Annotated in this window: 53 protein-coding genes, 1 tRNA gene, 1 pseudogene and 1 other annotated feature (1 of these 56 running past the window's edge); of the genes and pseudogenes, 45 read left to right on the forward strand and 10 right to left on the reverse strand. The window is 54.7% G+C overall.

Annotated elements, in window-relative coordinates; translation table 11 throughout:
* Both T363_RS15415 and T363_RS0102400 read right to left on the reverse strand, forming a co-directional pair.
* A partial coding sequence (locus T363_RS15415) for a Gfo/Idh/MocA family oxidoreductase (RefSeq protein WP_161645936.1) occupies window positions 1–152 on the reverse strand: 152 nt, incomplete at its 3' end.
* Window positions 153–372: 220 nt separating this feature from the next.
* The gene (locus tag T363_RS0102400; protein ID WP_031472894.1) at window positions 373–2034 is read right to left on the reverse strand and encodes a solute:sodium symporter family transporter; all 1662 of its coding nucleotides are present in this window, start codon (window positions 2032–2034) and stop codon (window positions 373–375) included.
* A 468-nt stretch (window positions 2035–2502) separates the two neighbouring features.
* Between T363_RS0102400 and T363_RS0102405 the strand changes: the two genes are divergently transcribed.
* The gene (locus tag T363_RS0102405; RefSeq protein WP_031472896.1) at window positions 2503–3564 is read left to right on the forward strand and encodes a LacI family DNA-binding transcriptional regulator; all 1062 of its coding nucleotides are present in this window, start codon (window positions 2503–2505) and stop codon (window positions 3562–3564) included.
* A gap of 84 nt (window positions 3565–3648) precedes the next feature.
* Here the strand turns inward: T363_RS0102405 and T363_RS0102410 are convergent, their stop codons facing one another.
* Window positions 3649–4104, reverse strand: a complete 456-nt coding sequence (locus T363_RS0102410) for a YolD-like family protein (RefSeq protein ID WP_051643036.1) — start codon at window positions 4102–4104, stop codon at window positions 3649–3651.
* Complete coding sequence (locus T363_RS0102415) at window positions 4101–5612, reverse strand: Y-family DNA polymerase (RefSeq protein WP_031472900.1); 1512 nt, start codon at window positions 5610–5612, stop codon at window positions 4101–4103. The genes T363_RS0102410 and T363_RS0102415 overlap by 4 nt, the downstream gene beginning before the upstream one ends.
* A 320-nt stretch (window positions 5613–5932) precedes the next feature.
* On the opposite strand from T363_RS0102415, the gene T363_RS0102420 reads away from it, so the two are divergent.
* Both T363_RS0102420 and T363_RS0102425 read left to right on the forward strand, forming a co-directional pair.
* A complete protein-coding gene (locus tag T363_RS0102420; protein WP_031472902.1) occupies window positions 5933–6385 on the forward strand; it encodes a low molecular weight protein-tyrosine-phosphatase in 453 nt (150 codons plus the stop codon).
* Window positions 6386–6528: 143 nt separating this feature from the next.
* On the forward strand, window positions 6529–7422 hold the full coding sequence (locus tag T363_RS0102425) for a DegV family protein (RefSeq protein WP_031472904.1): 894 nt from the start codon (window positions 6529–6531) through the stop codon (window positions 7420–7422).
* A gap of 106 nt (window positions 7423–7528) precedes the next feature.
* On the opposite strand, the gene T363_RS0102430 is transcribed toward T363_RS0102425, so the two are convergent.
* Entirely contained in the window at window positions 7529–8089 is a 561-nt protein-coding gene (locus T363_RS0102430) for a cysteine hydrolase family protein (RefSeq protein WP_031472906.1), read from the reverse strand.
* A 133-nt stretch (window positions 8090–8222) separates the two neighbouring features.
* Here T363_RS0102430 and T363_RS0102435 point away from each other — a divergent pair, with 133 nt between their 5' ends.
* From T363_RS0102435 to pyrB, 5 genes are all read left to right on the forward strand, one after another.
* Window positions 8223–8927, forward strand: a complete 705-nt coding sequence (locus T363_RS0102435; protein ID WP_161645937.1) for an N-acetylmuramoyl-L-alanine amidase — start codon at window positions 8223–8225, stop codon at window positions 8925–8927.
* 11 nt (window positions 8928–8938) lie between these two features.
* Complete coding sequence (gene radA, locus T363_RS0102440) at window positions 8939–10294, forward strand: DNA repair protein RadA (RefSeq protein WP_031472910.1); 1356 nt, start codon at window positions 8939–8941, stop codon at window positions 10292–10294.
* An 83-nt stretch (window positions 10295–10377) separates the two neighbouring features.
* A complete protein-coding gene (locus T363_RS0102445; protein ID WP_031472912.1) occupies window positions 10378–11334 on the forward strand; it encodes an efflux RND transporter periplasmic adaptor subunit in 957 nt (318 codons plus the stop codon).
* Complete coding sequence (locus tag T363_RS0102450; protein ID WP_031472914.1) at window positions 11331–12506, forward strand: ABC transporter permease; 1176 nt, start codon at window positions 11331–11333, stop codon at window positions 12504–12506. Before T363_RS0102445 ends, T363_RS0102450 begins: the two co-directional genes overlap by 4 nt.
* Window positions 12507–12617: 111 nt before the next feature.
* On the forward strand, window positions 12618–13682 hold the full coding sequence (gene pyrB, locus T363_RS0102455; RefSeq protein ID WP_031472916.1) for an aspartate carbamoyltransferase: 1065 nt from the start codon (window positions 12618–12620) through the stop codon (window positions 13680–13682).
* Between the two features lie 108 nt (window positions 13683–13790).
* Here pyrB and gltA read toward each other — a convergent pair whose 3' ends face one another.
* The 3 genes from gltA to T363_RS0102470 all read right to left on the reverse strand — a co-directional run bounded on the left by gltA (window position 13791) and on the right by T363_RS0102470 (window position 16380).
* The gene (gltA, locus tag T363_RS0102460; protein ID WP_031472918.1) at window positions 13791–15182 is read right to left on the reverse strand and encodes an NADPH-dependent glutamate synthase; all 1392 of its coding nucleotides are present in this window, start codon (window positions 15180–15182) and stop codon (window positions 13791–13793) included.
* Between the two features lies 1 nt (window position 15183).
* Window positions 15184–16029: a sulfide/dihydroorotate dehydrogenase-like FAD/NAD-binding protein gene (locus T363_RS0102465; RefSeq protein ID WP_031472920.1), complete on the reverse strand. Its 846-nt coding sequence runs from the start codon at window positions 16027–16029 to the stop codon at window positions 15184–15186.
* A 123-nt stretch (window positions 16030–16152) separates the two neighbouring features.
* Window positions 16153–16380: an SH3 domain-containing protein gene (locus tag T363_RS0102470; protein ID WP_031472922.1), complete on the reverse strand. Its 228-nt coding sequence runs from the start codon at window positions 16378–16380 to the stop codon at window positions 16153–16155.
* 208 nt (window positions 16381–16588) lie between these two features.
* Here T363_RS0102470 and T363_RS0102480 point away from each other — a divergent pair, with 208 nt between their 5' ends.
* The 3 genes from T363_RS0102480 to T363_RS0102490 all read left to right on the forward strand — a co-directional run bounded on the left by T363_RS0102480 (window position 16589) and on the right by T363_RS0102490 (window position 18925).
* Window positions 16589–17392 carry an ABC transporter substrate-binding protein gene (locus tag T363_RS0102480; protein ID WP_031472924.1) on the forward strand — a complete coding sequence of 268 codons (804 nt, stop codon included), beginning with the start codon at window positions 16589–16591 and terminating at the stop codon, window positions 17390–17392.
* Between the two features lie 89 nt (window positions 17393–17481).
* Window positions 17482–18216 (forward strand): amino acid ABC transporter permease, encoded by a 735-nt coding sequence (locus T363_RS0102485; RefSeq protein ID WP_407919067.1) that lies wholly within the window; start codon window positions 17482–17484, stop codon window positions 18214–18216.
* Window positions 18203–18925 (forward strand): amino acid ABC transporter ATP-binding protein, encoded by a 723-nt coding sequence (locus T363_RS0102490; RefSeq protein ID WP_031472928.1) that lies wholly within the window; start codon window positions 18203–18205, stop codon window positions 18923–18925. The genes T363_RS0102485 and T363_RS0102490 overlap by 14 nt, the downstream gene beginning before the upstream one ends.
* Window positions 18926–19113: 188 nt before the next feature.
* Here T363_RS0102490 and T363_RS15940 read toward each other — a convergent pair whose 3' ends face one another.
* Window positions 19114–19251: a hypothetical protein gene (locus T363_RS15940; RefSeq protein ID WP_154658728.1), complete on the reverse strand. Its 138-nt coding sequence runs from the start codon at window positions 19249–19251 to the stop codon at window positions 19114–19116.
* Between the two features lie 196 nt (window positions 19252–19447).
* Between T363_RS15940 and rpoB the strand changes: the two genes are divergently transcribed.
* From rpoB to yaaA, 32 genes and pseudogenes are all read left to right on the forward strand, one after another.
* Window positions 19448–23155 carry a DNA-directed RNA polymerase subunit beta gene (gene rpoB, locus T363_RS0102500; protein WP_034971496.1) on the forward strand — a complete coding sequence of 1236 codons (3708 nt, stop codon included), beginning with the start codon at window positions 19448–19450 and terminating at the stop codon, window positions 23153–23155.
* A gap of 64 nt (window positions 23156–23219) precedes the next feature.
* Window positions 23220–26753 carry a DNA-directed RNA polymerase subunit beta' gene (gene rpoC / locus T363_RS0102505; protein ID WP_031472932.1) on the forward strand — a complete coding sequence of 1178 codons (3534 nt, stop codon included), beginning with the start codon at window positions 23220–23222 and terminating at the stop codon, window positions 26751–26753.
* Between the two features lie 270 nt (window positions 26754–27023).
* A complete protein-coding gene (locus tag T363_RS0102510; protein ID WP_031472934.1) occupies window positions 27024–27266 on the forward strand; it encodes a ribosomal L7Ae/L30e/S12e/Gadd45 family protein in 243 nt (80 codons plus the stop codon).
* Between the two features lie 59 nt (window positions 27267–27325).
* Entirely contained in the window at window positions 27326–27745 is a 420-nt protein-coding gene (gene rpsL / locus T363_RS0102515) for a 30S ribosomal protein S12 (protein ID WP_031472936.1), read from the forward strand.
* Between the two features lie 289 nt (window positions 27746–28034).
* Window positions 28035–28505 carry a 30S ribosomal protein S7 gene (rpsG, locus tag T363_RS0102520; RefSeq protein WP_031472938.1) on the forward strand — a complete coding sequence of 157 codons (471 nt, stop codon included), beginning with the start codon at window positions 28035–28037 and terminating at the stop codon, window positions 28503–28505.
* A gap of 35 nt (window positions 28506–28540) precedes the next feature.
* Window positions 28541–30643, forward strand: a complete 2103-nt coding sequence (gene fusA / locus T363_RS0102525; RefSeq protein ID WP_031472940.1) for an elongation factor G — start codon at window positions 28541–28543, stop codon at window positions 30641–30643.
* Between the two features lie 79 nt (window positions 30644–30722).
* Window positions 30723–31928, forward strand: a complete 1206-nt coding sequence (tuf, locus tag T363_RS0102530; RefSeq protein ID WP_031472942.1) for an elongation factor Tu — start codon at window positions 30723–30725, stop codon at window positions 31926–31928.
* Between the two features lie 103 nt (window positions 31929–32031).
* On the forward strand, window positions 32032–32229 hold the full coding sequence (locus T363_RS0102535; RefSeq protein WP_031472944.1) for a hypothetical protein: 198 nt from the start codon (window positions 32032–32034) through the stop codon (window positions 32227–32229).
* Window positions 32230–32376: 147 nt separating this feature from the next.
* Window positions 32377–32676: a hypothetical protein gene (locus tag T363_RS0102540; protein WP_031472946.1), complete on the forward strand. Its 300-nt coding sequence runs from the start codon at window positions 32377–32379 to the stop codon at window positions 32674–32676.
* On the forward strand, window positions 32673–34934 hold the full coding sequence (gene recD2 / locus T363_RS0102545) for an SF1B family DNA helicase RecD2 (RefSeq protein WP_051643038.1): 2262 nt from the start codon (window positions 32673–32675) through the stop codon (window positions 34932–34934). Before T363_RS0102540 ends, recD2 begins: the two co-directional genes overlap by 4 nt.
* Window positions 34935–35062: 128 nt before the next feature.
* Window positions 35063–36127 carry a rod shape-determining protein gene (mreB, locus tag T363_RS0102550; protein ID WP_051643039.1) on the forward strand — a complete coding sequence of 355 codons (1065 nt, stop codon included), beginning with the start codon at window positions 35063–35065 and terminating at the stop codon, window positions 36125–36127.
* A 128-nt stretch (window positions 36128–36255) separates the two neighbouring features.
* Entirely contained in the window at window positions 36256–37335 is a 1080-nt protein-coding gene (locus T363_RS0102555) for a hypothetical protein (RefSeq protein WP_031472952.1), read from the forward strand.
* 8 nt (window positions 37336–37343) lie between these two features.
* Entirely contained in the window at window positions 37344–37844 is a 501-nt protein-coding gene (gene tadA, locus T363_RS0102560; RefSeq protein WP_031472954.1) for a tRNA adenosine(34) deaminase TadA, read from the forward strand.
* 75 nt (window positions 37845–37919) lie between these two features.
* Complete coding sequence (locus T363_RS0102565; RefSeq protein WP_031472956.1) at window positions 37920–39299, forward strand: sodium-dependent transporter; 1380 nt, start codon at window positions 37920–37922, stop codon at window positions 39297–39299.
* A gap of 92 nt (window positions 39300–39391) precedes the next feature.
* Window positions 39392–39478 (forward strand) — tRNA-Leu (locus T363_RS0102570).
* Between the two features lie 344 nt (window positions 39479–39822).
* On the forward strand, window positions 39823–40497 hold the full coding sequence (locus T363_RS0102575) for a hypothetical protein (RefSeq protein WP_031472957.1): 675 nt from the start codon (window positions 39823–39825) through the stop codon (window positions 40495–40497).
* Between the two features lie 68 nt (window positions 40498–40565).
* Window positions 40566–41264, forward strand: a complete 699-nt coding sequence (locus T363_RS14945) for a hypothetical protein (protein ID WP_031472959.1) — start codon at window positions 40566–40568, stop codon at window positions 41262–41264.
* Window positions 41264–42460: an antirestriction protein ArdA gene (locus T363_RS0102585; RefSeq protein ID WP_031472962.1), complete on the forward strand. Its 1197-nt coding sequence runs from the start codon at window positions 41264–41266 to the stop codon at window positions 42458–42460. Before T363_RS14945 ends, T363_RS0102585 begins: the two co-directional genes overlap by 1 nt.
* Window positions 42457–43578: a DUF6329 domain-containing protein gene (locus T363_RS0102590; protein ID WP_031472964.1), complete on the forward strand. Its 1122-nt coding sequence runs from the start codon at window positions 42457–42459 to the stop codon at window positions 43576–43578. The genes T363_RS0102585 and T363_RS0102590 overlap by 4 nt, the downstream gene beginning before the upstream one ends.
* A complete protein-coding gene (locus tag T363_RS0102595; protein ID WP_051643040.1) occupies window positions 43578–44816 on the forward strand; it encodes a recombinase family protein in 1239 nt (412 codons plus the stop codon). Before T363_RS0102590 ends, T363_RS0102595 begins: the two co-directional genes overlap by 1 nt.
* Window positions 44816–45568, forward strand: a complete 753-nt coding sequence (locus T363_RS14950; RefSeq protein WP_051643041.1) for a recombinase family protein — start codon at window positions 44816–44818, stop codon at window positions 45566–45568. The genes T363_RS0102595 and T363_RS14950 overlap by 1 nt, the downstream gene beginning before the upstream one ends.
* The gene (locus T363_RS0102605; protein ID WP_031472970.1) at window positions 45565–47190 is read left to right on the forward strand and encodes a recombinase family protein; all 1626 of its coding nucleotides are present in this window, start codon (window positions 45565–45567) and stop codon (window positions 47188–47190) included. Before T363_RS14950 ends, T363_RS0102605 begins: the two co-directional genes overlap by 4 nt.
* Before the next feature lie 24 nt (window positions 47191–47214).
* Complete coding sequence (locus T363_RS0102610; protein ID WP_031472972.1) at window positions 47215–47961, forward strand: metallophosphoesterase family protein; 747 nt, start codon at window positions 47215–47217, stop codon at window positions 47959–47961.
* Window positions 47962–48129: 168 nt separating this feature from the next.
* Window positions 48130–48444, forward strand: a pseudogene (locus T363_RS16770) (DUF1016 N-terminal domain-containing protein); the annotation flags it as partial.
* Between the two features lie 88 nt (window positions 48445–48532).
* Complete coding sequence (locus tag T363_RS0102615) at window positions 48533–49012, forward strand: low molecular weight protein-tyrosine-phosphatase (protein WP_031472974.1); 480 nt, start codon at window positions 48533–48535, stop codon at window positions 49010–49012.
* On the forward strand, window positions 49009–49842 hold the full coding sequence (locus T363_RS0102620; RefSeq protein ID WP_031472976.1) for a KilA-N domain-containing protein: 834 nt from the start codon (window positions 49009–49011) through the stop codon (window positions 49840–49842). Before T363_RS0102615 ends, T363_RS0102620 begins: the two co-directional genes overlap by 4 nt.
* Window positions 49843–50025: 183 nt before the next feature.
* Window positions 50026–50263, forward strand: a binding site (T-box leader).
* Between the two features lie 100 nt (window positions 50264–50363).
* On the forward strand, window positions 50364–51701 hold the full coding sequence (gene brnQ / locus T363_RS0102630; protein ID WP_407919068.1) for a branched-chain amino acid transport system II carrier protein: 1338 nt from the start codon (window positions 50364–50366) through the stop codon (window positions 51699–51701).
* 124 nt (window positions 51702–51825) lie between these two features.
* The gene (locus tag T363_RS0102640) at window positions 51826–52206 is read left to right on the forward strand and encodes a hypothetical protein (protein WP_051643042.1); all 381 of its coding nucleotides are present in this window, start codon (window positions 51826–51828) and stop codon (window positions 52204–52206) included.
* 71 nt (window positions 52207–52277) lie between these two features.
* Window positions 52278–52901: a hypothetical protein gene (locus T363_RS0102645; protein ID WP_031472982.1), complete on the forward strand. Its 624-nt coding sequence runs from the start codon at window positions 52278–52280 to the stop codon at window positions 52899–52901.
* A gap of 227 nt (window positions 52902–53128) precedes the next feature.
* The gene (locus T363_RS0102650) at window positions 53129–53692 is read left to right on the forward strand and encodes a GDSL-type esterase/lipase family protein (RefSeq protein WP_031472984.1); all 564 of its coding nucleotides are present in this window, start codon (window positions 53129–53131) and stop codon (window positions 53690–53692) included.
* Window positions 53674–54138: a thioredoxin-dependent thiol peroxidase gene (gene bcp / locus T363_RS0102655; RefSeq protein WP_031472986.1), complete on the forward strand. Its 465-nt coding sequence runs from the start codon at window positions 53674–53676 to the stop codon at window positions 54136–54138. The genes T363_RS0102650 and bcp overlap by 19 nt, the downstream gene beginning before the upstream one ends.
* Before the next feature lie 34 nt (window positions 54139–54172).
* Entirely contained in the window at window positions 54173–54934 is a 762-nt protein-coding gene (yaaA, locus tag T363_RS0102660) for a peroxide stress protein YaaA (RefSeq protein WP_031472988.1), read from the forward strand.
* A gap of 151 nt (window positions 54935–55085) precedes the next feature.
* Here the strand turns inward: yaaA and ilvA are convergent, their stop codons facing one another.
* Complete coding sequence (gene ilvA, locus T363_RS0102665; protein WP_031472990.1) at window positions 55086–56297, reverse strand: threonine ammonia-lyase; 1212 nt, start codon at window positions 56295–56297, stop codon at window positions 55086–55088.
* Between the two features lie 177 nt (window positions 56298–56474).
* On the opposite strand from ilvA, the gene T363_RS0102670 reads away from it, so the two are divergent.
* Both T363_RS0102670 and T363_RS0102675 read left to right on the forward strand, forming a co-directional pair.
* Window positions 56475–57227 (forward strand): coiled-coil domain-containing protein, encoded by a 753-nt coding sequence (locus tag T363_RS0102670; RefSeq protein ID WP_031472992.1) that lies wholly within the window; start codon window positions 56475–56477, stop codon window positions 57225–57227.
* Window positions 57228–57232: 5 nt separating this feature from the next.
* A protein-coding gene (locus tag T363_RS0102675) for a FumA C-terminus/TtdB family hydratase beta subunit (RefSeq protein ID WP_031472994.1) crosses the window boundary here: on the forward strand, window positions 57233–57671 show its 5' portion. It continues 113 nt past the right edge of the window; the window shows 439 of its 552 coding nt (coding positions 1–439); its start codon is at window positions 57233–57235; the stop codon falls past the right edge of the window.

The following is a 57671-nucleotide window of genomic DNA, read 5'->3' on the forward strand; positions in this document are numbered from 1 at the left end:
CCCGCGCCGGCGATCTCCGCGCCCTTCTTGGCGCCTTCTTCAAATACGTCGCATACCGCCACAACCTGTGCGCCGCGGATGCGGTTCTGGATACGTTCGATGTGCTCGCGGCCAATCATGCCGCAGCCGATTACTGCAATGTTCAGTTCCATAATGATTTACCTCCTAAAAATAATATCGGTCAGACTGATGTTGTGTATAGAACCGTGCAACACGGTTGATGCTGACGGCAGGAGCGTGCATGCGTTAAATGCAGCACGCTCTGTTCGTCAGGTAGATGATACACCTGCGTTCTCGAGAACGCAATAGGGGAAAGGTAAAAACTTATACAACTATTGAGAAGAGAATTTGTATAAGTTTTATAAACTTGGGTTATGCCGCGATACCAAGCGGAGAGAAGAGGATATAGATGCCGATTGCCAGCAGAATGCCGATGGCGGATACCACATGGCGGTACTTCCACGGTGTCAGATCAACTGCGCCGACATCCTGAATCTCATAAGATTCACCGGGACGATACTTATTGAGCCACCACATAATGATCAGTTCGATCGGGAACAGGACGGCCATTGCATACAGGTAGTGAATCGGGTTTTCGCTGCCCGGATAGCAGGGCTTGAGCAGCAGGAATGCGCCATAGCACACCACGTGGAAAATGGTGATCACCTTGGGGGTGTACTTGGGGATGTGCTTGAACATAAAGATACCCAGAATGGTGCACAGCACCGGCAGGGAAACGAACTGGCTCATGGAGTTCAGGAAGGTGGTGATACCGCCTGCGTTCATGATAAACGGAGCAATTACGATGGATACACAGCCGGCAATGGTGCCGTAGATCTTACCGACCTTTACGCACTTGACATCGGATGCCGTCGGATTGATCGTGGACCGGTACAGGTCGAGGGTGAACATTGTCGAGGCAGAGTTCAATACCGAGTTGAACGAGGACAGGATCGCGCCGAACATAACCGCAGCAAAGAAGCCCATAACAGGTGCGGGAACGATTTCGGCAATCAGAGCCGGATAGGCAAAGTCGATCGCCGAACTGCCGGCAGCAGTCAGCTTGTCCTGAATGGTGGGCAGGTAGAAGGCGATGAGACCCGGGATAACCAGATACAGCGGGCCGAGGCACTTAAGGAAGCCGCAGAAGATCGCACCCTTCTGACCTTCCTTCAGGCTCTTGGCAGCCAGTGCACGCTGTACAAAGGACTGGTTGGTGCACCACCAGTACAGGTTGTTGAAGAACATACCGGTGATGATAAGCGGCCACGGTACTTCGGGTTCGGGAGCATCCCAAGCGTTGATGGCGTTCAGCTTGGCAGGATCGGCTTCAATGATGTAGCGGATGCCGTCCATGATGCCGTCGCCGCCGGTGGCAGCGGACAGTGCGGCAAAACCAAGGAAGGGGATCATCAGACCGCCGATGATCAAGCCGATGCCGTTGATCGTATCGGATACGGCAACTGCCTTCAGACCGCCGAAAATCGCATAGCAGCCGCCGATAATGCCAATGATCAGGCAGAGAACAGCAACAGCGACAAACTTGCTGGTGCCGAACATACCGGAGATATCAAAGATCTGTTCGAACACAACTGCACCGGAATACAGGATGACCGGCAGGTTGAGGATGGAATACATAATAACGATGACCAGAGAGAACATGGTCTTGGTGCCCCTGCCGTAACGGGCTTCCATCAGGGACGGGATCGTCATGGCACCCATCTTGAGGAAGCGGGGCAGGAAGTAGTAGGCCAGTACAAGAAGTGTGAACATGGAGCCGACTTCCCATGCGATCGGGCCCATGTTGGTCTTCCAGCTCTGTCCGTTCAGACCGACGAGCTGCTCAGCGGAGAGGTTGGTCAGCAGCAGGGAACCGGCAATCACAATGCCTGGCAGGCCGCGGCCTGCCAGAAAATACCCTTCTGCGGTATCCAGTTTGTCATCGCGTGTTTTCCACGCGGAGACAAGCGCTACCAGCGCGGTGAACAGTACAAAGGATATGCCTGTCCACGCAAGTGAATTGAAAAATGACATAATGTACCCCCTGTGAAAGTAGTGGAATGAGTGAAAGGCGTTCACGTGAACGCAGATGTCTGAAAAATAATCTCCGTGCAGGCCGCTTCCGAGTGGCGCGTCCGTCAGTCTTACAGAAAAACAGCGCAGGGAGAATTATTTTTGTTGTTTTCAGAATACCACCAGTTATGCGAATATTCAAGCCGCAAAATTGAGAAAATGGATATGCAGGACGATTTTCGTGACATTATGACAAAATGTTGCAGTACCATTTGTACAAACCGCAAAGACGAAAGGTGAGTTTGCGTTTATTTTGCGTGCACTTGGCGTGCATTTTATCCATAAATAGCTGCATGTACACATAATATATGATTTAATTCCGAAAATCATCATTTTTTTCATAAAAACCGCTATTGAAAAATGCGTGCAATGTGTTATACTAAGAAACGAGAAAAGATGATAAAAAAATAACGAAGAGGGGGCGGGAGCATGGCAGTCACTGCACAGCAGATTGCGGAGCTGGCGGGTGTGTCGCGCGGCACGGTGGATCGTGCGCTGCACAATCGTGGGCGTGTCAATCCGGAGGTCGCTGCACGGATCCGGCAAATCGCCAATGAATTGGGATATAAGCCCAATCTGATTGGGCAGGCACTGGTGCGCACCAAACGGGATTTTAAGCTGGGAGCGATCCTGCAGTCTGTAGAAACGCCGACAATGCAGATTATACTGGAAGGGGTGCGCCGTGCAGCGGCAGAATTACAGGATTCCGGCATTGAGCTGATGATCCGCGAGGTGCGCGGGTTGGATACCGAGCTGGTGCTGGAACATGTGGAGGAGCTGACCGGCCAAGGGGTGCAGGGATTGGCGCTGGCACCGAATAATGCGCCCGAGCTGCGACAGTGCATTGATGCGCTGGATGAGCAGGGGATTCCGGTGGTTACACTCAATTCGGACGTGCCGGGCAGCCGCCGGTTGTGTTTTATCGGCATGGACAATTACCGCGCCGGACAGACAGCAGCTTGTTTGACCCGGCAGATGCTTCCGCAAGGGGGGAAAATTCTGCCGCTGGCAGGACATTTGAATAATACTGCGCATAATAACCGGCTGAACGGTTTCCGGGATACATTGGAGGAGAATAACCCGCAGGAGATTACATTGCTGCCGTTTCAGCCCTGTTTCGACCGTAATGATTATGCGCACGAGATCACGCAGCATGCATTACGGGCAGAGCCGGAGCTGGCGGCGGTATATGTGGCTTCGAATGGACAGCAGGGCGTATGCCAGGCGGTGGAGGAGGAAGGCCGGAAGGGGCAGGTCAAGGTGATTGCGTTTGACTTGAACGCACCGAATATGGAGCTGCTGCAATCGGATGATTTGAGCTTTGTGCTCGATCAGGAGGCGTTTGAACAAGGCTACCGTCCGCCGTATATTTTATATGAGTATTTAATGCATAAGAAAAAACCTGCACAGGAATATCTGTTTACGGATATTGCGATCCGTACCAAATATAACAGCGATTTGGTGACCGGTCCGACGGAAACGCCTACCTGAAAACAGTAAAAACGCATTTCATGTTACCCTGCAAGGGCAGCGCATGGAATGTGTTTTATTTTATGGCGGCTGCAGAGCGGATCGTCAAAAATCGATTTGCAGGGTGTCGGGTAAAGTGATTGCAGTCACATCACCGAGGGGGATCTGTGTTCCGTCCTGCAGAAGGATCAGACCGTTGATGTCATCCAGCCGACGTACAGTTCCGATTACTGTATGCAAGGCGCCGCCTGCTTTGTGCGCATCCGGCACAAAATAAGTAAGCTGCACTTGGGGATGTTCCGTCAGGCGAGTGCGCAATGCAGCGAGTCGCCGATCTAATTCCTGCAGCACGGTTTCGTCTGGGTCAGGCCGTGGGATGGTTTGCCGTGCAGCTTCGTATATGGCTTCATCATGTCCGGTGAGGGCAGCAAACGGAGCAAATTGAGCTGCGCGGCTGGTTCGTGAGAGCGGCGGCAGGTGCGCTGGGATGGGATGAGGAAAATGCAGAATATCATCATAGTCATGCGTCACGCGGAGCGGCTGATGCAAGCGGTGTTTCATGCTTTGTGGCCTCCAATTTGCAGATTGCGGCTGATTGCGGTTGCATCCTCCAGCAGGCTCATACCGCGGATCAGGGCGTTTTTTCCGTACTTGCGTTTGATGTGCAGAATTGCCTGCTGCTGTTGCCGCTCCCGTTGCCGTGCGGCAGTCTGTGCTGCCTGTTGTGCGGGATCGGTAAACAGACTGAGCTGTTCGCAAGGGGCGGCAGTTTGCACCGCATCCGCATCGCAGATACGGCAGGCGGTAAGCGTGATACGGCGCACCGGTAAGCGCGGATTCACGAGACGGTCAAATAACTGAAGGGTGCGCTGTCGGATCTTTTGTGAGGAATCGGTAAAGGGAAGGAGATGCGCGGTGCCATGGGCGTGCTTTGGTATGGTACGGCCATATGCATCCACCGTGGTAGGACCATGGTATGCGGGGCAGCCTGCCTGCGGCAGGAGTCCGGTCCGGTCGTAGCCGACAGTCAGTACGAGCTGACCGGTTGTCAGATGGTGAGAGGTCAGATCAAGGCTGAGCTGGTCGGCCATTTCCTGACACACCAGCCGGGCCTTGTCAAACGAATAGGGGTGGGGAAGCACCTGCCCTGCGCCGATACTTTTGGCGGCAGGGCGATACTTCTTAATATCGGTGATCGTGCAAGGTTCCCATCCCCATGCATGATCGATCAACAGCTCGGCATTGACACCAAATAACCGATACAGTAGTGCGGCGTTTTGTCGTTCATACGGTTTACCGATCGAACAGCGGGCAATATCCCCCATGGTAGACAGTCCGTATTGTTCGAGTTTTTTGGCATATCCTGCACCAACGCGCCAAAAATCCGTGATCGGACGATGCGACCAGAGCAGACGGCGATAGGTTATTTCGTTGAGTTGGGCAATACGTACGCCGGTATGGTCAGGTGCAGCATGCTTGGCAACAATATCCATAGCGACCTTGCACAGATACAGGTTCGTTCCGATCCCGGCGGTGGCGGTGATCCCGGTTGTGCGCAGAATATCCAGCAGGATGTACTGCGCCAGCTCGCGCGCAGTTTGCTGGTAGGTGGACAGATAGGGGGTTGCATCAATAAAAACTTCATCGATCGAATACACATGGATATCTTCCGGTGCGATATAGTTCAGATAAATCTGATAGATGCGTGTGCTGTATGCCAGATACAATGCCATACGCGGCGGTGCGGCAATATAGGATAAAGCAAGCGCGGGTGAAGCGGATAGTGCGCTTTCTTGATGAGAGCAGCCGCAGAATGTTTGATGAGGAGCGTGTATCCGCCGACGGGTATTCAGCTCCTGCACGCGCTGTTCTACTTCGAACAGGCGTGCCCGTCCCGGGATGCCATAGGCTTTCAGGGCAGGAGAGACAGCCAGACAAATGGTTTTTTGTGTGCGGCTGACATCAGCCACGACCAGATGTGTGTTCAGCGGATCCAACCCGCGCTCTACACATTCGACCGAAGCATAAAAGGATTTCAGGTCAATGGCAATGTAAGTACGGTCGGACATGTGGTGATCTTCCTTTCAGGCAGCAAATCGAACAAATGTTCCACATCAGTATAACACAAATTATAAGAAAAACAAGGGGTTACAGATTCTGTTGATTTTGTGTTATTGGCAGTTTGCTGCATGAATAAAGGGGATTTGACGTTCACAGATGTTGAGTACATTTGTGAACGCATGGTATAATAGCCGTAAAACAGCTTATTATACAGCTATTTCATCATTATACCAAATACCAACAGCGGTGCCTGCCGGTTGCTCAGGACCAAGAAATATGCGCCGCTATGGTATAATGTAAATCATCATACCGGTAAGGGAGAACGGTTATGATTAGGGTGTTATTCGTATGCCACGGCAATATCTGTCGCAGCCCGATGGCGGAATTTGTGTTGAAAAAACTTGTATCTGAGGCAGGATATGCGGATGATTTTTTGATAGAATCAGCAGCGACCAGCGCGGAAGAACTGGGGCATCCGGTTTATCCGCCGGCGCGGCGCAAGCTGTCGGAACATGGGATCGGCTGTGCGGGAAAGACAGCGCGTCGGATGCAGCCGGCGGATTATGGACATTTTGATTTGCTGATCGGCATGGATCGGGCTAATATGCGTAACATGCAGCGCATTTGCGGCGGAGATCCAGACAAAAAAATGCACTTGCTGATGGAGTATGCCGACGGTGCACACGATGTGGCTGATCCATGGTATACCGGTGATTTCGAGCAGACCTGGCAGGATGTTTTGCAGGGATGCCGGGGGCTTTTGGCGCATCTCATACCATAATATGCAGTAAGCGTGCACAGAACAGACGAAAATCGGGTTGCTATTTTTCGTCAAACTATGTTACAATACTATGAAAAGGATGGCTGTGCCCCCGATAAATGAAAAACTGCCGGAATCGGACGCAGCCGGGAGGAGAGATCAATATGACGAGCAACCCTTATGCAGTTACCTGCTGCTCGACAGCGGATCTGCCGGCCGCATATTTTGAGGCAAAGCAGATTCCGTTTGCCTGCTTCCATTTTCAGTTGGAGGGCAAAGAATATCCGGATGATTTGGGAAGATCTATTCCCTTTGAAACTTATTATGCAAAAATCGCTGCGGGGGCACAGCCCACAACGGCGCAGGTCAACGTAGAGCAGTATATCGAATTGTTTGAGCCGATTTTACAGGCGGGAAAGGATATTCTGCATCTGGCTTTTTCCAGCGGATTATCCGGTGCCTGCCAATCCGCCTGTATTGCGGCGGCAGAGCTGCAGGAGAAATATCCCGGCCGCACGATCTATGTGGTAGATACGCTGGCCGCTTCTTCGGGCTATGGGCTGCTGGTGGATACGGTTTGTGATTTGCGGGATGGCGGTATGCCGTTGGAGGCACTGCGGGATTGGACCGAGCGCAACAAACGCCGTCTGCATCACTGGTTCTTTGCAACGGATTTGACCAGCTTTAAGCGCGGCGGACGTATTTCTCCGGCAGCGGCTACGTTTGGCACACTGTTGGGGATTTGCCCGCTGCTCAATGTGGATCATGAAGGACATTTGATCCCGCGTAAAAAGATCCGCGGGAAAAAGGCTGTGATCCGCGAGATCGTTAAAATGATGGAGCAGCACGCAGAGAATGGTACGGATTACAGCGGCAAGTGCTTTATCTCGCAGTCAGCCTGTATGGAAGATGCCGAAGCGGTCGCCGCACTGGTGGAACAGAACTTTCCGCATTTGAACGGCAAGGTGCAGATCAACAGTATCGGTACCGTAATCGGGGCGCACACCGGCCCGGGCACGGTGGCGCTGTTTTTCTGGGGTGACGAGCGGGTGGACTGACCGGGCGGCTGGCCATCCAAACGATAAGTGAAGATCGGAAAGCAAAAAAGTCAGGCTAATGCCTGACTTTTTTCTGAAATTGTCTCCCACTGGGAAACAGGATGGCTCAGCGGTGGATCACCTGCATTTGTAGGCCCTGCATCACATCGAGCGCCTTTTCGTGCAGTGCAGGATCGAAGCTGCGGCACAGGGCGGCATCTATGGTGATTTGTGCTTCCGGCCACTGCGCCTGCAGCAGCACAGCATTGGAGATGACACACATATTGGTCACAACGCCGACAACGAGGATTTCCTGCAGATCGGGCAGCTCCTGCTCTAGTCGGAGCAGCTCTGCGGGCGGCATACCAAAGGTATGCTTGCGCACAGTGTGGATTTGGCCGTTTGCGCAGGTTTCGCAGCACAGCTCCTGCGTTTTGCCGTACAGCCGCCATCCGCTGTCCTTGGGATTGCAGTGCGGCACGGGAAGGGCGCGTCCTTCGCGGGTGTGCAGATAGTTGTCATCATGGGTGTCATAGGTGAAAAGCACATGATCGCCCTGCGCCAGATAGGTTTGCACCAGATGGGCGATGCCGTCATCAATGGCCGCAGCCCCCTCGAAACCGAGTGCACCACTGACGAAGTCATTCTGATAGTCGATTACGGCAAGCAGTTTGGGTGTATGTTTCATGGTGGTATCCCTCCGTTCATTTGTTTTATCATATCACGTTCGCGCGCAGGAAACAATGCTGATTGCACTGCCGTGCGGTATGGCTTATAATGGATACGGAACGTGCATACACTGCGATGACGGAGGTGTGTGCATGGGAAGATGCAGGGGGAAACGGTTGGGATATATAGCGCTGCTGTGTGCAGCAGCGGTGGCGGTGGGCTGTGGCGGCAGCCGGGCTGTGCAGGTGATTGCGCAGAAAGCATCTGCACGTACACTGGTGATCGATGCCGGACACGGTGGTTTTGACGGCGGTGCGATCGGTTCGGGCGGTACGGCAGAGCAGGAGATTAATCTGCGCATTGCGCAGCGGGTGCAGGTGCTGGCGGCATTCTTTGGCGTGCGTACGCAGATGACACGCATGGATGACGGCGCATTATCCTATGATCCCTCGCGTCCGGTTCGTGAGAATAAAATAGCGGATATCAGGGCACGTGAACGGATGGTGGAGGAGATTGCCGATCCGGTGTTCGTCAGTATCCATCTGAACAAATTCAGTGACCCGCAGTATCACGGGGCACAGGTGTTTTATTCCCCAAACCATGCGGGCAGCCGTGCATTGGCGGAAATGCTGCAGGACTGCCTGATCCGGGGCTGTGATCCGCAAAATCATCGGCAGGCCAGACAGGCGGAGCGCACGATTTACCTGATGCGGCAGCTGACCTGTCCGGCGGTGATCGTGGAGTGCGGGTTTTTGTCCAACCCGGCGGAGGAAGCGCTGCTGCGCGATCCCGCCTATCATAAAAAGCTGGCCGCGGCGATCGTATCCGGTTACCTGTGGTATGAAAACAGCGGCTGATGGAGGAAAATATGAAGCAGAAAACCGTTTACCTGTGCAGCGAGTGCGGGTATGAAGCCCCCAAATGGTATGGAAAATGTCCCTCCTGCGGGGCATGGAATACCATGAGTGAATTTAAGGAAAAGCCGGAATCTGCTGCCCGCGGCACGAATACCTTTGTGCGCGGCGCATCCCGTCCGACCCTGCTCAGTGATATTCACAGCGGCGATGAATCCCGTTTCCATTCGGGGATGGGGGAGCTGGACCGCGTGCTCGGCGGCGGCGCGGTGCACGGTTCTTTTGTTCTGGTCGGCGGCGAGCCGGGAATCGGCAAGTCTACGCTGCTGCTGCAAATGTGTCAGGAAATGTGTCGTGCCGCACGGGTGCTCTATGTATCCGGAGAGGAATCCCTGCGGCAGATCAAGCTGCGCGCCGCCCGGCTGCAGATAGCTTCGCCCGATCTGTATATTCTGGCAGAAACAGACATGGATCAGATCATTGCGGAAACCGAACAGCTTGCGCCGGATATCCTGATCGTGGATTCGATCCAGACGGTGTACCGGCGCGATCTGACGGCGGCGCCTGGCGGTACAACGCAGATCAAGGAATGCGCCATGAGCCTGATGCAGTATGCCAAAAATAAAAATGTAACGATTTTTATCGTCGGCCATGTGAATAAGGAGGGGACACTTGCCGGTCCGAAGATTCTGGAGCACATGGTGGACTGTGTGCTGTATTTCGAGGGCGAAAGCACCGGCCCGTTCCGCTGCCTGCGGGCAGCCAAAAACCGCTACGGTTCCACCAACGAGATCGGCGTGTTTGAAATGAGTGACCACGGCCTGCTGGAGGTGCAGAATCCGTCGGCTGCGATGCTGGCCGGGCATCCGCAGGGGGCGTCCGGCAACTGCATCGCCTGTGTGATGGAGGGCAGCCGTCCGCTGCTGGCGGAGGTGCAGGCGCTTGCTGCAAAAACCCAGTTCGGCGTACCGCGCCGCACAGCGGCAGGTGTGGATTATAACCGCATGGTACTGCTGCTGGCAATTCTGGAAAAGCGCTGCGGATTGTTTTTATCCTCTTCCGACGTATATGTCAACGTGGTCGGCGGCATGCGGCTGGAGGAAACTGCGGTCGATCTGCCGATGGTGCTGGCGATCGCTTCGAGCTTTCGGGATAAACCGCTGCCAGAGGGCGTGATGAGCTTTGGTGAAGTGGGTCTGACCGGTGAACTGCGTGCGGTATCCGGGGCGGCGCAGCGGATCAATGAGGCGTATCGGCTGGGATTCCATACCTGCATTATGCCCTGGCAGGATGTAGACGCGGATTTGCTGCAAAAAATGAATATCGTACGTGTCCGTACCGTGGGGGATGCGATCCGCGCGGTGCTGTAATGCGCGGGTAAATATTTCTTGTGTTAAAACCGGCCTGTTCGCCGCAGACTAAAAGCAGTCTTGCGGCGGGGAGGTCGTTTTTGATGGAAAAATGGGCACGGTTTGTGCTGGGCGGCACGGCGGTGGTTTTGTCGGCTTTTCTGCTGTGGGCATGGCGTGTGCGTCCGCCGGCACCGGTGCCGGTGCGTACAGGTCTGGCAGTGGAGGAGGATATTTATAACAGCGTTACGGTGCCGGGGGTGATCGAAGCGGCGGACAGCACGGCGGTTTGCCCGGCAAAAACGGCGGAAGTGGCACAGGTGTATGTATCGGCCGGAGAGCAGGTGCGGCAGGGGCAGGTATTGTGCACACTGGGGGAGAGCAGCCCTTCCCGCGGAACAGAAAGCTTTCGTGCAGTATGGAATGCGGTATCCGGGGTGCGGGCGGCACAAACGGTGACCGCGGCAGAAGCGAATGTGCTGCGCGCACCAGTGGCCGGTATGGTGCTGGTGGTGCCGCAGGCCGGTGAACTGGTATTGGAAGGGATTCCATGCGCGCAGATCGCCGCATCGTCGGGAATGCAGGTGCGGGTTTCCGCCCCGGAATTATATGCGGGTGAACTGCGGGACGGACAACGCGCCAACGTGACGGTTGCTGCGGCTTCCGAACAGGTTTACGGTGCACGGGTGGAGCAGATCGCGCCGGTTGCTTCCCGCGTGGTTGATTGGACCGGAATGGACGGTGAAACTACGGTAGAGGCGGTATTGGCGCTGTCGGGTGAAACCGATGCGCTGCGGCCGGGTTATACGGCATCGGTCAAGGTATTTACCGACCATCATGCGGCGGCGGTGGTCGTTCCGCATGAAGCGGTTTGTCAGCGCGGTGAAGACGAATTCGTCTTTTGTATCCGGTCGGGTCGGGCCGTGCAGTGCGCAGTACAAACGGGTTACATGCTGGAACAGGTAACCGAAATCACGAACGGTTTAGCGGTCGGGGAAATCGTGGTGCTTTCGCCTCCTGATGATCTGGCAGACGGCATGCCGGTTGAGGTGACAGTATGAAGGTGCGTGATCTGCTTGGCTTGGCGGCACATAATCTGCTGGCCAGCCCGCTGCGGAGCATTCTGTGTATGCTGTCAGTTGCGGTAGGCACGGGCGCACTGCTGCTGATTGCCGCACTTGGCCTGTTCGGACAGCGCCAGATCGGGACGGCCCTGCAAACGATGGGGATCGGCGGGCTGTCGGTTTATCTGGAGGAACGGGATGGAGGGGCAGCGCTGTCCGCCGCACTGGCAGATGATTTGGCAGATGCTGTGGCAGGGATCGATGCCCTGATGCCGGTCAAGGCCAAGACCGGCAGTGTACGGTCGGGGTATGAAGCAGTCAACGCCGTGTTTTTGGGTGCGGATGAACGGCTGGGTACGGTGGTGCGGCTGGAGGTTTTGTATGGGGCGCTGTTTTCTGCTGCGCAGGCGGCGGAGGCAAAGCCGGTCGTGGTGGTCGGAGACGGATTGGCGCAGACATTTTTCGGACGGACCAATATTGTCGGGCGCAGGCTGCGGCTGCGGATCGGTGGGCGGGATGGCTACTATACGGTTTGCGGTGTGGTGCGGGAGCAGACGGGAGCGCTCGGCGGTGCGTTGTCCGCGCTGGCGCCGCATTTGGTATATGTGCCGTATGGCTGTCTGGCGACCCGGCAGGAGAATGCCGATCAGGTGTTGGTACAGTGCGCGGCACAGTTTGAACCGGATACAGTGAGCGAGCAAATCACCCGGTATCTGTATGGATACGGACAGGTCGGCGGGACTGTACGGGTGCAGAATATATCCGGCATGGTGGATGCGGTGCAGGATCTGACCCGGATGGGGGCTGCGTTGTTTCTTGCGGTCGGCGCGGTGACACTATGCGTGGCGCTGATCGGGGTGTTATGCAGCATGCTGTCCGCTGCATATGAAAAAACCGGGGAAATCGGTATTTTCTTGGCGTTAGGAGCACAACCGCGTGATGTGCGCCGCTTGTTTTTGCTGCAGTCGGTTTTGCTGTGTTTGACGGGCGGCGTTTGCGGGATGGCAGCGGCGGGCGCGCTGCTGCACTGGGGGGCAGCGCTGCTGCTGCCGGGATGGCGGCTGTCGGCAGTGCTGCTTGGCGTAACGGCTTTGTGCGGTGCGGCGGCAGGATGGCTGCCCGCACAGAGGGCAGCCCGGCTTGATCCGATCGATGCAATGCGCAAATAAGCCTTTTCTTTCGATTTTTCCTGTGGTATGATAATAAAAGATATTGTGCCGCTGCTGCTCTTGAGGGCAGCAGTATTTTGGGAAACGATGGAGAGAAAGGGATGCAGCGCAATGCGCCATATCATTGATTTAAGCGATTTAACGGAAAAAGAGTTTTCCGATTTGTATAAGCTCACCAATAACATCATCGACCGGCCGGAGGGATATACGGATGCCTGCCGCGGTAAGGTGCTGGGCAGCCTGTTTTATGAGCCATCTACCCGCACGAATTTGTCCTTCTCTACGGCGATGATGCGGCTTGGCGGCAGCGTGGTAGGCTTTTCCGATCCGGGGTCTTCTTCCACCGCGAAGGGGGAAACCCTGAAGGATACCATCAATATGGTATCCAGCTATGCGGATTTGATCGTGATGCGCAATCCGCGTGAGGGGGCGGCCAAGGCGGCCTCTCTGTATTCTTCAGTGCCGGTCATCAACGCAGGGGATGGCGGTCATCTGCACCCGACCCAGACCTTGACCGACATGGTCACGATCCTGCGGCTGCGCGGCTCGGCGGACAATATGAAAATCGGCTTGTGCGGCGATTTGAAGTATGGCCGCACGGTACATTCCCTGCTGCATTTTCTGGAGCGGTATCATAATGTGGAGTTTTATCTGATCGCACCGGATGCGCTTAAACTGCCAAGCTATATGATTACCTTCCTGAAAGAGCACAACATGCCCTATTGCGAGGTGGGCAGCATCGATGCGGTTCTGCCCGAGCTGGATGTGCTGTATATGACGCGGATTCAGCGTGAACGCTTTGTATCTGCGCAGGAATATGCCAATCTGGAAGGAAATTATCAGCTGACAGCGGAAAAAATGCGCCGTGCGAAAAAGGATATGCTGGTGCTGCATCCGCTGCCGCGCGTGGATGAGATCGCACAGGATGTGGACGATGATCCCCGGGCGGTTTATTTCCGTCAGGCGCGGTTCGGTATGTTCGGCCGCATGGCGCTGCTGCTGACGCTTTCCAAGCTGCCGTTTGTCCGTGCAGTCCATCAGGAGATCGGCGCACGGGGCTTGCGGTGCTCGAACCACAAGTGTATTACCAAAACCGAATTGTATCTGCCGCCGCTTTCGGGGATGGCTGGCGGGCGGTGTCCCTATTGTGACGCACCGCTGGAAAAAGCGGAATGAGGAAAAAATATAAGCGCCCGCCCGACCGTATATGGTCGGGCGGGCGCCTCTTTGACAGCAAAAGGATCTGCCATATGGCAGATCCTTTTGCTGTCAAAGTAAAAAAACTTACTGTTTATTCTTAATGTATTCATCCATTGCCGCGGCGGCGCGCTTGCCTGCGCCCATGGCAAGGATAACCGTGGCCGCACCGGTAACGGCATCGCCGCCGGCGAACACACCATCCTTGGAGGTGATGCCGTGCTCGTCATCTGCAACGATGCAGCCCTTGCGGTTGGTATCCAGACCCGGGGTGGTCGTGCGGATTAGCGGATTGGGGCTGGTACCGATCGCAGCAATAACGCAGTCGAGGTCGAGTACAAACTCCGACCCTTCGACCGGCACCGGACGGCGGCGGCCGGAGTCGTCAGGCTCGCCCAGCTCCATCTGCTGGCACTTGAGACCGACAACATTATAATTTTCGTCGGACAGTACCTCGAGCGGCGCGGTCAGGAACTTGAAGACAATGCCCTCTTCCTTGGCATGATGGATCTCTTCCAAACGGGCGGGAAGCTCCTTTTCCGAGCGGCGGTATACAATGTAAACCTCTTCCGCGCCCATGCGCTTGGCACAGCGTGCTGCATCCATCGCCACATTGCCGCCGCCGACAACGGCAACCTTGCGCGCGTGGAAAATCGGGGTCTCGGCCCCGTCCTGATATGCCTTCATCAGGTTGATGCGGGTCAGGTATTCATTGGCGGAGTAAACGCCGTTGGCGTTTTCGCCCGGCACACCCATAAAGGTCGGCAAACCGGCACCAGAGCCGACAAATACGGCTTCGTAGCCGTCCTCGAACAGTTCATCGATGGTTTCCGAACGGCCGACCACGAAGTTCAGCACAAATTCTACGCCGAGATCTTTCAGTGTGTCGATCTCCTTCTGCACGATTTCCTTAGGCAGACGGAATTCCGGAATGCCGTACATCAATACGCCGCCTGCGGTGTGCAGCGCCTCAAATACGGTGACCTCGTAGCCCATACGCGCCAGATCCCCTGCACAAGTCAGACCGGCCGGGCCGGCGCCGACGATAGCGCACTTGTGGCCGTTGGATGCCGGTTTTTCCGGCTTTTCTTCGCCGTGCTCACGGGCGTAGTCCGCAACAAAGCGCTCGAGACGGCCGATCGCAACCGGCTCGCCCTTGATGCCGCGCACACATTTCTGCTCGCACTGCGTTTCCTGCGGGCAGACACGGCCGCAGACGGCGGGCAGGGCAGAGGTCTCTTTAATTTTGGCAGCGGCTTCAAGGAACTTGCCTTCGGCCACCAGCGCAATAAACTCCGGGATCTTGACCTGTACCGGGCAGCCGGAGATACAGGGCTTGTGCTTGCAGTTCAGGCAGCGCTGCGCTTCCTCGATCGCCATTTCCGGCGTGTAGCCCAGCGTTACTTCGTCAAAGTTTTTGTTGCGGATGTCCGGCGCCTGCTCGGGCATGGGCATTTTCTGCGGGTTCATATTCGCCATGTTACTTGACCTCCTGTTTGAGCAGATTGCATTCGTGACGCTCGACAGAGGCTTTTTCCTGTGCCTTATACATGGCGCCGCGGCGCATGGAGCCGTCAAAATCGACGAGATGGCCGTCGAAGTCCGGACCGTCCACGCAGGCGAACTTGGTTTCGCCGCCGACCGTCAGGCGGCAGCCGCCGCACATACCGGTGCCGTCTACCATAATGGTGTTCATGGAAACAATGGTTTTGATGCCATAGGGGCGGGTGGTTTCGGCAACAAATTTCATCATGATCATCGGGCCGATGGCAATGACGGCGTCATATTGATTGCCGGCATCAATCAGCTCCCCCAGCACTTCGGTGACCAGCGCTTTGCGGCCGTTCGAGCCATCGTCGGTTACGACGTACAGGTTGGTGGAGGCGGCTTTCATCTCCTCCTCCAGAATAATGATATCCTTGCTGCGGAAGCCTGCGATCAGGTCGACCTCAGCGCCCATTTCGTGCAGCTTTTTGGCCTGCGGGTAGGCAATGGCGCAGCCGAGACCGCCGCCGACGACCGCGACCTTCTTCAGCCCTTCCAATTCGGACGCGCGGCCGAGCGGACCGACAAAATCATGCAGGCAGTCGCCCTCGTTCAACCGGCCGAGCGCCATTGTGGTTGCGCCGACCTCCTGAAAAATAATCGTAACAGCACCGGTCTTGCGGTCGAAGTCTGCAATGGTGAGCGGGATGCGCTCGCCGTCTTCACTGACGCGCAGGATGATGAACTGGCCCGGTTCGGCCTTGCGCGCCACGTGCGGCGCGTCGATCACCATCAGCTTGGTATTGGCGTTCAGCGTCTGTTTTTTCAAAATCTGATACACTCTTTATATGTCCCTCCTTGCGGTTATCGCATCAAACACTATTATTATACTGTCAATACACTGCAAACGCAAGGCAAAATCCGGCGGGGGGAAACGAGGTTTGCCCGTAAAAAGAGCAGGTAATTAGTAATTCAGCACAATAAAGTCGGTAGGGATGTAGCCATCCCGGCCGTAGGAGCATACATGCAGCCAGCCGGCGCTGCGGTTCAGTACGGTCAGTGCTTCGCCGTCTGCTGCGTGCGCCGTGACCGGTGCAGAGATGTCCGGTGTGCGGCGAAGCGGAACGGCGCCGCCGTCGGTATCAACTGTGGCGGTAAGAGGGGGAGCGGGGGGATAATAATGTTGGATCATACCAATCGCCTCCAAAGGTAGTGGTGTTTTCAAGCTATGCACGGCAGTGCTGCAGTGCGCCTGCGTTCGGCGGATGGTATCGGCGGCTTGGTGCGGCGGCAGAAAAATTTCCGTTAGAAAGTTCTTGCATTTTCAATCACTCGGATGTATAATAATAAGCAATGTAAACAAAGGGCTGAAAAACAGCGCCTGAGAGGAGATCATAAAAATGAAAAAGCTTTCTATTGCTATGCTGAGCATGATGCTGGCCGGCTCCATGCTGCTGACCGGCTGCGGCGGCGACAAGACTCCCGCACAGGATGGTGCGGATGCATCTGCCGATACGGCAACGGAGTATAAGCTTGCGTCGGAAGGTAAGCTGACCATGGCGACTAACGCTTACTTCGATCCGTGGGAGTACTACGAGGGCGAGAATATTGTCGGTATTGACCCTGAAGTTGCGCAGGCGATTGCGGACAAGCTTGGCCTTGAGTTGGTCATCACGGATATGGATTTTGATTCCATCATCACGGCGGTAGCGGCCGGTAAGGCAGATATGGGTATGGCTGGTATGACTGTGACTGAGGAGCGCAAGCTCAATGCGGATTTCTCACAGACCTATGCCAGTGCGATTCAGGCAATCGTTGTTCCGGAAGGATCGGCTATTAAAACGGCTGATGATATGGCCGGCAAGAAGATTGGCGTAATGCAGGGCTTCACTGGTGATTTGGAGTGCACCAAGCAGTTCGGTGAGGAGTCGGTCGTTCGTTTTAATAAGAGTGCGGAAGCAGTTATGGCGCTGACGCAGGGCAAGATCGACTGCGTAGTTATCGATAACGAGCCGGCAAAGAAGATTGTTGCGGCGAACGAGGGGCTTTCTATTCTGGATAGCAAGTACACGCAGGAAGATTACGCCATTGCATTTGCAAAGGACAACACCGCACTGCGTGACGCGGTAGACAAGGCGCTTGGCGAGCTGATCGAGGACGGTACAGTCGAGAAGATTATGAACAAGTACATTACTGCGGACTGATTTTACTGCAGTACCGCCAGAGGGGACGACCGAAAACGGCCGCCCCCCTCTGTGCGTTTAGCAAAGGATGACAAACAGAAGGGGGAAAGATGATGTCCGAATTTTTGGAATGGTTCTCGGCCCAGTTTTATCAGACCTTTATTTTTGAAGACCGTTGGTATATTTATTTTGCTAAGGGGCTTGGAACTACCTTTAAAATCACGATTGGTGCGCTGCTGATCGGTGTGGTGATCGGTGTGTTTATCGCGGTGGTGCGCTCGGCGTATGATTCGCAGCGTGTGCGTTGGCATGGTGTGGGCGGCATTGTGCTCGGCCTTGCCAATCTCGTGTGCAAGCTGTATTTGACCGTGATACGCGGCACGCCAAGTACGGTGCAGCTCTTAATCATGTACTTTATTATTTTCGGGTCGTCGCAGAATATGCTGGCGGCGGCGATCATTTCGTTCGGTATCAACTCGGGTGCGTATGTGGCGGAGATCGTCCGTTCGGGCATCATGTCTATCCCGAAGGGACAGATGGAGGCCGGCCGGTCGCTCGGCCTCAATTATGCATCAACCATGCGGTTTATCATTATTCCGCAGGCAATCAAAAATATCCTGCCGGCGTTGGGAAATGAGTTGATCACACTGGTGAAGGAAACTTCGATCTGTACCGTGATCGGGCTGATGGATCTGACCAAGGGCGCGATGATCGTACAGAGCCGTACGTATGCACCGTGGATGCCCTATCTGTCGATTGCCTTGATCTATTTGGTGATCGTACTGATCCTGACCAAGCTGCTTGGTATTCTGGAAGGGAGGCTGCGCGCAAGTGATCGACGTTAAAAACCTGTATAAATCCTTTGGTGACCACGAGGTGCTGAAAGGGGTAAACGAGCATATCGATAAGGGCGAAAAGGTCGTTATCATCGGGCCGTCCGGATCGGGCAAATCGACCTTTCTGCGCTGTCTGAATCTGCTTGAAGAGCCGACAAGCGGCAGCATTATTTTTGAAGGGCAGAACATCACCAGCAGGGAGACGGATATTAACATCGTGCGCCGCAAGATGGGCATGGTGTTCCAGCAGTTCAATCTGTTTCCGCATCTGACGGTGAAGGAAAATATCAAGCTTGCGCCGATCAAGCTGAAAACCATGACCGAGCCGGAGGCGGAAAAACGCGCTGTGCAGCTTTTGGAGCGCGTCGGCCTGCCGGATAAGGCAGACAGCTATCCCGTGCAGCTCTCCGGCGGACAGCAGCAGCGCATTGCGATTGCGCGTGCGCTTGCAATGAATCCGGATGTGATGCTGTTTGACGAACCGACCTCGGCGCTCGATCCGGAGATGGTCGGCGAGGTGCTGGAACTGATGAAGGAACTGGCGGAGGACGGCATGACGATGGTTGTGGTCACCCACGAGATGGGCTTTGCCCGTGAGGTTGCAACCCGCGTATTGTTTATGGACGGCGGCAATATTGTGGAGCAGAATGAGCCGAAAACGTTTTTTGCCAATCCGCAGCATCCGCGTTTGAAGGATTTTCTTTCCAAGGTGCTGTAACCGGCAGTGGGGTAGTGGCAGCGTACGACAGAAGGCGCTGCATAGCGAATATAAATTTCAGCAGCCGCGGGACGAGTTGTCCTGCGGCTGCTGAAGACTGTTGGGAAAGTTGTATTTTTGACGATTCGTATCTGGATTCTGTCAAGCACGAACGAAAAAGGTCAGGCATATGTCCTGACTTTTTGCATTTACAGGGCAAGTGCTGGTTTGTGTGTACCGCTGGTTGCATTGCCTTTGTAATATAAGGTACGCTTTGACGGGCAGAAACCATCTGCCGCGCAGCACATAAAAAACAAACGGCAGATGAAAAACATCTGCCGTTTCATACAAAATTATCCTTGACTTTATGTGCAAAATCATGGTATAATAAAACGCTTACAAAATTCGGGCAGGATGCCCCGATTTCTATTTATATGTTAGCACGGTCTGTGCAGGATTGCAAGACCAAAAAACAATATTTTTGCAACGCCGCCGGGCGTATCAACACCAACACAGCGGAAAGAAACGGAGTGATCAAAGCACATGAAGGTGAAAGACGTACAGCACGGCAAAACCACACGAAAGAGCTTTGCACGCATCAACGAGATTTTGGAGATGCCCAATCTGATCGAGGTGCAGAAAAAGTCCTATCAGTGGTTCCTTGATGAGGGACTGCGCGAGGTTTTTGCCGATACCGCGTCCATCACGGACTACACCGGTAATTTGGAGCTTTCCTTCCTCGATTATTCGATGAATGAAGAGCCCAAGTACAGCGTAGAGGAGTGCAAGGCGCGCGACGCCACATACGCTACGCCGCTCAAGGTGCGTATGCGCCTGCGCAATAAGGAAACGGGCGAAATCAAGGAGCAGGAGATCTTCATGGGTGACTTCCCGAAGATGACCGATGCTGCTACCTTTATTATCAACGGTGCGGAGCGCGCAATCGTTTCCCAGCTCGTCCGTTCGCCGGGCGTATATTTCGGTAAGGAGCTGGATAAGACCGATAAGGTTTTGCTGTCCTCCACCGTGATTCCGTACCGCGGCGCATGGCTCGAGTATGAGACTGATGCCAATGACGTATTCTATGTCCGCATCGATAAAAACCGCAAGATCCCGATCACGAGCTTTATCCGTGCCATCGGCGTTAAGACCGATGCGGAGATCAAGGAGCTGTTCGGTGAGGATCCGCTGATCGTGGCAACACTCGACAAGGATCCGGCGCATACCGCAGAGGAAGCCCTGATCGAGATATACAAGAAGATGCGCCCGGGCGAGCCGCCGTCTGTTGAGTCGGCAACCAGCCTGATGGATGCCATGTTCTTTGATGTGCGCCGCTACGACATTTCTGCCGTCGGCCGCTATAAATACAATAAAAAGCTGGATATTGCCCGCCGTATCACCGGCCACCGTCTGCTTGAGACCGTCACCGATCCGATGACCGGTGAGGTGCTCGCGGAAGCGGATGAGATGCTGACGCGCGACAAGGCGCGCCTGCTGTCCAGCCGCGGTGTCAACCGGGTGCTGATTGCCTCCGGTGATGATGAGCCGGTTAAGGTAATCGGCAACGGCATGGTATTTGCGGATGATTTCAGCGAGTATACCGGCTTCAGTGCGGAAGAGCTGGGGCTGAAGGAAAAGGTCCGCTTTACGGTTTTGAAGGAGATCATCGATTCCGGTGTTTCGGGCGAGGAACTGAAAAAGACCGTGCAGGCCCGCATCCATGATCTGATCCCCAAGACCATCATCGTAGACGATATGCTGGCGTCGATCGGCTATCTGCTGGGCCTGAGCCATGGCATCGGCACGGTGGACGATATCGACCATCTGGGTAACCGCCGTCTGCGCTGCGTGGGCGAGCTGCTGCAGAACCAGTTCCGCATCGGCTTCTCCCGCATGGAGCGCGTGATCCGCGAGCGCATGACCATTCAGGATCTGGATGTGGTAACGCCGCAGTCCCTGATCAATATCCGGCCGGTAACAGCCGCGATCAAGGAGTTCTTCGGTTCTTCGCCGCTTTCCCAGTTCATGGATCAGAATAACCCGCTGGCCGAGCTGACCCACAAGCGCCGTATGTCTGCGCTGGGCCCCGGCGGCCTGTCGCGTGACCGCGCATCGTTCGAAGTGCGAGACGTGCACTATTCGCACTATGGCCGCCTGTGCCCGATCGAGACGCCTGAAGGCCCGAATATCGGTTTGATTTCCTATTTGGCGACCTATGCCCGTATCAATGACTTTGGCTTCATTGAAGCGCCTTACCGCATTATCGACAAGGCGACCGGCCGTGTGACCGATGAAGTGCAGTATATGACCGCGGATGTTGAGGATGAGTACATCGTCTGTCAGGCGACTGAGCCGGTTGACGAAAACGGTTACCTGCTCAACGAGCGTATTACCTGCCGCCGGCGTGAGGAGTTCGTCGAGGTCGACCGCAAGGATGTTGACCTGATGGACGTCTCCCCGCGTATGATGGTTTCGGTGGCAACGGCATTTATTCCGTTCCTCGATCATGATGACGCAAACCGCGCATTGATGGGCGCGAACATGCAGCGTCAGGCGGTGCCGCTGCTCAAGACCGAGGCGCCGGTTGTTGCGACCGGCATGGAATATAAGGCGGCGGTCGACTCCGGTACGATCCCGCTGGCAGAAGGTGACGGTGTCGTTACCCGCGTAACGGCGCGCGAGGTCATCGTCCATTATGATAACGGGGATGAAAAGTCCTATCATCTGACCAAGTTCCTGCGTTCCAACCAGTCTACCTGTATCAATATGCGTCCGATCGTCGATCTGGGCGAGCGTGTGAAAAAGGGCGATGTGCTGGCAGACGGTCCTTCGACCGACAAGGGCGAGATCGCACTCGGTAAGAATGCGCTGATCGGCTTTATGACGTGGGAAGGCTATAACTACGAGGACGCGGTTCTGCTGAACGAGCGTCTGGTGCGTGACGATGTGTATACCTCGATCCATATTGAGGAATACGAGTCCGAATCCCGTGACACCAAGCTCGGGCCGGAAGAGATCACCCGTGACATTCCGAACGTCGGTGAGGACGCGCTCCGCAATCTGGATGAGCGCGGCATTATCCGCGTTGGTGCGGAAGTGCAGGCGGGCGATATTCTGGTCGGCAAGGTCACCCCGAAGGGCGAGACCGAGCTGACTGCGGAAGAGCGTCTGCTGCGCGCGATCTTCGGTGAGAAGGCGCGCGAGGTGCGCGATACGTCGCTGCGTGCCCCGCACGGTGAATCCGGTATTGTTGTTGACGTTAAGGTATTTACCCGTGAGAACGGCGATGAGCTGTCGCCCGGCGTGAATATGATCGTGCGCGTTTATATTGCACAGAAGCGCAAGATCTCGGTTGGTGACAAGATGGCGGGCCGCCACGGCAACAAGGGTGTTGTTTCCCGCATTCTGCCGCAGGAGGATATGCCGTTTTTGGAGGACGGGCGTCCGCTGGATATCGTGCTCAACCCGTTGGGCGTGCCGAGCCGTATGAATATCGGTCAGGTATTGGAAGTGCATCTGGGCTTTGCAGCCAAAAAGCTGGGCTGGAAGGTCGAAACGCCGGTATTCGACGGCGCAACGCTGGATGACATTAAGGAAATGCTGGTTGAGGCCGGCGTAAATGAGGACGGCAAGAGCGTGGTTTACGACGGCCGTACCGGCGAACAGTTTGATAACCGCGTTACCGTTGGTTATATGTACTATCTCAAGCTGCATCATCTGGTCGATGATAAGATCCATGCCCGTTCGACCGGCCCGTATTCGCTGGTAACCCAGCAGCCGCTCGGCGGTAAGGCGCAGTTCGGCGGCCAGCGTTTTGGTGAGATGGAAGTTTGGGCACTTGAGGCATATGGCGCAGCCTATACCCTGCAGGAGATCCTGACCGTCAAGTCGGACGATATCACCGGCCGTGTCAAGACTTACGAGGCCATTGTAAAGGGTCACAATGTGCCGCAGCCGGGCGTTCCGGAGTCTTTCAAGGTATTGGTGAAGGAGCTGCAGAGCCTGTGCCTGGATATTCAGGTGCTGGACGAGAATATGGAGGTCATCGAGCTGGCGGATGACGAAGAGGACGATACCGAGTATGTCCGCCCGATGGAACAGGCTGTTTCGGGCGCGGATGATGAATTTACTGCTGCCGGTTTTGGCATCAACGATGCCGAAGAGGGCGACACCGATCTCTTTGCACTGGATAACGCCGACGAGGGCGGCGACGATGCCGAGGATGATTTCAGCGATGATCTGGGCGAATGAAATCGCCGCAGGGACCAATCGTAACAATCATCTGTGAATAGGGAAAAGGAGCATCTGAAAATATATGGGATATCATACGTTTAACGCCATCAAGATCGGTCTGGCTTCCCCGGAGCTGATCCGTGAATGGTCGTACGGTGAAGTCAAGAAACCCGAAACCATCAACTACCGCACGCTTAAGCCGGAACGCGACGGCCTGTTCTGCGAGCGTATCTTTGGCCCAACCAAGGATTGGGAGTGCCATTGCGGTAAATATAAAAAGGTTCGTTTTAAGGGCAAGGTTTGTGATAAGTGCGGCGTTGAGGTAACGCGCGCTAAGGTGCGTCGTGAGCGCATGGGTCACATCGAACTGGCGGCGCCGGTGTCACACATCTGGTATTTTAAGGGCATCCCGTCCCGCATGGGTCTGATTTTGGATATCAGCCCGCGTGTGCTGGAAAAGGTTCTGTACTTTGCCAACTATATTGTTATTGATCCGGGCGATACCCCGCTGATGAAAAAGCAGATCTTGACCGAGACGGAGTACCGCGATATGCGTGAAAAGTATGAGGATGACTTCCGTGCCGGTATGGGCGCGGAGGCAATCAAGGAGCTGCTGGCGGAGCTGGATCTTGAGCAGCTTTCCAAGGAACTGACGGCGGAGCTGCGCGAGTCCTCGGGTCAGAAGCGTCTGCGCATTATCAAGCGTCTTGAAGTCGTCGAGTCCTTCCGGTTGTCGCACAACCGTCCGGAGTGGATGATCATGGACGTGGTACCGGTCATCCCGCCGGAGATCCGCCCGATGGTGCAGCTGGACGGTGGCCGTTTTGCGACCTCCGACCTGAACGATCTGTATCGTCGCGTGATCAACCGCAACAATCGTCTCAAGCGTCTGCTTGAGCTGGGCGCACCGGATATCATCGTGCGCAACGAGAAGCGTATGCTGCAGGAAGCGGTGGACGCCCTGATCGACAACGGCCGCCGCGGTCGTCCGGTCACCGGTCCGAACAACCGCGCGCTGAAGAGCCTGTCCGATATGCTCAAGGGCAAGCAGGGCCGCTTCCGTCAGAACCTGCTCGGTAAGCGTGTTGACTATTCCGGCCGTTCGGTTATCGTCGTCGGTCCGGATCTCAAGATCTACCAGTGCGGCCTGCCGAAGGAAATGGCGCTCGAGCTGTTCAAGCCGTTCGTTATGAAAAAACTGGTTGAGGACGGCACGGCTTCCAATATCAAGTCGGCCAAGAAGATGGTAGAGCGAGCCAAGCCTGAGGTTTGGGACGTGCTGGAGAATATCATTAAGGGTCATCCGGTCATGCTGAACCGCGCACCGACGCTGCACCGTCTGGGCATTCAGGCGTTCGAGCCGGTGCTGGTGGAAGGCCGTGCGATCCGTCTGCATCCGCTTGTCTGTACGGCGTTCAATGCGGACTTTGACGGTGACCAGATGGCGGTGCATGTGCCGCTGTCCGCCGAGGCGCAGGCGGAAGCGCGTCTGCTCATGCTGTCCGCGAACAATCTGCTCAAGCCGCAGGACGGCAAGCCGGTCACCATCCCGTCGCAGGATATGGTGCTGGGTTCTTATTACCTGACCATTGACCGCGATACCGAGCCGGGCGCCGGTAAGGTGTTCCGCAATGCGGATGAAGCGCTGATGGCGTATAACGAAGGCATTGTCGGTATCCATGCACCCATCAAGGTGCGCATGAGCCGTGAGATCAACGGCCATACCATGAGCAAGATCGTGGACGCGACCCCGGGCCGCCTGATCTTCAACGAGCGCATTCCGCAGGATCTTGGTTTTGTGGATCGTTCGGATCCCGATAAGCTGCTGGATCTGGAGATCATGTTTACCTGCGGCAAGAAGGAATTGGGCAAGATCATCGACAAGTGTATCCGCGTACACGGCTTTAATGTAACAGCAGAGGTGCTCGACTCGATCAAGTCTATGGGCTACAAGTATTCCACCAAGGGTGCGCTGACGGTTGCGGTTGCGGATATGTTGGTGCCGGAAGGCAAGGATACCCTGATTCGTGAGTCCGAAAAGAAGGTTGCGCAGATCGATAAGCGCTATAAGCGCGGCTTTATCACCGATCAGGAGCGTTACCGCCTGACAGTTGCCGAGTGGGAGGAAACCACCAAGAAGGTAACCGCCAAGCTGCAGGACAATATGAAGGCGCAGCGTTATAATCCGATCCATATGATGGCGGATTCCGGTGCGCGTGGTTCGATTAACCAGATCCGTCAGTTGGCCGGTATGCGCGGCCTGATGGCCTCTACTTCGGGTAAGACGATCGAGATCCCGATCAAGTCCAACTTCCGTGAAGGTCTGTCCGTGCTCGAATACTTCATCGCAGCGCGCGGCGCTCGAAAGGGTATGGCGGATACCGCGCTGCGTACCGCGGACTCCGGTTACCTGACCCGTCGTCTGGTTGACGTTTCGCAGGATGTGATCATCCGTGAGGATGATTGCGGCGCCGTAAAGGGCATCTGGGTTGAGGATATTAAGGAAGGCAATCAGATCATTGAGCCGCTGCGCGAGCGCTTGCTCGGACGTTTCCCGGTCGATGATATCTGTGATCCGGCGACCGGCGCGGTGATCGTTCCCAAGACCAAGATGATGAACGAAGCGGACGCGGACGCGGTGATCGCGGCAGGCGTTACCCGCGTGCAGATCCGTTCGGTGCTTGAGTGCCGTGCGCGTAAGGGTGTGTGTGCGCACTGTTACGGTATCAATCTGGCAATGGGTACGCTGGTCGGCAAGGGCGAGGCCGTTGGTATCATCGCGGCACAGTCCATCGGTGAGCCGGGCACCCAGCTGACGATGCGTACCTTCCATACCGGCGGCGTAGCCGGCTCGGATATTACGCAGGGTCTTCCCCGTGTAGAAGAGCTGTTTGAGGCACGTCGTCCCAAGAAGGCAGCAACGCTGGCAGAGATCAGCGGCGTGGTCAATATTGAGGAGTCCAAGCGCACCACAGTCAAGACGGTCAATATCGTCAATACGCAGACCGGAGACATGCGCTCCTACCAGCTCGCATCTTCTTCCGGTATCCGCGTGACCGATGGGCAGGAGGTTGAACAGGGCTTCCAGCTGAACGAAGGCTCGCTCAATCCGCATGACATTCTGCGTGTATGTGATCCGCGTGCGGTGCACGATTATGAGATCAAGGAAGTGCAGAAGGTTTACCGCCAGCAGGGTGTTGACATCAACGATAAGCATATTGAAGTCATCGTGCGTCAGATGATGCGCAAGGTTCGTGTAGAGGATGCGGGCGATGCCGAAGTGCTGCCGGGTTCGGTGATGGACCTGCTGGAGTTTGAGGATTATAACCAGAAGGTGCAGGATCGGATCGATGCAGGAGAAGAGGGGCTGCGTCTGGCGGTGGCGGAGCCGACGCTCATGGGTATTACCAAGGCGTCGCTGGCAACCGATTCTTGGATGTCGGCCGCTTCCTTCCAGGAGACCACCCGCGTGCTGACCGATGCCGCCATCAAGGGCAAGGTCGATCCGCTGATGGGTCTGAAGGAAAATGTTATCATCGGTAAGCTGATCCCGGCAGGCTCGGGTGTGACTGAGTACTGCGACGGTCACTATGAACAGACTGTCAATCTGGATTGACAGATAACAGCAGATAGCTGCCAATATGCAGAGGCACCCGTTAGAGGGTGCCTCTTTTGGATGTGACACATGGGGAGGGTAGGATCTGCTGCGAAAAACTGTATAACCCGTAAAAAAACGGATATACTGAGCAGGTGGATGCCTGCCGGGAAATGGGTGACCGGAACGGACGCTGCATAAGCAGAAAAAAGTGAAAAAACTTGTAAAAGTGCTTGACTTCATACCGGTCAGCAATTATACTAATGTAGTATGCCGTATAGGAGGGTTAATATGCTTTCAGAACTTCGCACGGCGCACAAGGTAATCGGTGTGAAGCAGTCCCAAAAGGCGATCAAAGACGGCGCGGCAGCCGAAGTGTTTGTGGCGTTGGATGCGGAAAAACGCGTGGTCGGTCCGATTTATGAGCTGTGCAGTGAAACTGATACCAAGGTGAGCGAGATCACCACAATGGCAGAACTGGGCGATGCAGCCGGTATTGATGTCGGCGCTGCTGTTGTTACCGTTCTGCGCTGATACTGTTGAAATGCGCAAAGCGCTTTTCATAAATACTTTTGAAAGAAGGAGGAAATAAAATGCCAACTTTTAACCAACTCGTCCGTAAGGGTCGCGAGGCAGTCGTTTACAAATCTACGGCTCCGGCGCTGCAGGTAGGCTACAACTCTCAGAAGAAGAAGGCTACCGATCAGGCCGCTCCGCAGAAGCGCGGCGTCTGCACCACGGTTAAGACCATGACACCGAAGAAGCCGAACTCTGCGCTTCGTAAGGTTGCTCGTGTTAAGCTGACCAACCAGATGGAAGTTTCCGCTTACATCCCCGGTGAAGGCCACAACCTGCAGGAGCACTCTGTTGTTATGGTTCGCGGCGGTCGTGTAAAGGACCTTCCTGGTGTCCGTTACCACATCATCCGCGGCACGCTGGATACGCAGGGTGTTGCAAACCGCCGTCAGGCTCGCTCCAAGTACGGCGCGAAGCGCCCGAAGGCCGGCAAGTAAACGGCGTCTGACCGCGCAGCTCATCGTTCCAGCCGCCTTTGCGTACCTTTGTACGCGGCAGGCGTCTGCGTCTCGATCTGCACGATCATACTTGTTTACTGTGTAAGGCTACCCACACGTTTTGCGAAAAGGTTAAATTTTTCAGCAAAGCACTCATGCTTTGTCTGAGGCGTTTTATATCCGATTTAATTGATAAACGGGTATACTACCTCGGACAGGCATTACAACGGTTGCAATGCAGCAGCCGGAGTACCTATGAAATCAAATATTTTTGAAGGAGGGAAGTAAAGTGCCAAGAAGAGGTAATGTCCCGAAGAGAGACGTTCTGCCCGATCCGCTTTATAATTCCAAGCTCGTCACCAAGCTGGTCAACTCGATCATGCTCGACGGCAAGAAGGGCGTTTCGCAGAAGGTTGTTTATGGTGCTTTCGATATCGTCCGCGACAAGACCGGACGTGAACCGCTGGAGGTTTTCACCGAGGCGATGGAGAACATCATGCCGTCGCTTGAAGTTAAGGCCCGCCGTGTAGGCGGCGCGACCTATCAGGTGCCGATGGAAGTTCGTCCGGAGCGCCGCCAGACCCTGGGTCTGCGCTGGATCACCAAGTATGCCCGCGCCCGTTCTGAAAAGACCATGCGCGAGCGTCTGGCAGGCGAGATCATGGATGCCTGCAACAATCTGGGCGGTGCTGTCAAGAAGCGCGAGGATACGCACAAGATGGCGGAAGCGAACAAGGCGTTCGCCCACTACCGTTATTGATCTGCTGTCCGCTGAGCTTTTGAAAGGAGAGCAATATGCCTAGAGAATATTCCCTGGAAAGAACCAGAAATATCGGCATCATGGCGCACATCGACGCCGGTAAGACCACTACCACCGAGCGTATTCTTTACTACACCGGTGTTAACTACAAGGTAGGCGATACCCACGACGGTACCGCCACCATGGACTGGATGGCGCAGGAGCAGGAGCGTGGTATTACCATCACCTCGGCTGCTACCACCTGCCACTGGTCCGGCTCCCGCCAGCAGTATCCGGAGCACCGCATCAACATCATCGACACCCCGGGTCACGTTGACTTCACCATTGAAGTACAGCGCTCCCTGCGTGTTCTTGACGGTTCGGTGACCGTATTCTGCGCCAAGGGCGGCGTAGAGCCGCAGTCTGAAACCGTTTGGCATCAGGCTGACGACTATCATGTACCGCGCATGGCGTTTGTCAACAAGATGGACATCATGGGCGCGGATTTCTTCAACGTTGTTCAGATGATGAAGGACCGTTTGAAGTGCAATGCTGTTCCGATCCAGCTTCCGATCGGTAAGGAAGAGACCTTTAAGGGTATTGTTGACCTGATGACCATGCGCGCCGAGGTTTACTACGACGACATGGGCAAGGATATCCGTGACGAGGACATCCCGGCGGATATGATGGAGCAGGCGCAGGAATACCACGAGGCGATGGTTGAGTCCATCTGCGAGCTGGACGAGGAGCTTATGATGAAGTACCTCGAAGGCGAGGAGATTACTGTGGACGAGCTCAAGGCAGCGCTGCGTAAGGGCGTGTGCAACGTTGAGATCATCCCGGTTCTGTGCGGCACTTCCTATCGTATGAAGGGCGTACAGCCGCTGCTGGACGCAGTTATCGACTATATGCCGGCACCGACCGATGTTCCGGACATCAAGGGTGTGAACCCGGAGACCGAAGAAGAGGATGTTCGTCATTCTTCTGATGACGAGCCTTTCTCTGCACTCGCGTTTAAGATCATGACCGACCCGTATGTTGGTCGTCTGACTTTCTTCCGCGTGTATTCCGGTACGCTGACGGCCGGCTCTTCGGTGCTCAATGCAACCAAGGGCAACCGTGAGCGTATGGGCCGTATCCTGCAGATGCATGCAAATTCCCGTAAGGATATCGAAATCGTTTACTCGGGCGATATTGCTGCTGCAGTCGGTCTGAAGAATACCACTACCGGCGATACCCTGTGCGACGAAAAGCACCCGATCGTTCTGGAGTCTATGAACTTCCCGGATCCGGTTATCCGTGTTGCGATCGAGCCGAAGACCAAGGCCGGTCAGGAGAAGATGGGCATCGCGCTGGCCAAGCTGGCAGAAGAGGATCCGACCTTCAAGACTTGGACCGATGAGGAAACCGGTCAGACCATCATTGCCGGTATGGGTGAGCTGCACCTCGAGATCATCGTTGACCGTCTGCTGCGTGAATTCAAGGTAGAGGCAAACGTAGGCGAGCCGCAGGTTGCTTATAAGGAGACCATTCGCCGCTCGGCTGATGTTGACATGAAGTATGCCCGTCAGTCCGGTGGCAAGGGTCAGTACGGCCATGTTAAGATCATTGTTGAGCCGAACGAGTCCGGTAAGGGCTATGAGTTCATCAACAAGGTTGTCGGCGGTGCGATCCCGAAGGAATATATCGAACCTGTTAATCAGGGTATTCAGGGTGCAATGCAGGCTGGTATTCTGGCCGGCTACCCGGTAGTTGACGTAAAGGTCACGCTGTATGACGGTTCTTACCACGAAGTTGACTCTTCTGAAATGGCATTCAAGATCGCCGGTTCTATGGCGTTCAAGGAAGCGATGAGGAAGGCAGATCCGGTTCTGATGGAGCCGATCATGCAGGTTGACGTTATGGTGCCTGAGGACTATATGGGCGACGTTATCGGCGGCTTGAATGCCCGCCGCGGCCAGATCCAGGGTATGGAGCCGCGCGGCGGCGTGCAGGCAATCGGTGCTGCGGTGCCGCTTTCCGAGATGTTCGGTTATGCGACTGCGCTGCGTTCTTCCACGCAGGGCCGCGGTCAGTACACCATGCAGCCCAGCCATTACACTGAGGTTCCGAAGAACATCCAAGAGAAGATCATGGATGCGCGCAACAAAAACAACTAAACCTATTGCAATTTTTTCCGAGTTGCAGTAGAATAAACTCACATGACTATGAATTCATTTTACGAGGAGGATTTCCAAAATGGCAAAGGAAAAATTTGACCGCTCTCTGCCGCACGTTAACATCGGCACCATCGGCCACGTTGACCATGGCAAGACCACTCTGACCGCTGCGATCACCAAGGTTCTGGCTCTGGCTGGCGATGCTGAGTATCAGGCTTACGACTCGATCGACAAGGCGCCGGAAGAGAAGGAGCGCGGCATCACCATCAACACCTCTCACGTTGAGTACCACACCGCGAACCGCCACTACGCACACGTTGACTGCCCGGGTCACGCTGACTACGTTAAGAACATGATCACCGGTGCTGCTCAGATGGACGGCGCTATTCTGGTAGTTTCTGCCGCTGACGGCCCGATGCCGCAGACCCGCGAGCACATCCTGCTGGCTCGTCAGGTAGGCGTTCCGTATATCGTTGTTTTCATGAACAAGGTTGATCAGGTTGACGACGAGGAGCTGCTCGATCTCGTAGAGATGGAGATCCGCGAGCTGCTGTCCTCCTACGACTTCCCGGGCGACGACATCCCGGTTATCCGTGGTTCCGCTCTTGGCGTTCTGACCTCTGATTCCACCGACCCGAATGCTCCCGAGTACGCTTGCATTCAGGAGCTGATGGCTGCTGTTGACGAGTATATCCCGACTCCGGACCGTGCGGCTGACAAGCCGTTCGTCATGCCGGTTGAGGACGTATTCTCCATCACCGGCCGCGGCACCGTTGCTACCGGTCGTGTTGAGCGCGGCCAGCTGAAGATGGGCGAGGAAGTTGAAATCGTAGGTCTGATGGACGCTCCCCGCAAGACCGTTGTTACCGGCATTGAGATGTTCCGCAAGCTGCTGGACTACGCTGAGGCTGGCGACAACATCGGCGCTCTGCTCCGTGGTATCCAGAAGACCGACATCGAGCGCGGTCAGGTTCTGGCTAAGCCGGGTTCCATTCACCCGCACACCAAGTTCCACGGACAGGTATACGTTCTGAAGAAGGAAGAGGGCGGCCGCCACACTCCGTTCTTCAACAACTACCGTCCGCAGTTCTACTTCCGTACCACCGACGTTACCGGTGTTATCTCCCTGCCGGAAGGCGTTGAGATGTGCATGCCGGGCGACAACGTTGAGATGGACGTTGAGCTGATCACCCCGATCGCTATCGAGGAAGGCCTGCGTTTCGCTATCCGTGAGGGTGGCCGCACCGTAGGTTCCGGCGTTGTTACCAAGGTAAACGCTGACTAATTCCATAAGGAATCTTCAAAGCTCCCATGTTTCGTACATGGGAGCTTTTTCCTGCCCTATTCTGCGTCTTTTGCGGCAGAATAAGAGCAGGGAGGTGTTTTGTATGAAGCGAAAAGAAAAAGTACACCCGGATGAGGAAAGTGCTCTGAAGCAGGACGACGTGTCTTCCTCCTGTGCAGGAGAAGAAGTGCCTGACGGGATCGCATTGCCGCCGCATGAGCGCCATTGCGGACGTTCTCATCCGATGCGGGGTACAAACAGTGAGGATCTGACGGAGTGGTGCATCAGGCACCAAACCTGAAGAGGTGATCCGGCACAGTGACATCCACTGTGCCGGATCGGTCTGCTTGGGTTTTACATGCTGCGTGTTCTGTGATAAAATAGAAAAGACTGAGATGCACACGCCCGGCTTCCTGCGTGCATAAGCTGAAGGCAGGAGGGGAGAACGATGTCTGTTTTCTGGCAATCAGTGCTGGCAGTGCTGGCGGCAGTAGGCTTTTATAGCATACTGCATGAGATTTATGAGTGGATCGCGGCATATATGCTGCGCCGGGACGGCACGGCAGAATTGACCCTGTATGGTGACGGCTGCGATGCGGCGGCGGAACAGTGGATCCGTGCGGCGGTGCATGTGCGCCGCCAGTTCCTGCCGGGGTTGTCGATTATTTTTGTGGAAACCGGCAGCGGCAAGGGGCAGAATATTGCGAAACATCTTGCGGCGCGGCAGGATATTATGTATTTGGAATGAGCGGAAAAGGAACGGTGGATGTGGACGAACGAGCATATGTATTGATTCGCGGCACGGTAGAGCAGATTGTTTTTTATAATCAGGAAAATGGCTATGCTGTGCTGCGCCTTTCGGCAGAGGATGGGGCAGAGGTCACTGCCACAGGAACGTTCCCCAATATTGGACTGGGAGAGGAAGTCATTCTGACAGGCCTTTGGGTGACCCATCCTTCCTACGGGGAGCAGTTTTCGACCGAGGCATTTGAACGGCGTCTGCCTAGTTCAGCACGTGGAATCGCGGAATATCTGGGGTCGGGTGTGATCCGCGGGATCGGGCCTCGGCTGGCGGCGCGGATCGCGGAGAAGTTCGGAGAAGACACCTTTGATGTGCTGGCGCACGACCCCGAACGGCTGACAGCGATCCGCGGAATCACGGAAAAAAAAGCCCGTGAGATTGGCCGGCAGTTTGTTGAGCAGAGTGAGATGCGTCTGCTGATGGACTTTTTAAGTGAGCATCATCTGCCGGTCGCGCTGACACCGCTGCTGTATAAGCGGCTGCACGACAGCGCGATCGATGCGCTGTGCGAAAATCCGTACCTGCTGTGTGATTCGTACTATGATGTGGATTTTAAGGTCGCAGACGGTCTTGCGATGGAGTTGGGACTGTCTCTGCTGAGTGAGGAACGCGCGGATGCGGGTGTGTTGTATACGCTATCCTTTAATTTGGACAACGGGCATACCTTTATTCCTGTGGAAAAGCTGATTCATGCGGTGTGCGCGTTGCTATCCGATGACGATGTGGTGTTCGATGATGCGCGTGCTGAGCAGGCAATAGAACGTCTGCGTACACGCGGACAACTGGTGTGTGAGCATATCGCCGGGCGGGATGCGGTCTACCTGCGGGATATGTATGATGCAGAGGCCTATCTGGCGGAAATGCTGCGCTACATGGCGGAGCGCAACTATGAATATGATTTTGATGTGGACGAACTACTACAGGCATTGGCTCTCGATCAGGAATTCCCATTTTCGGTGCAGCAGCAACGGGCAATCGCGGCTGCTGCACGCAGCGGACTGGTGATTCTGACCGGTGGACCGGGTACCGGCAAGACCACAACGGTGCGCGGTATCTTGCAGGTATTTGAAGCGCTGGGACTGAATACTCTGATGGCTGCGCCAACCGGACGCGCTGCCAAACGGCTGGCGGATCTGACCGGGATGGAGGCCAAAACCATTCACCGGCTGTTGGAGGCCGGGTTCGCGCCCGGCGGGCGTACGGTATTTGCCCGCAGTGTGACCAATCCGCTGGAGTGTGACGCTGTGATTCTGGACGAGGTTTCCATGGTGGATATTACGCTGATGCAGGCGTTGCTGAGCGCATTGCCGCACGGTGCGCGGCTGGTTCTGGTAGGCGATGCCGATCAGCTGCCGCCGGTGGGGCCGGGCAACTTTCTGCGGGATATCATAGGCTCGCACCGTGTGCCGACCATTCAGCTGACGGAGATTTTCCGGCAGGCGCAGCAGTCTGATATCGTCATGAATGCGCACGCGGTCAACGCAGGTGAACTGCCCAAGCCGTCGAGTGCAGAGGGGGATTTTTTCTTTTTGCGTCGGTCGGATACGGCGTCCGTGATCGAAACGGTCGCGCAGCTGTGTGCGGTGCGCTTGCCGAACCATTATGGCTTTACTCCTTCGCAGATTCAGGTGCTTTCTCCAGCCAAACGGCAGGGAAGCGGTACGATCGCCCTGAACCGCCGTCTGCAGGAAGCGCTCAATCCGCCTGCGGAGGATAAGCGGGAAAAGCGCTTTGGGGATTGGATCTTCCGGGAGGGCGACCGCGTGATGCAGGTGCGCAATAATTATGATATCATCTGGGAGCGGGAAAGTGACGGCGAACCGGGCACAGGGGTATTCAACGGCGATGTGGGTGAAATCGTGCGGATATACCCGCAGCAGGAGTGCCTTGTCATTCGATATGATGACCGGGTTGCTACCTATACCTTTGATATGCTGGGTGAGTTGGAACTGGCTTATGCGGTAACGGTACATAAATCGCAGGGCAGTGAATTTGATGCGGTGGTGCTGGCACTGTCGGACGGACTGCCGCGGCGGCTGCTGACGCGTAATATCCTGTATACAGCCATCACACGGGCCAAGCAGCTGCTGGTGATCGTCGGCAGTCAGGACGTGGTTGCCTACATGGCCGGAAATAACCAGAAGGGGCGGCGATACAGCGCACTTAAGGCGCGGCTGCGCACGGAAACCGTAGAAAAATCGTAAAAGCGTGGGAAATGCAGTCGGATGCGGAGGAATTTCTCAAATAGTCTTGAAAAATACAGCGGCTATAAGGTATAATATAAAGTACTGTAATTGCGTCAGCAAAGATGAAAAAAGGATGAATGAAGATTATGGCTTCTTTTCTGGAAACGATAGCGAAAAAGTTTTCCCTGTTCTCCAGCGATATCGGCATTGATCTTGGCACGGCGACCGTGCTGGTCTATGTAAAAGGGAAGGGCGTTGTGCTCAATGAACCTTCGGTCGTTGCGGTGGATAAGGTATCCGGCAAGATCCTTTCGGTTGGTGCGGAGGCACAGAAAATGCTGGGCCGCACGCCGGGCAATATTATTGCCATCCGTCCGCTGCGGGAAGGCGTTATCTCGGATTATGAGATGACCGAACGTATGATCAAGGAATTTATTCGCAAGGTGCAGGGTTTCCGTCTGTTCAAGCCCAATGTGGTAATCTGTGTTCCCTCCATCATTACGGAAGTAGAAGAGCGCGCCGTGATCGATGCCGGTACGCAGGCAGGCGCCAAGCGTGTATTCCTGATTGAGGAACCGGTCGCGGCGGCCATCGGTGCGGGTATCGATATTGCAAAGGCGGACGGCAATATGGTCGTGGATATCGGCGGCGGTACGACCGATGTTGCGGTTATTTCGCTGGGTGGCATCGTGGAATCGACTTCGATCAAAATCGCAGGCGACAAGTTTGATGAGGCAATCGTCAAGTACGTGCGCCGCAAGCATAATGCACTGATCGGTGAGCGCACGGCGGAGCTGATCAAGAAAACGATCGGCTGTGTTTATCCGCGCACCGAGGAGGTCTCGATGGAAGTGAAGGGCCGCTGCCTGATGACTGGTTTGCCGCGTACCTTTACTGTCAATTCGACTGAAATCCTTGATGCGCTTGAGGAGGTTTCCGCAACGATTGTAGAGGCGATCCATTGGGTCATTGAGCGTACACCGCCGGAACTGACCGGCGATATTTCGACCAATGGCATCGTGATGACGGGCGGCGGTTCGCTGATTTGGGGCTTTGATAAGCTTGTGGCATCCAAAACCGGTATCCCGACGCATGTGGCGGATGAAGCAATCTCCTGTGTGGCATACGGTACGGGAAACTGCTTGGAAAATCTGGCTGGCATGCAGGACGGCACGATGAACCTGTCTCGTCAGCGCCAGATGATGCAGTAACTTCACCTGTAGGCGGGCACCGGGATGTGCTGTGCCTAGGGAGTGGAGACAGCCTGTTTCTGCGTGTCCTCGCCGGAGTGCTTCAACACCCGCTGCAAGACGGGGGTTTTTGATGGGAGATGGAGCATATGAGTCTGTTTGGCTGGAATAGGGACGATGCCAATGAAGAGCGGCCGGAACCCAATCCACTGTATCAGGCGCGGGAGGCGTACGAAGCACGCCGCCGGGCCTTTGAGGGATACCAGCCGATCCGGCTGCATGATGCAGACGGCGGCGCGTGGTGGCTTGCGGCGGTGGACGGCGCTGTGATGCTGTTCCCGCTGCACGAGCGGAGCGGCACGCCGAAAGAAACGCTGGACGCTGCGCGCGAGATCCGCATCTCACTGGGACAGGCGGATGTGCGCCGGATGAGCGAGGAACATACGCCCATTCGCGCGGAGGGTATTTTTACGGTCTACAAAAAGCCTGATGCGTGCATTGGGCTGCATGTGCCCGGACATGGGCGGATGGCTTTGACCGCTGACCAGACCGAGCGCGCGATCCCGTACCTGATAGAGCATGGGCTTGCCCGTTTCCGTGCGGTGTATGACTTTGCGGACTGCACCGGGCCAGTGTTTGAGATCAAATGTGGGCAGGGCGGCGAGCTGTTCCCCAAGGGATACACATCAATGCAGGTATTCCGAGATGCGGATGAGCTCATTTTTGTACATAATAAGCGCAATATCTACGGCGGCGGGGAGAAAACGGTCGCGATCGGCCGCCTGCCTGCGGCAGCAGTGCGGTTTTACCGGCTGTGCGGCGGCGTGCGTACTGAAACGCGTGTGTCCGGCGGCAGGGTGAGCGTTGACCGGTCGGCAGCTTACTGGGCGGGCTGGATGCATCCGTTATCGTTCAATCAACACGGACATGCGATTGAAGCCGCAGTCAGCTCAGAGCCAATCCGTACCGAACAGATCGAGCACGATGAGCGCTACGTCGAGTTGTGCGTGCGCATGGACGGCAAAACCTACGATCTGCAGTTTTCTCCGGACAGCCTTGCTGCGTTTGACGCGATGGTGCCGGAAAAGGAGTTCGACGAAGCGGCACTGTCCGACCGACAGCCGACACCGGCCGAGCAGATCGCGGTTCTGGCGGATTTATGCGAAAAGGGCTGGGTAAGCTGCGTGGAATTTGAACAGGCAAAGACCCGGCTGCTCGCGCAGATTTGAGGAGGACCATGACCGAACAGGAAAAGTATATGAAGGCAGCCCTTCGTTTGGCACAAAAGGCAGCGGAAGAAGGCGAGGTTCCTGTCGGTGCAGTGGTTGTGTGTGAGGGGAAAATCGTTGGACGCGGCCGTAACCGGCGCGAGAGCAAAAAAAATGCGCTGCATCATGCCGAAATTGAGGCGATTGAAAAAGCGTGTAAAAAGCTTGGCGGGTGGCGGCTGCACAAGTGTGATCTGTATGTCACGCTGGAACCGTGTCCGATGTGTGCGGGGGCGATCATCAATGCGCGGATCAAAACCGTGTATTACGGCGCGTCTGACCCCAAGGCCGGCTCGTGCGGAACGCTGGTTAATCTGTTTGAGCTGCCATATAACCATAGGCCGGAGGTTGTGTCTGGGCTGATGGACGTGGAATGTGCCGCCGTGCTGCGGGATTTTTTCCGTTCTCTGCGGGAAAAACGGAAGGCAGAGCGGCAGCGTGCCGGACAAAACAGCGAAACTGTTTCATAGGGCAGCCGGAAGGCAGAAAGCAAACGTCGATGACGTTTTACATAGATGCAAGAAAACATAAGGGGTAAGTAAGTGATGCAAAGAGAACGACTGGGCTCGCGTCTCGGTTTCATCCTGCTTTCGGCGGGCTGTGCGATTGGCGTGGGCAATGTTTGGAAATTTCCGTGGATGGTTGGTCAGTACGGCGGCGGCGCGTTTGTACTGTTTTATATCTTGTTCCTGATCATTCTCGGTCTGCCGATTATGACAATGGAATTTGCAGTCGGCCGAGCCAGCCAGAAAAGCCCGGTACGGGCATATCAGACGCTGGAAAAGCCGGGCAGCAAGTGGCACATTCACGGTTATTTGGCGATGATCGGCAACTATCTGCTGATGATGTTTTATACTACCGTGTGCGGCTGGATGCTGCATTATTTCTACTTGACGGCAAGCGGCAAGTTTGTCGGCGCGGATACCGAGCAGGTAGGCGCGGTATTTGGTGAAATGCTCAGTCAGCCGGGCGTGATGGCTGGCTGGATGGTTGTTGTTGTTGTGGTTGGCTTTGCGATCAACTCGTTCGGCCTGCAGGGCGGTTTGGAGCGCGTGACCAAGGTAATGATGATCGCATTGCTGGCGATCATGGTGCTGCTGGCGATTAACAGCGTGCTGACCGAGGGCGCAGGCGAGGGCCTTAAGTTCTACCTGATTCCCAATCTGGAGAATATGAAGGAGGCCGGCATCATCAATGTGATCGTCGGTGCGATGAACCAGTCCTTCTTCACGCTTTCGCTCGGTATCGGTGCGATGGCGATTTTCGGCAGCTATATTGGTAAGGGGCGCGCACTCATGGGTGAGGCGGTCAGTGTAGCCATTCTGGATACGTTTGTGGCGTTTACCGCGGGCTTGATTATCTTCCCGGCGTGCTTTGCATTCGGCGTTTCGCCGGACAGCGGCCCGAACCTGATTTTTGTCACCCTGCCCAATATCTTCAACCACATGCCGATGGGGCGTTTGTGGGGCAGCCTGTTTTTTGTATTCATGGCGTTTGCCGCATTTTCGACGGTGCTTGCGGTGTTTGAAAACATCATGTCCTGCTGCATGGATCTGACAGGTGCTTCCCGCAAGAAGGTTGCGCTGTTCAATACGGTATTGGTCATTGTATTGTCCATTCCGTGCGTACTGGGCTTTAATGTGCTTTCTGGCTTCACGCCTTTCGGCCCGGGGTCGAACGTGCTGGACCTCGAGGACTTCTTGGTTTCCAACATCTGGCTACCGCTGGGTTCGCTGGTGTATCTGCTGTTCTGTACCACCCGTTACGGATGGGGCTGGAAGAATTTCAAGGAGGAGGCCAACGAGGGCGGCGGCCTTAAGGTCAAGGACGGGATTCGCTTTTATGTCAGCTATATCCTGCCAGTTATTGTGCTGGTAATTTTTGTACTTGGCATTAAGGATAAGGTCATGCTGTTGTTCTCGTAAAACGCAAAATTTTTCTTGAATAATGCGGTGCAGCGTGGTATAATAACCAAGGCGCGGTAGAGTACCAATCGCACCCCGCGCTGCACTGATATGCCGGTGTGATGGAATTGGTAGACGTAGTGGACTCAAAATCCACCGGTGGCGACACCGTACCGGTTCGAGTCCGGTCACCGGCACCATAATAGCGAAACGGTATAGATGCCACTGGCGAAAAGCCAGTGGCATCAACCGTTTCCAGGCTTTTTCCCCTCGAAAATTCACGGATGATTCCATAGATGCCAACCACTGTTTTCCCCTAACTGGTGGGACTCGAACCCTCCTCTGCTCAGAGGTTGGCAAAATCAAAACCATGTGGCGCCCTTTTTGAAGCAGTATTTTTCAAAAAGGGCGCTATTTTTCTGCCAGTAGAATACACAAAGTTTGGGGCGTCAATTTGTTGGTCGTGATGGACCAATCGATTGGCGCCCTTTTTCATTTTCAGACCATTTCAAAAAGGGCGCTAAGATTCAGGAGGTAAAACAAGATGGATAGAGAACAATTTTTCCGAGAGCTTTGCACGGTGCTTGGACGAGAAGGTTTCACCACACAGCCGGAACAGGATGATCTCCTCCCGGTGGAATGGGACGGCAGTCCTCTCTGCCGAATCACAGAGGGCGGAGGTGTTCGCTACTGGCAAGAGGATGTGGCCACTTCGGAACGGGACCATGCCTGTGAGCGGGCTACCAATCTGGCCTGCATGGTGCAGGAGTACATGACCTTGATGGAACAGGCTCCCCCGCTGAAGGCTCAGGGGCTGTCGGGAGATTTCAAGGTACTGGCTGATTTCAACGGAACGGTTCTGGCCGGACATCCGACCCAATATGGTGTCCACTTTGTTACCTGGGACTGGAACTTTGACCGCACAGGTCTTAGCTACGGACGCTACTTTCAGGAAAACTATTCGGGCGCCAAGCAGGACTTTGCCACCCGGTCCGGTCTCATCTCGAAACAGCAGGTATTCAATGAGGCACAGCTTACTGAAATTTACCGCTGCTGTGCTGATACCCTGGACACCGGATTCGATTTGACCTACGACCAGGAGCAATGCATCAAAGGCGTTCAGGAACAGATCCTGAGCGGAATGCCCAATATTCTGGATCACATCAATGAGCAGGAGCAGCACTCTACGGATTCTCAAAGCCAGGAACTGACAATGTAATACACCGAGCGCCGGAGTTTTTGAAGTAAGACTCCGGCGCTTTTTCCACTGAAAGGAGCTCGCCACCCATGACACGCTACTTCATGCGGGATACGCCGCTGTTCCATCTGGAGCAGCAGATGATGACCCCGCCCAATTTCAAGCCCAGAGGTCACGGCCTGCGCCGACCCGCATTTCGCTATCAGGCCAAAGATGTCGATTGCCAGTATTGCACGAACTACTCTCAGGAAAATCTCTGCCCGTTATGCGAATGCATTTGCCTGGGGGAACGAATCGAGGCCGGAACGCTCAGCCTTGAGAAAGTAATTCAGGACTGCCTCCGTGGCAAGCTGAGAATGAGGCTTTGGAAGCGATTGGCACAGGAGATATACCCGTATCCTCTGCGCTCCTTCCGTTCTGACGAACACCGCAACCGCTGGATGCACTGGCGGACACGCTATCGGCGATTATCACAGCGAAACCAAGCGGCGCTGTTCCTCCTGACAGCCTACGATGATATTTGGCGCAGGGTGATTTGGAAAGTCGAAGATGATGGCTTCGATTTTGACTCCGTCCAGCTCGCCGGCATCGTGCCGGAGCTTTACAGCGTTTATCAGGCAGCCAAGTCAATTTCTACCGGCAGCCAAAACATTACCATTGCCGATCTCGCATCCCGTGAATTGGTCACAGATGAGGCGTTCCAACTGATTATCTGCGCTCTGCTTCTGGCCAAATACGGAGATGTGATATTGAATTTTGACAGGAAGAAAGGTGATGCAATTTGTTGATGGAAGCAGTTTTGAGCAACGCCGACCACCCGGAATACGGCGTTGCAACAATCCCGTTCCCCATTCCCCGAGGACAATACGACCGCTGTATTGAGCTGTTGAATACACTGGAAATCGGCCATGTCTCAGAAGCCGACTGCCGTGTGGACACGCTCGACAGCGCCTGGCCTGTGCTGAATCGACTGACAGGCACTAAGGTCAATTTGGACGAGCTGGACTATTTGGCCAAGCGGTTGGACAGCTTTGATGTGGGTGAGTTTTCTCAATTTCAGGCGATGGCTGAAAAGCTGAATCTCACCAGCATGAAGGATCTCATCAACCTGACCTTCTGCTGCCAGCAGGCAACGGTCATTACAGATTTTTCTGATCTGGCAACCGTTGGCCGCAGCCACTATCTGAATACCCACGGTGGATGTGCCAGCACTGATGAGTTGGAACATCTGGATGGTGAGGAAACGGCAATTCTTCTGATTGAAGGCAACAAAGGTACTGTTACACGCTACGGCGTGGTCTATGACAACGGTATGCAGCTCTCGCAGCTCTACGATGGAAAGCATCTCCCCGGCTACCACTATGAAGCGGATATGATCATGGTGGGGCTGGTTTCCCGGCAGGAACCAGAGAATACCAAAAATGTCACCTGGATATACCTCCCCGCATCCAAAGGACAAATCGAGCGTGCCATACAGCGCAGCGGCATTGTCGATTCCAAGGATATGTGTTTCCGCATGGGTGATAGCATGTTCCCGGAGGAAGTGGATGTGGCACTGGACTTTCGCTGTGAAGACATCTATGAACTCAACGATTTGGCGCAGGCCGTGGGTAAACTCTCCCATGATGACTGCATCAAACTGGGTGCTGCTGTGAGCATAGCCGGACCGGAGTGTGCCAATCAGATCTGTCGTCTGGCCGAGAATCTGGATCTCTTTGAATTTGCCCCTGGTGCTCATACCCCTGCGGAATACGGAAAATACATGATCCAGAAGTCCGGCCATTTTGAATACGACCCCAACTTGGACGAGTTCTATGACTACGAGAGATACGGCCTGCTGCACATGGATCAGGAATCCGGTATGTTCACCGACCGCGGCTACATTGCCTACCAGGGTACGCTGAGCCTGGAGGAATTGATGGCGGACGATCCAGCAGAAGCCTACCAGCGGGAACAGGATTTTCAAATGGGAGGCATGACATGATCCAACTCTCTCTAAAACGAAGTGGGAGTCCCGTCATTGTCCACCTTAATTTGCCTGCATCTTCCAGCGCCATTGCAGAAGCGTCCAGCCAGCTTGATCAGGCCAGTGGAGCTGGAAAGACAGAGATTGTCGAGATCAAAAGCGTTATCGCCAATCTGCCGTCCTATCTCAGCGGACTTGACCCGGATTCCAGAACGCAGCTTGCACAGCTGAATCGGCTCTCCAGCATCATTGCACAAATGGACTCCCGTGAGCAGAACATCTACGCCGGTGCATTGGATGGCAGCAGCATCAATAATCTCAATGATGTTATCCGTGTAGCGGAACAGGTGTCGGACTACATTCTCATTCCCAATGTTAATTCAGATGTGACGCTTGGCCGCTATGTCGCCGTTGCCGGCCAGATGAATGGGGACCCCAGATTTCCCGAAGCGGCCTGGCCCTACCTGGACTTCGCAAAAATCGGTGCAGAATACTACGCCGAGCATGGCGGTGCCTACACTCATGCCGGTTATGTGCTCCGCAGGCAGGACATGGAGCATGTCAGAGAGAAAGAGGCGCAGATTCAGCTTGAACTCACCTCCTCCCAAGCGCAAGCGAGTGCCTATCTTCCGGCAACTAAGGAGGAATTGGAGCAAGTAAAAAGAATACTGCGAATCGAATGCTTTGCGGAAGCAGCGATCACAAAGGTGTCATTTGCAGTACCCTACATGGACGAGTATGTTCCCACCGCTGGGGCTTGTGTGGAAGATGCAAACGAATTGGCGTGGGCAATCGAAGGGATACGGTTTGAAGACGGCGAGTTGATGAAATATCTATCGGTTCTTTCTGTGGAGCAGCCGGAAACCATGCAGGACGCTCTCCACTACGCCATGAATTTGGACAACTACGAGCGCATCACCGAGGACACCTACGAATACGGCCAAACCGTCTTGCGGCGCATTGGCGCTGATGACGAGCTGATCGATACCATCGACGGGTATATGGATTTTGAGAAGCTGGGCGAAGACGCTATGACAGAGGATGGTGTACGGCGCACAGAATTCGGCCTTATTCGCCGGTGCAGCAGTCCCTTCTCAGAAGAAACGCGGGCGTTAGAAATGGGAGGCCTTTCCTGATGGCCCACGAAACCGATTTGCGCCGAGTAAAGCTGCTGGCGCACGCCCTCCTGGATGTGCGAATTCAACAGACTGCCTTTTCCCCCATGATTGTGAGCCACCCCTTCACGAACTCCGGAATTACCGCACTCCGAAATAAAGACGGCAGCCTTTCCATAGTCGACCTGGTCAACAACGCAGACGACTGTACTAAATGGCGTAGTACGGTCGGGAAGCAAATCGACAGCGCCGAGAATGCCCATGAGGTCTTCGCTCTGCTGAATCCCCCTTATTATCTGACCTTCATCAAGTTCACCGCCGTTGCTCTTTCTGAGCAAGATTTGGGAAAGCTCTTATCAATACCAAAGCGGAAGGACAATGCCGAAATTATCTGGCATAAAACCTCCATACGATATATGCTCTCCAACGAGCGATATGTCGGTGATTCGCTATGGCAAAAAACATATATGACAGATGCGTTTCCTCCCGTGATGGTGCGAAACCGTGGTGAAAAGGAAATGTATTATGCCGAGGCAACACACCCAGCAATTATCACGAAAGAAGAATTTGACGCAGTTCAGATGCTCCTTGGGCAACGCGCAAAACGAGAAGTATGCCCCGAAAATAGATCCCCCTTCGATCAAAAAGTATTCTGTGGTCAGTGCGGAACATCCTTTCGAAAGAAAGTCAGCCATGGGAAAGTTTTTTGGAGCTGCAGGAAGCACAATGAGGACATCCAGAGCTGCCCTGTTACGCAAGTGCCTGATGCAGAAATTCGCAGGGCATTCCTTCGACTGCATTACAATCTCAAGATACACGGTGAAGCTATCCTCACCCAAATGCTCAACTCACTCCAGGCAATCCGCAACCGTCGAATGCTATGGAGTCTGGATGTCATTGAACTCAACAAACAAATATCTGAATTAACAAGTCAGAATCAAATGCTGGCCGCTCTGAAAGAGCAAGGACTCATTGATCCTGACTTTTTTATATCCCAAAACAACGAGCTGACCGAACAGCTCCGTACCGCAAAGCTGAAAAAGGAACGCCTGCTGGTCGCCGATGGCGATAGCACCATCGCCCAAACGCGGGAACTGATGGAAATACTGGATGCAGGGCCGGACTTCCTTGATGACTTCGATGCGGAGCTGTTCGGTGAACTCATTGACAAAATCATCGTAGACAGCAGCGAACAGCTCCGCTTCCGCCTGAAAAACGGATTGGAGCTGGTCGAGATCATAGAGAGGACGGTGCGGTAATGGGCATCCGAAAGCAGCCCTTTGGTTACCAAGTGAAAATGGGGGAAATTGTTCTCCACGCCCAAGAAGCAAAACTGGTGGAGTATATCTTCCAACAGTACCTATCCGGTGCCTCCTTCAACGCATTAGTGGCCCAACTGCGGGAGCAGCCAATTCCCTATGACGAGGGGAAGCTATGGAACAAAAACATGGTCGCCCGTATTTTGGAGGATCATCGCTACACTGGAGAAGGTGGTTATCCCGCTATTACCGATCAGGAGACATTGAATAGAGTCCTTGAAAAGCGGAGTGCGAAACAAGCTCCTGTACAAAAAACAGAAGCGCAAAAGCTCCTGCGCCGGCTGAGCGGCCATACCGCCACAGAGCAGATGGAACAGCAGGTGCTGAACCTGCTCAATGGTCTGATTACATCACCAGAACGCATCACGCTTCCAGAGTCGGAACATCTGCCCCAAACCCCAGTGCAGGCGTTGAAAAGGGAACTGGATACCGTGATGGACCAACAGCCAATCGATGAGGATGCAGCTCAGAATCTCATTCTGGCCATCGCTGCAGCACAATACAGTGCCATAGATCCGAACCAGTATGAAACCATCCGGCTCCGTAAGCTATTCTCCAAGCATGAGTTTATGACCGAGCTGGACGCTGAATTGCTTCAAAGTTCCGTCTCAGCCATCCTGTGCTATAGAGATGGAACCATGGACATCCAATTAAAAAACCATCAAATAATAGGAAGAAGTGAAACAGTATGAGAGAAAGCCCGCCTAAAGTGATTACCATTCCTGCAAAGCCGGAGGCCGCAACCCAGCAGACTATTAAGCGGCAGCTTCGTGTGGCTGCATACTGCCGTGTCTCCACCGACGATGAGGAGCAGCTCACCAGCTATGAAGCCCAGCAGAACCACTACACCGACAAGATCATGACCAACTGCGACTGGACTATGGCCGGGATCTTTGCTGACGAGGGTATCACAGGCACCTCGGCCCGAAAACGACCTGAATTCCTGAAGATGATCTGGATGTGCAAGCAAAAGAAAATCGACATTGTCCTGACCAAATCCATCTCCCGCTTCGCCAGAAATACGGTGGACTGCCTGAACTACATTCGTGCCCTGCGAGAGCTTGGCATCGCAGTAATCTTCGAAAAAGAAAACATCAATACCCTGGAAGCAGACAGCGAGATCCTCATCACCATGCTGGGAGCTTTTGCCCAGGCTGAAAGTGAGAGCATCAGCGCCAATGTCCGCTGGGGCAAGCGCCAGGCCATGCGGGAAGGAAAAGCCATCATTCAGTACGACCGCCTCTATGCCTACGAAAAGGGCGAGGACGGAAATCCTAAAATCATCCCGGAGCAGGCCGAGGTGGTGCGGTCAATTTACCATCAATACCTGACCGGTGCCAGCCTTCGGATAATCAAGGAGCGGTTGGAGGCTGAACAGATCCCCAATGTGTCAGGAAAAGCTCAATGGACCATCACAACTATCCGCAGTATCTTGCGAAACGAGAAATATTGCGGAGATGTTCTGCTGCAGAAAACCTATATCAGCGACTGCATCAGCCGAAAGGTCATTCGCAATACCGGACAGCTCCCCATGTATCTGGTACAGGATCACCATGACGGGATTGTAGATCGCAAAACCTTCGATGCCGTACAGGCAGAGATAGCGCGGCGCAGTGCCGGAAAGAGCCCCTCCAAAAAGAATGCACCTACCGGCATGACATCCTACACCAGCAAGTATGCCCTCTCTGAGCGGCTGGTCTGCGGTGAATGCGGAACGCTGTACCGCAGATGCACCTGGTCCAAGGGCGGCAAAAAGCGTGTGGTATGGCGCTGTGTCAGCCGCCTGGACTATGGGACAAAATACTGCCACAACTCGCCCACGCTGGATGAGGAACCTCTCCAGCGGTCGATCCTCGCCGCTATCAATTCCGTCATGAGTCAAAAGAGCTCTCTTATCCGGCAAATCACAGCCGCCATGGAGGTGGAGCTGGCCCCGGTACCCGGTGAGAGCATAAGTCTTGCGGCAATCGAACAGCGGCTGGACGAGCTGAACAACCTGACTCGAGAGCTGGTGGCAGAAGCCGCACGAACTAAGGATGCCGAGGCATACACCGCCCAGCTGCGAGGAATTATGAATGAGGCTGCCGAATTAAAAGAAAAGCGAGCCTACATAGAGGAACAGCGGCAAAATAACACACAGGCAGTCCAGCGCATAGAGGATGCGGCAGCCGCTATGGAACAGGCATCCTGCCATATCTGTGAATGGGATGAAGCCCTCATCCGGCAGCTGGTGGATACGGTCAAAGTCCACTCTGCCGAGAAAATCACGGTATACCTCCGGGGCGGCGTTCAAGTCGACCAGGATATGATATAATGAGTGAAAGAAGGTGAAGAAATCATGATCTATGCCACAGGCGATACCCATGGCAACTTCCAACGGTTTGCTCCAGAACACTTCCCAGAGCAGGATCAAATGACCAGGGATGATTTTATGATCATCTGCGGCGACTTCGGCGGTGTATGGGAAGGCGGTAAAAAGGATGCCCGCAGCCTGGACCGGCTGGAAAAACTACCGTTTACCACGCTGTTTGTCAGCGGCAACCACGAAAACTTCGACCTGCTGGGAAAATACCCCGTAGAGGAATGGAACGGCGGGAAAATCCAACGCATTCGGCCCCATGTAATCCATCTGATGCGCGGGCAGGTCTTCGACCTGCAGGGATATTCCTTCTTCACCATGGGCGGCGCCAGGAGTCACGATATTGACGATGGTATTCTGAATCCCAATGCGCCGGATTTTGAAGAACAGTATTGGGCTCTCCGAAGAATGGGCGCCCGCTTCCGGGTCAACCATCACTCCTGGTGGAAACAGGAGCTTCCCAGTAAGTCCGAGTATGAAGAAGCTCGGCGCAGTCTGGAACGCATTCACTATGAGGTGGACTATGTGATCACCCACTGCGCCCCAAGCAGCATCGTTGACATACTGGGGAACGGTGGATATGTTCACGACCACCTGACCGACTTCTTGGAGGAAGTCAGAGAACGAGCTAAGTTCCACTATTGGCTGTTCGGACATTATCACGACAACAGGATCATCGACGACCGCTTCGTGCTGCTCTGGGAGCAGATGGTGCAGGTGGTGTAAAACAGGCCAAAGAGAAGCACAGGAAATGCTCCTGTGTTTCTCGTTGGCCTGTTTCTGAATAAGGCAGATTCTGCCGGAAAGGAGAAAGCCATGAACATCCGCAAAAACATCGATTACTCTGCCATGTTTGCCGCTATGGATACGGCAATGGCCACCGGAATGTCTCAGATGGAGCTGTACTGTCAGCTGGGCGCTTTGGTCTGTGACCGACCGGAAAAGGGCGCCGCTGTCGCAGCTGCCGAATACCTGAAAAACCGTTATCAGGATGCTTCCGGCTTCTCTCCCCGCAACCTGCGTCGGATGCGGGACTTCTACCGGATATATGGTGGAAAGCCGGAACTGCTGAAGCTGGCCATGGAGGTCAGCTGGACACACAATGTAGTCATTCTCGAAGCAGAACTGAATCTGGAAGAACGGCGCTGGTACTTGCGCGCTGCCCGGCAATTTGGGTGGTCAAAGACTGATCTCCAGAAAAAGATTGCGACAGAGGCCCATCTGGAACTCCTCCTCGACGAATCAGAGGTTCCGTGCTATACTGAATGCGAAGACAGCAAATTGGAGTGTTCAAAGCATGATCAAGATACTTTTTCTCTGCCACGGCAATATTTGCAGAAGCCCGATGGCCGAGTTCATTATGAAGGATCTGGTGAAGAAGGCCGGTCTGGAGCAGAGCATTCAGATCGAGTCGGCAGCCACCAGCACCGAGGAGATCGGCAATCCGGTGCATCCGCCGGCTCGCCGCAAACTGTCCGAGCATGGCATCGATTGCTCCGGCAAGAGAGCCCGTCAGCTGCTGAACAGCGACTACGAGAAATACGACCTTCTGATTGGTATGGATCATGCCAACCTGCGGAGTATGTACCAGATCTGCGGCGGCGATTTTGCCGACAAGATGCATCTGCTGATGGACTTTACCAACCGTCCCGGCGAGGTAGCCGATCCATGGTACACCGGGGATTTCGGTACGACCTGGCGGGATGTAGAGGAAGGTTGCCAGGGACTACTGCGCTATATCCAGTCGCAACCAGCCACGGAGGTGTTTTCTAAATGAATAACAAATTGATTGTCCATGGGACAGAAATTGCAGTCACCACCATTGATGACAAGGATTATATTTCCCTGACGGATATGCTCAAGGCGAAAGACGGTGACTTTTTCATCTCTGACTGGCTGCGAAACAGAAACACGGTCGAATTTCTCGGGATATGGGAACAGATCCACAACCCGGATTTTAATTATGGCGAATTCGCCGCAATTAGAAGTCAGGCTGGCTTGAACAGCTACAAGCTCAGTGTCAAAGAGTGGGTCGAAAAAACTCGTGCGATTGGACTGCGGGCAAAGGCTGGAAGATATGGCGGCACATACGCCTACAAGGACATCGCCTTTGAGTTTGGCATGTGGATTAGCCCTGAGTTCAAAATCTATCTGATCAAAGAGTTTGAGCGACTTAAGGCCGAGGAAATGAAACAACTTGGCTGGGACATTAAGCGAAACCTGGCCAAGATCAACTACCGCATCCATACGGACGCCATCAAGGAAAATCTGATTCCGCCGGAGCTTTCCGCAAAGCAGGTCTCCATGGTGTATGCCAGTGAAGCCGATGTTCTGAACATGGCCCTGTTCGGTATGACTGCAAAACAGTGGCGGGACAGCCATCCGGATCTGAAAGGAAATATCCGAGACTACGCCAATGTCTCGCAGTTGGTCTGCCTCTCCAATCTGGAAAACCTGAATGCGGTGTTCATCAACGAGGGGATGTCTCAGGCCGAGCGACTGGCTAAGCTCAATGCCATCGCCATAAGCCAGATGGAGATTCTGACGCAGGATCACCGAATCGAAGCTCTGGAGGCTCATAGCGGAGAACTGCCTCCTGTGGAGTAAAAAATAATATACTGGACGCTTGCGAATGGGCGAAGGCCGTGGCATCTATAGTGTTGCGATGTTCCACAACATCCCGTATGTTTCGGCATACGGGATGTTGTTTTACGTATGTGCGGAATTTTTTTCGCGGTGACCGCTTGCTTTTGCAGTGCAAGGGTGATATACTGAAAATATCAAATAAGAATAAATTCGTTGAACGGGAACAAGTAGCTGCGTCTGATTTTTTTAGAGAGATCGTGGTTGGTGAAAACGATCAGGTTGGCCGATTTGCGAAATCATCCCGGAGAAGCAAGCTGAACAAAAAAGTAGGTGCGCCGGAGTTAAGCCACGTTATCGGTGAGATGCATTGTTGGATGCAGAAGAGTGCCGGGTGTTGATCCGGAAACAAGGTGGTACCGCGGTTTTTTTAATCGTCCTTTCGTGGAAGGGGCGATTTTTTTGTTGCCTATTTCACAGAACATGTTATTTTGGCACCCTGCGCCAACACACAGGGAAAAGATTGGAAAATGCAGGAGGAAGTTATCATGCAGCTAAAGAAAGGTAAGCTTTTGTTGGTCAGCTTTATGCTGTTCTCACTCTTTTTTGGAGCAGGAAATCTGATTTTTCCGCCCTTTTTGGGGCAGAATGCCGGTGAGCAGATGCCGCTGGCACTGTTGGGCTTTCTGATCACCGCGGTTGTGCTCCCGGTGATGGGGGTCGTTGTGGTGGCGAAGTATAACGGTTTGGACCGCTTGGCCGGTAAGGTCAGCCCTAAGTTTGCCATGGTGTTTACCGTGCTGATCTATGTATCTATCGGCCCCGGACTGGGCATCCCGCGTGCAGCTTCGGTTCCGTTTGAAATGGCGATTGCGCCGTATCTGCCGGAGGGCGCATCGTTTTCGATGTTTATGCTGCTGTATTCGCTGGTGTTTTTCCTGATTGCCGGTTGGCTGGCACTGACACCGAACAAGCTGGTGGACCGCATCGGCAAAGTGCTGACCCCCAGCTTGTTGACGCTGCTGACATTACTGTTTGTCAGCTTCCTGTTCGCGGGAGAAACCAAGGTAGCGCCGCCGCAGCCTGCTTATCAGAGCGGTGCGCTTGTCACAGGCTTTTTGGAAGGCTACAATACGATGGATGCTATTGCGGCGCTGAATTTTGGTTTGGTCATTGCAACCACGCTGCGCACGTTACAGGTTAAAGAGAAAAAAGATGTGATGCGCTATACGATACGTGCCGGCGTGATCGCCGGCACGATCCTCTCGCTGATTTACGGGATGCTGTCGTTCATGGGGATGCAAAGCTCTGCGGTCTATGAATTGCAGGACAACGGCGCGTGGACACTGCGCTGCATTGTGCACCAGATTTTCGGAGAGCCGGGGGCAGTGCTGCTGGCGGTGATCTTTACGCTGGCCTGCCTGACAACCTGTGTCGGCCTGATCACTTCGATCTCTCAGTATTTTGCAACCCTGCTGCCCAAGGTATCTTACCGCAAGCTGGCGCTTGGGATCACGGCATTCTCCTTCCTCGTTTGTAATCAGGGATTGAATACGATCCTGTCCATTTCGGTTCCGGTGCTGAACGCAGTGTATCCGGTTGCGATTGTATTGATTGTGATGGGACTGGCCGGCAAGTATCTGGAGGGGAATACGTTGGTATTCCCGTTGACAGCGGCTGCGGTTGCAGTGGTCAGCGTGGTATATGCGCTGGAACAGTTGAAGGTGCCGCTTGGGGTGGTTTCTGATATGTTCCATCTGCTTCCGTTCTATTCCTATGGCATGGGGTGGGTCACGGTCGCGGTGGCGGCTGTGCTGGTCAGCCTGCTGGTTCAAAAGTGGATGCAGGCTGTTAAAAACCGCACGGAGGAGCCTTCGGTTTGATGAAAGAGTGGAATCCGGACATATGTCCGGATTCCTGTTTTGTTATGGAGCTGAAACTGGAAACGGCATACTTGTCATGTTATACTGTAGAAAAGTCAGAAGACAGTGGAAGGGAGGCATAACTGTGTTAAGAAAAACAGCAGCAGCGGGCATATTGTGCAGTGCTTTGCTGTTGACCGCGTGCGGGACAGCGGAGCAGGATGTGATGCAGCTCGGCATCCCTGCGGTAATAACCGAGAAGGATACGGAAAATCAAACAATACAGGTGCAGGATACGGAGGGACAGTCGCTGTTTGGTGAAAGCAGAAAGATCGATTGTGCCGGGGTACCGATTGTTTATTGCGATAATCGTACAGGACAAGTGCAGGGATTGGAATTTGTGGATTTACAGGTAGGTGATGAACTGCTTTTGGGGATTTACCAGCCGCACCTTGCCGAGCTTTCAGACGAGGCGTGTTCGGTTCAGGTGGAGCAAATCCAGCTTGTCACCCAGAGAGTGGAATAGGCGTGGGATAGCACCGGCTGTTCCACGAGAGATGTGTCCGGAATGTTGCATGATGCACACGGTACGGGGCCGTGATTCGTCAGAAACCGCAGATCGGCTGTGATACAATACAGTTCCGCGAGCCGTTTGGGGAGGATGTGCCGGACGGACGTGCGGATGATATCCTGATGATGGAGGTGCCCGATACGGACACAGCAATCGGAACAACGACCGGGCGCGGGAACAGCCGCGCCGACCATAAGGCAGTGCCGGTCCGCTGCCGGGTGCAGATGGCAGACGGCAGGATGGCCGTCCTGTATGCGCTGGACACCGGCGAAGCCCCTGCACGAAACAAGGATCAGCTCACATCGGTCAGCACGGAGCTGGTGCTTAACAGCGCGGCGGTGCGGATGGGGGAATATGGTACCGTGCGTGAGCTGGCAGAAAGCGAATTATATCACTGGGCGGATGCGAATGAATTTCATTTGATCCAGTATACCCGCCCGCTGCGCTTGTGCAGCACACGGTATGCTGTGCATCTGCGTTTGGAAAATGACCGGATCGGTATGGAGCAGCTGGTGATTTATACGGATCTGGGTGATGGATTGGCGCGGGTGGATCGTCTGTGGCGTGCGGTGGCAGATGTGCATACCGATCACGGTTCCACCGTATTTGATGAAACAGCAGCGGAAATGGTTTCCGGGCACACCCTGTAAGCGGTGCGTCCGGGAACGGCAAAAGGCATCCCTGCCCATGGCTGGCGCAGTCGGAACGGCTGCGGCAGCCGGGTGCAGGGATGTTTTTTTGTTCGTGATGGTTTCCGGTATCCATGTTGCAAAACAAGCGGAAAACCGGTATGATAGAAATGACCATAGATGGGTGCATGAAACCGGGATTTGGTCAAAACAGTGCGGCATGACTGCGGTAAGGCGGGTGAAGCGGAATGAAGGTCATTTGCTGCGGCGATTCCAATACCTATGGGTATGATCCGCGCTCCTATATAGGCGGGCGCTACCCTGTGGAAAGCCGGTGGGTGGATCTGCTGCGGGAGAAAACTGGCTGGCAGATCGAAAATCAGGGCGAGAACGGGAGAATGATCCCGCGTTTTCCGCTGACCGTTCCGGAAGATACCGGTTTGCTTGTGGTGATGCTGGGCACCAATGACCTGCTGCAATACGGTTCTCCGGTGCAGGCGGCAGAGCGCATGGAAAAATTTCTGGCAGGCATTGCTCTTGCGCGGCAGCGCATCCTGCTGATCGCTCCGCCGCCCCTGCAGTTGGGGGAATGGGTGCCGTCGGGCTTGCTGGTGGAGGCATCGCAGAAGCTGGCTGTACGATACCGGTCGGTTGCAGCGCGGTTGGGTGCTCGTTTTGCGGATGCGGGCGAATGGAAGGTCGCGCTATCGTATGACGGAGTGCATTTTACGGCACAGGGGCACCGGACATTTGCGCAGGGATTATATGATCAACTGGAAAAGGAGAAGCTGCTATGCTGGAAACAGGAATGAAGGCGCCGGTATTTACATTGCCGGATCAGGAAGGGAAAATGGTTTGTTTATCGGATTTTGCGGGCAAAAAGGTCGTGCTTTACTTCTATCCGAGGGACAACACACCCGGCTGTACACGTCAGGCCTGCGCTTTTGCGGGCGCATATGAGGAATTTGCCAAGCGGGATGTGGTGGTGATCGGCATCAGCAAGGATTCTGTGGCATCGCATCTGAAGTTTGCGGCCAAGCATGCGCTCCCCTTTGTTTTGTTGTCTGATCCGGAGCTGCAGGCAATTCAGGCTTACGGCGTCTGGCAGGAGAAAAAGCTGTACGGTAAGGTCAGTATGGGTGTGGTTCGTACCACTTTTGTGATCGACGAGCAGGGATGTATCGAAAAAATCATGCCGAAGGTTAAGCCGGATACCAATGCTGCTGAGATCCTCGCATACCTTGCGGGGGAAGCGTGACGAAGGAGCCTTTGGGAAAAGTGAGGTGACAAACGTGCGGATCATCATATCTCCGGCCAAAAAGATGCGGGAGGATACGGACAGCTTGGCGTGGCGGGATCTGCCGGCCTTTTTGCCGCAGACGGAAGTGCTGCTCAGCACGCTGCGTGCGTTGTCCGATGCGGAGCTGGCTGCACTTTGGAAGTGCAGTGAGTCGCTTGCCGTTTTGAATGCCGAGCGGGTGCGGACGATGGATCTGCGGGCACGGCTGACGCCGGCAATCCTTGCTTATGAAGGTATCCAGTACCAGTATATGAGCCCGGGCGTTTTTACCGACCGGGAGTTTGATTATGTGCAGGAGCACCTGCGGATCCTTTCCGGATTTTATGGGCTGCTGCGTCCATTTGATGGTGTAACGCCGTACCGGCTGGAAATGCAGGCGAAGCTGCATGTGGGCGAAAGCAAGGACCTGTACGCCTATTGGGGCGAGCGGCTGGCGGCTGCGCTGTGTGCGCAGAGCGATTGTTTGATCAATCTGGCATCCAAGGAATACAGTGTGTGCGTATCACGTTACCTGCCCCCATCCGTGCGTATGATCACCTGTGTGTTCGGTGAGGAGAAAAACGGGAAAATCGTGGAGCGGGCGACCATGTGCAAGATGGCGCGCGGGGAAATGGTGCGCTTTCTGGCGGAGCATCAGGTGACGGAACCGGAGCAGATGAAGGAGTTTGACCGCTTGGCGCACCGGTTTGACCCGGTGCGTTCGGATGACAGCACGTATGTGTTTGTGCGTCCGGGAAAAGGGGTGCATACATGATTGCATATATTTCTGTGGAAATAATGTGGCAGGATGATGCGATGCGGGCGCATGAGTAAACGATAGGACAGTAGTTGAAACAAAAGAGGGCTTATCCGCCGGATGACACCGGGGATAAGCCCTTTTGTTTAGAATAACAGGATGTATGACATCAGATTTGCGATGAGAATACCTGATAGCCGCTGCGTGCCAGTTCATCCAGCAGGCGTTTGGCATGCTCAACACCGCCGACCTCGCAGACCACCTGAATGATCGCTTCCCCGATATCCAGATCGGCCTGCACGCGGTCGTGCTGGAAGCGGATGATGTTGGCGTTCTGCTCTGCAACCAGATGGGCGAAGTGCTCAAGCGCACCGGGTGCATCCGGCATGATGGTAGAGAATTTCAAATGGCGGCAGCGGGTCACAAGCCCCTTTTCCACGATCTTATGGATAAAGGATACATCGATATTGCCGCCGGACAAAACGCAGACGACCTTTTTGCCGGTCACATCCACCTTGTTGTTCAGGACGGCTGCCAGTGATGCGGCGCCCGAGGTTTCCACGACCTGCTTGCAGCGTTCGAGCAGGAGCAGAACAGCAGAGGAAATTTCGTCATCCGACACGGTAACAACGCGGTCCACGTACTGCTGGATATAATGGAAGGTGTTCTGACCGGGCGTTTTGACTGCGATGCCGTCCGCAATGGTGCGGACGGAGTCCGCCGGGGTGAGCACGCCTGCGCGGAAGGAATTGGCGATGGCAGGCGCCCCTTCCGCCTGCACACCGATGATCTGGATGCGGGGATTGATCTGCTTGGCGCAGGCTGCAATGCCTGAAATCAGGCCGCCGCCGCCGGCCGGTACAAAAATCATATCAACAAAGGGAAGGTCACGCAGGATCTCGAGCGCGATCGTCCCCTGACCCGCCATAACATCCTCATCATCAAACGGATGGATGAATTCCGCACCGGTCTCTTCACAGATCTCGCAGGCACGGGCATAGGCTTCATCATAAATGTTGCCGGCCAGCACGACCTCTGCGCCGTAACCCTGTGTGGCAGAAACTTTGGCGATCGGTGTAGAGCGCGGCATAACAATGGTGGACTTGACACCCACGGAGCTGGCGGCAAATGCAACGCCCTGCGCGTGGTTGCCGGCAGAAGAAGCCACTACCGCGTGCAGATTGCCTTCTGCATAGCGTTTCATAATTTTGTTGTATGCTCCGCGCACCTTAAACGAGCCGGTTTTCTGCTGGTTCTCGTACTTGAGGTAAACCTCTGCGCCGGTCATGGCGGAAAACGTGCAGGAGGTGGACAGCGGGATGTTGTGGATGACGTTTTTCAGGCGGCCGGCCGCCGCTTCAAAATCCTTTAATTCTAACATGATCGATTTCCCCGGTTTCTTGTGATAGATATCAGTATCATAGCACCAAAATATCATGATTGCAAGATAAAATGCGGCAAAGGCGTGCCGCGGCGAGACGGATTTTCTGTTGCTATCCGGCAAGGGGTTTGCTATACTGTAAATAAACAGATATCAAAAAATGGAGGATCATTCCGGATGGACGAGCAGACGAGAGGCTTCCGCAGCGCTTTTTTCGGCGGATTTAAGCGTGAGGATGTGCTGCAATATATAGAACAGACAGACAGTAAATATTATTCCGAAACCGAAGAGCTGCGCCGTCAGCTGACCGAGGCACAAACGGCGATGAGTGAGCTGCGCACGCAGAATGAAACGCTGACCGAGAAAAATGCCGAACTGCTCGAGCGTCTCGGGCAGATGACGCTGGATACCGATAAGATCCGCGCGCAGCTCGACCGGATCGAGCAGGGATTCTCCCTCCAGACAACCGAGATCGAAGCACAGAACGAACGGGCAGAGGCGCTGGCGGCGGAGAATGACCGCCTGCGTGAGGAAAATGCCAAGCTGGCGGATAAGTGCGGCGAATATGATGCCTCTAAAGATAAAATTGCGGAGATGGAGCTGTCTGCTTACCGGCGGGCTAAGCAAATCGATGAAGACGCGCGGGTCGAACTGCAAAAGCTGCGCCGCCAGTCGCAGGAGATGATTGAGCAGGTCAAACGGCAGTTGGATGCCGCTAAGGAGAATTACCGCACAGTACTGACGCGCAGCCAGCAGGAATCGGCGGAGATGGCACGCAAAGCAGGCGAAGTGCTGGGGGAGATCGACCGGATCTCGGCGGCGCTGGGAAAACCAAAAAACGAATCGGCAAAAGCTGCACAGGAACCGGATAAGGCCAAGAACGGCCTGCGGGATGTGCTTAATAATCTGCGGCCGAAAGCGGAGGAATAAGCGATATGGCACATTATGATCTGACGACCGACCAATTGGCGGAAATGGCGTGCAGGCTGCGCGCGGGCGATACGGTATCGCTGACCGGTACGGTGTACACGGCGCGGGATGCTGCACATAAGCGGATTGTTGCGGCGATGGATGCAGGAGAGCAGCTTCCGTTCGAGCTGCGGGGAGCGGCAATTTACTATGCCGGTCCAACGCCGGCTAAGCCCGGTCAGGTAATTGGTTCGGTCGGGCCGACTACATCGGGGCGGATGGATCCGTTCGCTCCGCGTCTGCTGGATGCGGGTCTGTGCTGCATGATCGGTAAAGGTGTGCGCAGTGAGCCGGTGCAGCAGGCGATGGCGCGAAACGGCGCGGTGTATATGGTTGCAATCGGCGGCGCGGGTGCGGCCAAGGCGGCATCCATCAAAAAGGTCGAAGTGATCGCCTATGATGAGT

It is taken from the genome of Agathobaculum desmolans ATCC 43058, assembly GCF_000701665.1.
In the GTDB taxonomy this organism is placed as follows: domain Bacteria; phylum Bacillota; class Clostridia; order Oscillospirales; family Butyricicoccaceae; genus Agathobaculum; species Agathobaculum desmolans.

Bases quoted from the DNA above. Each gene is read 5' to 3' on its own strand.
- T363_RS14945 (WP_031472959.1), top strand. From the start codon at position 40,566: ATGACACGCTACTTCATGCGGGATACGCCGCTGTTCCATCTGGAGCAG.
- T363_RS0102535 (WP_031472944.1), top strand. From the start codon at position 32,032: ATGAAGCGAAAAGAAAAAGTACACCCGGATGAGGAAAGTGCTCTGAAG.
- T363_RS15940 (WP_154658728.1), bottom strand. From the start codon at position 19,251: ATGAAACGGCAGATGTTTTTCATCTGCCGTTTGTTTTTTATGTGCTGC.
- tadA (WP_031472954.1), top strand. From the start codon at position 37,344: ATGACCGAACAGGAAAAGTATATGAAGGCAGCCCTTCGTTTGGCACAA.
- T363_RS0102590 (WP_031472964.1), top strand. From the start codon at position 42,457: ATGATCCAACTCTCTCTAAAACGAAGTGGGAGTCCCGTCATTGTCCAC.
- T363_RS0102670 (WP_031472992.1), top strand. From the start codon at position 56,475: ATGGACGAGCAGACGAGAGGCTTCCGCAGCGCTTTTTTCGGCGGATTT.
- rpsL (WP_031472936.1), top strand. From the start codon at position 27,326: ATGCCAACTTTTAACCAACTCGTCCGTAAGGGTCGCGAGGCAGTCGTT.
- T363_RS0102595 (WP_051643040.1), top strand. From the start codon at position 43,578: ATGGCCCACGAAACCGATTTGCGCCGAGTAAAGCTGCTGGCGCACGCC.
- tuf (WP_031472942.1), top strand. From the start codon at position 30,723: ATGGCAAAGGAAAAATTTGACCGCTCTCTGCCGCACGTTAACATCGGC.
- rpoB (WP_034971496.1), top strand. From the start codon at position 19,448: ATGAAGGTGAAAGACGTACAGCACGGCAAAACCACACGAAAGAGCTTT.
- mreB (WP_051643039.1), top strand. From the start codon at position 35,063: ATGGCTTCTTTTCTGGAAACGATAGCGAAAAAGTTTTCCCTGTTCTCC.
- T363_RS0102425 (WP_031472904.1), top strand. From the start codon at position 6,529: ATGACGAGCAACCCTTATGCAGTTACCTGCTGCTCGACAGCGGATCTG.
- T363_RS0102650 (WP_031472984.1), top strand. From the start codon at position 53,129: ATGAAGGTCATTTGCTGCGGCGATTCCAATACCTATGGGTATGATCCG.
- ilvA (WP_031472990.1), bottom strand. From the start codon at position 56,297: ATGTTAGAATTAAAGGATTTTGAAGCGGCGGCCGGCCGCCTGAAAAAC.
- T363_RS0102480 (WP_031472924.1), top strand. From the start codon at position 16,589: ATGAAAAAGCTTTCTATTGCTATGCTGAGCATGATGCTGGCCGGCTCC.
- T363_RS0102470 (WP_031472922.1), bottom strand. From the start codon at position 16,380: ATGATCCAACATTATTATCCCCCCGCTCCCCCTCTTACCGCCACAGTT.
- T363_RS0102430 (WP_031472906.1), bottom strand. From the start codon at position 8,089: ATGAAACATACACCCAAACTGCTTGCCGTAATCGACTATCAGAATGAC.
- T363_RS0102485 (WP_407919067.1), top strand. From the start codon at position 17,482: ATGATGTCCGAATTTTTGGAATGGTTCTCGGCCCAGTTTTATCAGACC.
- T363_RS0102450 (WP_031472914.1), top strand. From the start codon at position 11,331: ATGAAGGTGCGTGATCTGCTTGGCTTGGCGGCACATAATCTGCTGGCC.
- T363_RS0102610 (WP_031472972.1), top strand. From the start codon at position 47,215: ATGATCTATGCCACAGGCGATACCCATGGCAACTTCCAACGGTTTGCT.
- T363_RS0102605 (WP_031472970.1), top strand. From the start codon at position 45,565: ATGAGAGAAAGCCCGCCTAAAGTGATTACCATTCCTGCAAAGCCGGAG.
- fusA (WP_031472940.1), top strand. From the start codon at position 28,541: ATGCCTAGAGAATATTCCCTGGAAAGAACCAGAAATATCGGCATCATG.
- radA (WP_031472910.1), top strand. From the start codon at position 8,939: ATGAAGCAGAAAACCGTTTACCTGTGCAGCGAGTGCGGGTATGAAGCC.
- T363_RS0102615 (WP_031472974.1), top strand. From the start codon at position 48,533: ATGATCAAGATACTTTTTCTCTGCCACGGCAATATTTGCAGAAGCCCG.
- pyrB (WP_031472916.1), top strand. From the start codon at position 12,618: ATGCGCCATATCATTGATTTAAGCGATTTAACGGAAAAAGAGTTTTCC.
- T363_RS0102555 (WP_031472952.1), top strand. From the start codon at position 36,256: ATGAGTCTGTTTGGCTGGAATAGGGACGATGCCAATGAAGAGCGGCCG.
- T363_RS0102420 (WP_031472902.1), top strand. From the start codon at position 5,933: ATGATTAGGGTGTTATTCGTATGCCACGGCAATATCTGTCGCAGCCCG.
- T363_RS0102445 (WP_031472912.1), top strand. From the start codon at position 10,378: ATGGAAAAATGGGCACGGTTTGTGCTGGGCGGCACGGCGGTGGTTTTG.
- T363_RS0102405 (WP_031472896.1), top strand. From the start codon at position 2,503: ATGGCAGTCACTGCACAGCAGATTGCGGAGCTGGCGGGTGTGTCGCGC.
- T363_RS0102620 (WP_031472976.1), top strand. From the start codon at position 49,009: ATGAATAACAAATTGATTGTCCATGGGACAGAAATTGCAGTCACCACC.
- T363_RS0102510 (WP_031472934.1), top strand. From the start codon at position 27,024: ATGCTTTCAGAACTTCGCACGGCGCACAAGGTAATCGGTGTGAAGCAG.
- T363_RS14950 (WP_051643041.1), top strand. From the start codon at position 44,816: ATGGGCATCCGAAAGCAGCCCTTTGGTTACCAAGTGAAAATGGGGGAA.
- T363_RS0102540 (WP_031472946.1), top strand. From the start codon at position 32,377: ATGTCTGTTTTCTGGCAATCAGTGCTGGCAGTGCTGGCGGCAGTAGGC.
- rpoC (WP_031472932.1), top strand. From the start codon at position 23,220: ATGGGATATCATACGTTTAACGCCATCAAGATCGGTCTGGCTTCCCCG.
- T363_RS0102585 (WP_031472962.1), top strand. From the start codon at position 41,264: ATGGAAGCAGTTTTGAGCAACGCCGACCACCCGGAATACGGCGTTGCA.
- T363_RS0102575 (WP_031472957.1), top strand. From the start codon at position 39,823: ATGGATAGAGAACAATTTTTCCGAGAGCTTTGCACGGTGCTTGGACGA.
- recD2 (WP_051643038.1), top strand. From the start codon at position 32,673: ATGAGCGGAAAAGGAACGGTGGATGTGGACGAACGAGCATATGTATTG.
- T363_RS0102565 (WP_031472956.1), top strand. From the start codon at position 37,920: ATGCAAAGAGAACGACTGGGCTCGCGTCTCGGTTTCATCCTGCTTTCG.
- bcp (WP_031472986.1), top strand. From the start codon at position 53,674: ATGCTGGAAACAGGAATGAAGGCGCCGGTATTTACATTGCCGGATCAG.
- T363_RS0102435 (WP_161645937.1), top strand. From the start codon at position 8,223: ATGGGAAGATGCAGGGGGAAACGGTTGGGATATATAGCGCTGCTGTGT.
- T363_RS0102415 (WP_031472900.1), bottom strand. From the start codon at position 5,612: ATGTCCGACCGTACTTACATTGCCATTGACCTGAAATCCTTTTATGCT.
- T363_RS0102410 (WP_051643036.1), bottom strand. From the start codon at position 4,104: ATGAAACACCGCTTGCATCAGCCGCTCCGCGTGACGCATGACTATGAT.
- T363_RS0102400 (WP_031472894.1), bottom strand. From the start codon at position 2,034: ATGTCATTTTTCAATTCACTTGCGTGGACAGGCATATCCTTTGTACTG.
- gltA (WP_031472918.1), bottom strand. From the start codon at position 15,182: ATGGCGAATATGAACCCGCAGAAAATGCCCATGCCCGAGCAGGCGCCG.